We start from the raw sequence: 57671 nt of genomic DNA, 5'->3' as shown, positions 1-57671 counted from the left end.
ACGACATTGTCAGTGAGATGATCAAAGGATTCGGACTTGAATTGGCAGAAGTCTTAGAATTTGAAATGGATGCTGGTTTAGGGAATGGAGGTCTGGGTCGACTAGCTGCTTGTTTTTTGGATTCTATGGCAACCTTAAATGTACCCGGATTTGGCTATGGCATACGATATGATTATGGGATTTTTAACCAAATCATTGCAAATGGGCAACAGGTCGAGATGCCCGACCATTGGGATGCGGACGGAGTTCCTTATGAAGTGATCCGTGCAGACATTACATATTCGATTGGATTTTATGGTTATACTGAAACTAAAATCTCAGGCAGAGGACGTACTGAACACGATTGGATCCCAGCGGAGACGGTGCTCGCAGCGGCACATGACTGTCCCATCCCTGGCTTCAATACAAGCACTGTTAATTATTTACGGCTATGGACAGCAAAATCATCGGAAGAGTTTAATTTGGATTACTTCAACCACGGGGATTATATGCGGGCAGTCCAAGATAAGTCTATCTCTGAAAACATATCCAAAGTACTCTACCCCAATGATACCACCGAACAAGGAAAAGAACTCAGACTCAAACAACAGTACTTTATGGTCGCGGCCTCTCTCCAAGATATTTTGCTGAGACACAAACAAGCTGAGGGCACCTACAAAAATCTCGCAGAAAAAGTTGCCATCCAATTAAACGATACACATCCAAGCATAGGCATTGCAGAGCTCATGCGCGTTTTGGTAGACCAAGAAAACTGGTCTTGGGAAGACGCTTGGGATTTGACTACAAAGATATTTGCTTATACAAACCATACAGTTTTGCCTGAGGCTTTAGAGACATGGAAGGTGAGTTTATTCGAAAGGTTACTTCCTCGTCATTTAGAAATCATCTATGAGATCAACTTTAGATTTTTGGAATGGGCGAAGGCAAAGAATGTACTTTCACCTGATGAAATCAGTGAAGTCAGTGTAATCCAAGAAGGTGCAGAAAAAAGAATTCGCATGGCAAATCTTGCCGTTATAGGCTCACACCAGGTAAATGGTGTGGCGGCTCTCCATTCTGAATTAATCACCACTACAATCTTCAAATCTTTTTATAAACTCTTCCCAGAAAAGTTTAATAACAAAACCAATGGTATAACTCCTCGGAGATGGCTCATTCAGTCTAACCCTAGTTTGTCTTACCTAATCCAAAAAAAATTAGGGCCAAAGTTTGCGACAAACTTAAGTGAGTTAAAAAATTTAGAAGCATTTGTCAAAGACAAAGAATTCAAAGCTGATTGGATCAAAGTAAAGAAGACAAATAAAGATCGATTAGCAAAGTTGATTAAGAGTGAAACGGGAATCAGCATAGATCCAAATTCTCTGATTGATACACAAATCAAACGGTTTCATGAATACAAAAGACAATTGTTAAATGTTCTGCGAGTGATCGCAGTTTATCGAAGGATCAAAGAAAATCCAAACATAACTGTAACGCCGAGAACAGTCATATTTGGAGGCAAAGCTGCACCGGGATATTATATGGCAAAATTGATCATCAAATTGATCAACAATGTGGCACAAGTGGTGAACCATGACCCAGATGTCGCCGATCGATTGAAATTGGTCTTTTTGCCAAATTACCGAGTGTCTTTGGCTGAGAGTATCATTCCTGGAAGTAATCTTTCAGAGCAAATCTCAACTGCAGGAACAGAAGCCTCTGGTACGAGCAATATGAAATTCATGTTAAACGGTGCGCTGACAGTGGGAACCTTGGATGGTGCAAATGTTGAGATGTTAGAAGAAGTAGGAGAAGAGAATATTTATATTTTTGGCCTAAAAACTCCTGAAGTATTTGCTCTGAAAGAGAAGGGCTACCGACCTCAGGATTATTTAGAGGCAAATAGTGAGTTGAAACGGGTGCTTTTGATGATCCGAGAAAATTTCTTCTCACCTTCAGAGCATGGCATTTTTAACCCCATTTACGATAGTCTCGTCTACCAAGATAGTTATTTACTTCTTGCAGATTTTGCCGCTTACGATAGCATACAAGACCGAATTGCGAGTGATTTTTTAAACGAAGACTCCTGGACAGAAAAATCTATCCTAAACGTTGCACGGGTGGGGAAATTTTCCTCCGACAGGACCATTCGCGAGTATGCGGAACAAATTTGGAAGGTTCCTCTCTTAGAGGCTCCTTCCCCAAAGACAAAGTATGGTTTCCCTTTGGTTCAGTCGTAACGTCTACTAGGGAGAGATAGGAAAAGAGGAATAGAATGAGTAAAGGTTATATCATTTGTGTCGATGATGAAGTATCGGTGCTGGAAACACTGGCTGAGCAGCTCATGGCTCGCTTTGGGGATTCTCATTCGATTGAAACGGCGACAAGCGCTGAAGAGGCTCTTTCCCTCATCGATGAAATCCAATCTGGCAACGATATTGTAGAATTGATTGTTTCCGATCAGGTAATGCCTGGAATGAAAGGGGACAAATTCCTCGAACAGGTGCATAGAAAGCTTCCTGATGCGATCAAAATTCTACTGACGGGGCAGGCAGGCTTGGATTCGGCCATCTATGCCGTCAATCATGGAGGATTGAGTCGTTATGTGGAAAAACCCTGGAACATCGAAGAGCTCTCCCGAGACATTGGTGACCTCCTGGAAAAATTCCGTCAAAACTTGGAAAACCAACACCTCATCCAGGCTCTCAACCGTAGAATCGAGGAATTGGAAAGCCGCTCTTAAGCGCTGTACCGTAATCAGTTTATTGCTGTTTGGGAGTCTCCTTTCTTCGGAGGTCACCCAAACAAACGAAACCAATCCACAAAACCCTCCCACAAAAGTTGAAAAGAAAAAAGGACAATTGACCGAGGAACAAATCCTCAAAAAGAAAGAAGTCCTTTCTAAAGTATTACGTTATGGAACCTCTCAGGAAAGAAAACAGGCTCTGTTTGAGTTGTTGTCTTTCCCTAAAGAACAAGCCAATGAATTGTACCTGTATTTAGGAGAATTGTTAGAATCCGAAAAAGACATCGGAGTAAAAATTGTCGTATTACGAACCGTAGGTGAACTAAATTTACATCAATTTGGTGACCTTGTGATTCGTCTTTTTGAAGATCCAAATGAAGATGTCACGAAACAGGCTATCTCTACAGCCAAAAAGTTAAAACTGACTACCGCAGTGGGCCCTCTGATTGAGAAAGTAAGAAAAGAAGATTTCACTAAAAGCTCAAATCAGTTGACTTTAATGATTAATACACTCGCTGAATTACCCAATGGCATCGAAGCTTCCCCGTTTTTCCAAATAAAATTCAAAGAAAAGTTTAACAATAGCGATACAAGAGCACAGATTGCCTTATATTTTGGCTCAGTTAAAGACTCTTCCGCGGAGTCTATGTTATCTGACTTAGCTTTTGACGATGCTGCCCCGACAACTTTAAGATGTTATTCCATCAATGCATTAGGGAAAATAAAAGCTAACAATGCAAAATCTAAATTACTCGAATTATTGGATTCTTTAAAAAAGACTGCTGGCAAATTAGATGGCAAAAAAGCTCAATCTCTCAAAATTTATACCATCGGTGCGCTCGTACTTTTAGGTGATAAAGATGTCATCCAGGAGTTGAATGAATTCGCAAGAGACGATGATGCTATGGTCCGCCTGCGTGTGATAGAGCACATGGGAAATTTAAAAGATCCCTCTGCGCTTGACCTCTTGGAATATAAAAGAGATCGTGATCCAAGTCCCAAAGTGCAAAAAGCAGCCAAAAGAGCAATCGACCAAATCAAAGGGGTAGAAGTATCAAGCCCTGAGGAAGAAAGTGAAAAGGCAGAAAATGTTACAGAATGAACGATTGAAACTTAAATTTTGGATTTTGTGTTTCATCTTTACTCTTAGTACATCTGCAGAAGAAAACACAAAAGAACGTTATCTAAGTCCAATTCCGCTCTCAGAAAAAAGAATCATCGAAGGAAAACAAGAGTTCAAAACTGCCGGTAAATTTCCTGAAGAATGGAAATTATTTTTTAAAGCCAAAGAAGGTGATTTTGTTGTTTTTTACGATTGGAATGGACAAGAAATTCACTTTCGCTACCGAAGAAATAAATTTGATGAAGAGGGGGAGGAGTTTGTTCGCTCATTGTTCCCAGGGAATCCATATCTCATCAAAGGGCAATGGATAGGATATTATTTCTTTGAAAAGGACGCAAAAGGCAGATTATTGCTCAATCCCATCCGTAGGAAGTTGCCAGCCAATGCCGATGAATTTACGGATAAGAATAGCATTCCCATTTTTTTATTGAAAAAATATTCTGAAATCCAAAGTGATGAACTTTTATATTAGAGCTTAAAACAAAAATTGAAACTGAAAATTTGTATAATATATATAATTGGGATCTCCTTTTTTTTCGGAAATACTTACATTTAGAGACAAGTTTTGGCCTACAAACTTTAATTTCCATATTTGGGGACGGTCCACCAAATCCATATTGAAGTCAGTTGCAAAAGACCAATTTTCAAACCATGACCTCATCATGATATCTTTATCTCGAAGGAGTATACTTAGTTCAAATCTGTAATTTGGAAATACAGGATAGGCAATTTTTGCTTCATACTGAAGCTTATTGACTCTAGACTCGATCCCTAAGCTAAGTATCGAGTTGTTTTCACGGTACTCATAGAAGATACCTCTTCCAAATGAATGTTCATTGTAAAATCCTTTTTCCTCATAGTATCGGTAGCGAAAAGAAATGGCTCCATATGCACTAATCCAAACTGGATATAGTATTCCAAAGCCAGATTCATAGCGAAGCCCTTCTCTGGAAAACAGAGTTTCGCACTGGTAGTATTCTTTATATCGGATCCTTTGAAAACCTAAGTCTTGTTTGCTACCTTGTTTTTCGGAGAGTTCAGAGATAGGTATATTGATCCCTGGTTGGTTTCGGTAGCCAGTGATATCAAATTTTAAATTTAAGTTATTTATTTCTGATCGATGGAATACAAATCCTATCCAAGATTTTGCCGAGCCTATGCCCTCTCCTTGTATATGGTGCTTCACACCAGGAAACATTTCCCATACAAATCTCTTTTGCAGATAGAGACTGATTATCCCTGTCGTGAGGGAAGAGGTGAAGGCGAAAGATTTTTCTTGGTTAACAAAGTAAAATCCTGGATCAGGGGAAACAGTGTAGGATTTGTAAATCCCAAGGGAAAGTTTCTCTTGCTTAAATTTTGTATTGAAACCGAGAAAGTGAGAATCCAATAAAGGTTGTGGAAGATGGGATTGATTGCCATCAAATTGGGAAAAGAAATTTGGGTCTTTCGCAAAATAAAAATTAGGCATAGGCTTATAACGAGACCCTAAATAGGCATGGAATAGGTTTCCCTCAAAAGAAAAACCACCTAACACACGATTGTCTCTTTTTTCTAGGATCCATCTATATTGATACACTTTACCTCCCATTTGAAATGAGGAATGATTGCGTTCGTACAAAGGAAAGTATCTGCTATCTGTTACTTGGTAACTACCTGCAAGAAAGGATTGGATATTTAGCTCCTCAGTCTTTTTGGTCGGCTTCTCTTTTTTCGTTTCGGTATGTTTTGCTTTCGCTTTTGATTTCTCTCGGTAGATGAGGCTTAAGATTTTTTTTTCTTTTGGCTTTTTTTGTAACCAAAGAAAGAATTCTTTTTTTTCCTGTTTGCAGGCTTGGAAGATTTCCACAGACTCCTTCATGGTAAAGCCAGCATTCAGCCAGAAGGAAGGCGGAAAGGGGCAATAGGGCTCCGAATGCAGAGGGCCTATACTCCCAAGGATGGCGAATACAGCCAATGCAGCATACTCCCATTTCCTCCACATCCCAGGGAACAAGGTGGAAAAAGGGCGGATTGGCGTTTTTTACTTGCTTACCCGCAGCCAAAGAGTCATAATACGATTCCTTTTTTCAAAAAAAAATACGCGAATGCGCCCTTTTGTCCCAGGGCTTTTGTATTCTAGGAGGTAAGAAACCAATGAAACGCACAAAAAAACATTGACTTAGCCCATCATTTGTTAAGTAGTGTAAACAAGCGTTTAGTATATTATTGGTGCTATTTTTAATTTTTATGTCGTCTAATGAACGACGGGGAGGAAAAGTATATGATCGTTAGATCCATCCATCAACCCGCTTACAACCGCCACAAAGAGAGTGGATTGTCAGGGCAAGGTCCCAAAAGAGGTTTTGCTTCCTCACAGGAAGGCAAAACGTTTGAAGAGTATCTCATGGAGGCTTTCCAAGGTGAAGTGGTCCAAAAGGGAGACTGGGTTTCCCCCAAACTCTCAGATCTTGGCCAGAGAAACTTAAAGAGGATGTAATTCCTCAACACCTAGCTTTGCGGGTGCAAATCGCCCGCATTCAGTCTTTCTGGAATCCAGTCCAGAAGCGGGTTCTACCTTCCGAAAATGGAAGTATGACAACGTTTGGGATCATTTGGGCTCTCGTTCGCAGGGACTACGCTTTGCAGTACGCAGGCTCGTTTCTTGGTATATCTTGGATGCTATTGCAAAATCTGCTTCTGATTAGCATCTATGCAACGGTTTTCTTGGTCCTAGGCATCCGCCACCCAAACCAGACTTGGGACCAGAGTTCCTACCTCCTGACAGGCCTCGTGTTTTGGATCCCTTTGCAGGAGCTCCTCGTGCGAGGAACAAGCATCTTAACGGACAACAGATCCTTATTGAAGCGTTCTACTTTGGGTCTGGACCTTTTTCTCTCCATACCTCTCTTCCAATACCTCATCCATGCGACGATTACCTTGGTGCCAGTGTATGCTCTTTTGTATGTTTCTGGTCAATTAAACCCCTTTGGCGCTTTTCTCGGTTACCTTTGTATTTTACTAACTGGCTTTTATTTGCACTTGCTTTTGCATTACCTCTCTCGTTTGAATATACTCTTGAAAGATATTTCCCCTCTCGTTCGATTGATAAGCCAAATCATGTTTTGGGGCTTGCCCATACTTTACTTTCCGCAGGGCTTTCTAAAAGAAGTAAACCAAATGAATCCTTTGAACGTGCCTCTCGATATGTTTCGGGCCTGTGTGATTCCCAACTATGTTTCACAATTCCACTGGATTTCTTTTCTTCCCTTTTTGCTTACGTTTATCCTGATCTATCTATTATCAAAACGTAAATTCCAAGCTGTTGTTTTAGATCACCTCTGATTTTGGACCATATGGTATTAGAGTTAAACCAAGTCAGTAAATCATACCAAGGCTTTTCCAAAGCTTGGCATCGATTGCTCACTGGCCTTACATTTGGTTATTTTGGACTTGATACAAAATTGTATGCACTGCGAAAGATTTCCTTTTCTGTCCAAAAAGGTGAAGCTCTTGGGATCATAGGTCGAAATGGTGCTGGTAAGTCCACATTACTCAAGTTAATTGCTAAAGTGACCCGACCAGACCAAGGCAAAGTTTCCGTACTTGGGACTGTGAGAGCTCTATTGGAATTAGGCCTTGGATTCAATGCAGAGCTTTCCGGTGAAGAAAATGTTTATTATAATGGTTTAGTTTGGGGATATAGCCCCCAGCAGATCAAAGATCATATCGATGAGATCTTTTCATTTGCTGAACTTAGCGAGTATCGCAATGTCCCCGTCAAAAACTACAGCTCGGGAATGGCAATGCGCTTGGCCTTTAGTTTAGCAACAGCGATAAGGCCAGATATTTTAATTGTAGATGAGGCATTGGCAGTGGGAGATGCGAGCTTCCAACAAAAATGTCTTAAACGCTTTCGTGCTTTTTTACAAGAAGGATCAATCGTATTGTTTGTTAGTCATGACCTAGCATTGGTTAGTACATTTTGTTCTCGTGTATTGATTTTAGAAAAAGGAGAACTTGTCTTTGATGGCGCACCCAAAGTCGGAATGGATCGCTACATGCAATTAGTAGCCGGTGAGATTGAAACCTTAGAAGAAGCAAATTTTATCCGAGCATCAGAATTCATTCAGGAACTAGATTTTGGATTTTATAGAGATAACGGTCTTAAAAGCCAATTGCTCTACGTCGGGGAGACAGTTAGCCTAAAGATTCAGTTTTCAGCTCTGACAAAGATGCAAAATGTTACAGTTGGATTTCATATCGATGATGAAAGAGGAAATCGTATCTACGGTACCAATACCTTCCTTTTACAACTGGAACCAATTGCCTTGGATGCAAATGACAAGGCAGTCGTAAGGTTTCATTTCCCTATTTATTTCTCAGAAGGGAAGTATAGCCTAGGGTTTGCTATCCACCAAGGGGAAAGCCATCTGGAAGGGAGTTATCTATGGCGTGAGGTTGCTTGTGACTTTGCAGTGGAGCGGATCAATCTTCCCAAATCGGTAGGGATTTCCTATATTCCCACCAAAGCAGATGCAAAAATAATTCGTTAGAAAAACTGTTTCCCAATTTTAGAAATAAGAAAAATTGGCTGAAAGAATGAAGATTTGTGTAGTCGGAACTGGTTATGTTGGTTTGGTTGCAGGGACTTGTTTTGCTGAGTATGGCAATGAAGTGATTTGTATAGATAAAGATGAGAAAAAAATCAAAGATTTGCAAAATGGCGTAATTCCCATCTATGAGCCAGGCCTTACCGAATTAGTAAAAAGAAATTTCCAAGAGGGACGATTACAGTTCACAACTTCCCTGAAAGAGGGAGTGGAAAAGTCAGAGTTCGTTTTCATAGCAGTCGGGACTCCTACATCCGATGATGGTTCTGCTGATTTGAGATTTGTGTTCGGTGTGGCAGAAGAAGTAGGAAAGGCTATGAATGGCTATAAAATCATAGTCGATAAATCCACAGTTCCTGTGGGTACTGCCGACCAAGTGAAAGCTATTGTTTCTAAACATACTAGCCACCCATTCGATGTGGTCTCCAACCCAGAATTCTTAAAAGAGGGAGCCGCTATTGAAGACTTTATGAGGCCAGAGAGGGTCGTCATAGGAGCAGAAACGGAAAAGGCTGCCAAAAAAATGAGTGAGTTGTACTCCCCATTTGTATTGAACGGCAATCCTATCCTAACAATGAGTATACGAAGTGCAGAGCTTACCAAATATGCATGTAATGCTTTCCTCGCAACAAAAATCTCTTTCGTAAACGAGATTGCAAATCTCTGTGATGCAGTTGGTGCAAATTTTGAAGATGTCAGGAAAGGAATGGGCACTGACTCGCGCATTGGAAGGCAATTTCTCTATGCCGGAATTGGTTACGGTGGTTCCTGTTTTCCAAAAGATGTTCGTGCTTTGTTGCGGACTGCGGAACAATTTAATTCCAAGATGAGCATCATTCAATCGGTAGAAGATGTGAATGAAAAACAAAAAACTCGGCTAACAGATAAAATACTAGAGTATTATAAGAACGAGGACCTGAAAGGCAAAACATTTGGTGTATGGGGTCTTGCCTTCAAACCGGGTACCGATGATATGCGTGAAGCTCCTAGCATTCCCGTGATTTATGAACTTCACAAACGCGGAGCAAAGGTCCAGGCTTTTGACCCTGCTGCTATGGAAACATCTAAATATTATTTTGATGGGAAAGTAGAGTACAAAAAAGACCCATACTCCACGTTGGAGGGAGCAGACGCCTTATTGTTGTTAACCGAATGGCGCGAGTTCCGTGAGCCTGATTTTGATCGGATCAAAAAACTTTTAAAACGACCTTTGGTGTTTGATGGTAGAAACCAATACAAACCAAATTATATGAGAGAGATTGGGTTCGAATATTTTTCCATAGGAAATCGTTGAACTGATCATTGGATTTCTTTGAGAATCTGCTCGACGGTCTCTTTGTCTGTTGGGTCTTCAATGTCCGATTTGATTTGTTGGAGTAAATCTTTAGCCGCCTTTTTATCCCCTAGTTCGTTCAAGGTAAGGCCTAGGTAAATTTGAGCATCGAGGCGATTAGGGGACTTTGGGTATCTCTTAATAAAATCATACCAACAAGCCTTTGCTTCTTTCCAAGAGTTTGACTCAAAATGAATCAAAGCAATATTAAATTCGCTATCTTGCACGAGTACATCTTCTTTTGATTTGTTGAGATCGATTGCTGTCTGAAAGGATTTCAGTGCTTGTGAAAAGTTTTTCTTTTGGTATTGCACTGTACCTAAGCGAAAATAGAGATTTGCTTTTTCGGGATATTTTTTGATTTCTTTCTGCACTAAAGATTCTGCTGAGGGATCAAGTAAGACTTGTTTTGCGTATTTTAAAATCATCGATTTCGTTGCAAGACCAGTGATTTTCCCTAAAAGATTTGTATCCGAGTCAATGAATAGAATAGTCGGATACCCTTCTACTCGGTACCTTTTTTTAAGATTGGGAAAAGCTTCGCCATCGATCCGAACTGTGATGAAAGAGCGTAATGTTTCTGATACTTCCTTGTCTGGAAAAATCTCTTTTTCTAAAACCTTACAATAGGTACACCAATCTGCATATAAATCGATTAAAATTGGTTTCTCTTCTTGTTTTGATCTCTCCAGGGCCTTCGCTATTGAGCTTTCCCAGATCGTCTCCGAATGGATTGCAATGGTTGGCAGAAAAAACAAAAAGAATACCAAGTGAGGCAAGTGTCTCATAATTGCAATCTATCGCTCAGGGAAATCATCTCAATCTGGAATTTTCGCTTTTGGGAAAAAGAATTCTCTTCAGATTTGACCTAAGAGACCAAAAAAATGGAATTTTTACTAAAATTAGAAGAAGTATTGCGCAAACGAAAATCAGATCTCCCCGATCAATCCTACACAGCAGAACTTTTTAAGGATGGGATCGACCGCATTTTGAAAAAAGTGGGCGAAGAGGCAAGTGAAGTGATCATAGCCGCAAAGAATACAAACGAAAAAGAGTTCATTCATGAGGTCGCCGATTTAATCTTCCATTTGGAAGTCCTTCTCGTTGAAAAAGGAATGAGTCTAGAGACCATAGCCAAGGAACTAGAAAAAAGACATAGCTAATCCCCAATGCGAAAGATCGGAAGTTTCATCTGGGGCATGATTATTTTTCTTCTCAGTCCAATTTCCTTTCTTTACCAAATCATCTTCAAACTCAACCAATCAAGGAAAGATCCAAAACCATTACATAATTGTTTGGTGATTAGTGTTGGCAATCTCTCTGTTGGAGGAACTGGAAAGACTCCTTTCGTCCAATATCTAGTTCATCTTCTCAAAACACGTTATCCAAAATACCATATTTCTATTTTGAGTAGGGGGTATGGGGCAAAGGCCTCTTCAGAGGGTAAACTCGTTGCCGTGGATGATGACCCAATGGTTGTAGGGGATGAGCCATTACTCCATAAACAACGATTTCCTTGGGTTCAAGTATTAATAGGAAAACATAGATACCGAGTCTTCCAAAATCTCAACAAACATTTGGACCCTCACCATTTTGTATTGTTGGATGATGGATTCCAACACAAGGCTATTGTTCGTAACTTAGATATCGTACTCCTCGATTCCAATGCGCCACTTAGTAATGGTTATACAATCCCTCTAGGAAAATTAAGGGAACCAGTTTCATCATTACAGCGGGCAGATACTCTCGTATTTACTAAATTAAACTCTATTAACGAAAGATTGGTGAACTTACTCATTCCTAAGTTAAAGGCACAGTTCCCAAGTCTGCCGATTCTATATGCCTCTTCACTATACTCATACAAAAGAGTGCTCGGTGACCAAGATGAGTTTACCACAGGAGTTTTAATATGCGGAGTAGGCAACCCAGAATCTGTGTTTTATGGAGCTAAGAGTCTCTTCCCCACATCACATATCCAAACGATTTATTTCCCAGATCATGCACACTATGAATATGAGGACTTAAAAAAAATATCAGAGAATCATTCGAGTTACATCCCGTATCTTTGCACCACCAAAGATTGGGTGAAGTGGTCAAAGAAAAGTGCTTGGATGCAGCACCTAAAAGAGACAAATCGAACTGTCTTCGTTTTAGATTATAAAGTAGTACTTAGAGATGAGTCTACTTTGGTCATGCAAATAGACGACCTTGTTTCCAGGCACGAATCAAAAATCTCTCTGGAAGAAACTCCTTAAAAATACTCTCTTCTTCCGAACTCAATTCATTGTAAATTGATTTCACAATCCACTCTCCTGCAAGTAGAGCATGCGTTAGGCCTCTAGAACCTAAACTTCCCAAAAGAAAGGTATTTTGAAACCTCGGGATCTCAATGTTTTTTACTTGTTGTGGTTTTGGAAGTTCATTCTGTATCCTTTGGAGTAATTTCGCGTTAGGTAAAATTCCAAAACTGGGCCGTCTGTCTTGTGATTGTGATCGAAAGCTAACCCTTGGTAAAATGCTCTCCTTTGTCTTCAGTAACTCATCAATTGTCTCTTCTAAAAAAGGCAAATTTTTGCGAGCTGAGTGTAGAAATTCGATCGTCTCACTCTCCCTTGGCGACTCATCAAAATGATATTCATCAAAACTGGCACCCAGAACAGAACCATGCCCCAAATCGGGAGTGAGGTAGTCACCAAACAGATATGCACAGGATAAATGTGAGAGGGCTTTTCTTTTCGGAAGCAATACAATTTGTCCTCTCACTTTTCGGAATGGTAGCCAGTCCAAACACCCAAAAGATTTCATCTCATTTGCTTGAGCAAAGATAAGGTATTTAAAATTGATTTCAGTATCTTTCCATTTGATTGAACTAATATCAGGACTTACATACTTGTTGATCTCTGTATCATATTCGATGGATAAAAACTCCCCACATTGCATACGTAAAGCCTCTATCAATTGAGGTGGTGAAAGACAGATGGCTTTAGAAAAAAAGAATCCATCTCTTCCGCTATTCGGATCTTTTGCACTGACTAGGTCTTCTTCTTTTAAGTTGTATTGAATCTTTGCACCATGGTACCTTGACTCCTCTTCCGAAGTTCTGGGAAGAAGAAAGGCTCCGGTTTTCAAAGAGATTTTTTGTGAAAGTTTTGGAAGGATGGAATGTACATAGTCAAAGGCCTTGAGAGAAAAAATCGAATCTATGCTTTCCTTTTTGGTAAGAAAGGGATAGACCATTCCACTGGGATTGCCACTCGCTTCGCTCGCCAAATAGCTGTTTCGCTCTACCAATAAAACCTTTTGTTTTCTTTTTGCAAAGGCATAAGCAACCGCAATGCCCGCAATCCCTCCGCCTATCACTAAGGCTTCAAAATTTTTCTCATCCATGAAATGTCCCAACTAACATCTCTCTTTTTCGTCCAAAGCCTTTTTGTTTTCTCACAAAAAATCCTTCTTTTTCTAAACCTCTTTTGACAAATCCAGCCGCAGTGAAAGTGGAAAAAGTAGTTCCAGCCAAGGATAGCCTTTTCAATTCAGAAAATACAGACGGAGACCACATCTCGGGATTTTTGCTCGGCGCAAAGCCATCCAGATAAAAGGCATCAATTGGTCCTCCGACTTGTGCTAATGCCGAAATTACATCACCCAAATACAAACTCAAAGTGAATCTATGATGGGAACTAGGGTGATCGGTTTGGTAGCTTAAAAGTTGAATCTCTTTTTGGGATGGCTTTCCCAGATAGGGAAGGTAAACCTTAATCAATTCCTCCTCCCAAGTGGGTACAGATTGTATCTCCAATTGCATTCTGTTGACCATTCCGATAGGGATAGGGAATTTTTCTATACTAACATAATGGATATTAGGTGGATTTGGGATTTCTCTCCACAAGGCACGTGTAAGGAAGTAATTCAATCCTGTCCCAAAACCAAGTTCTGCTATTTGAAATGTTTCCTTCTCTGGCTGAATGAGTCGATGTGTTAACTGATTTCCTTCCCAAAAGACATACCTTGACTCTGCCTCTCCCTCTTTTGGCATGAAGTAGATATCGCCAAAGGCTTCCGATCGAAAGGCAGAGTCTTCCATGATTATGTCACATAAAAAAAGCTTTCCAAAATCAGGGCAAGGATCATTTTCTTTCTAGAGAAGAGGGCGAAGAAAATGGATTTTGTGAAGATCCGAGGCAAAGACCTACAGGATTGCATTATGCAGATGAAGATGAAATATGGGCCCCAAGCCTATATCTATGAGCACAGAGTGATCACGGAAGGGGGTCTCTTTGGGACAGGTCTGCTCGCAAGCCGTATGTATGAAATCGATGTGGGCATCCCTGAGACACAAAATTCCAAAGATCGGATCGAAAAGAAACTCAAAGACCTAAAGGAGTTGATCAAACAGAAACAAAAACCTGAACCCGAATTGGTCGGCCAATCAGACAGACGCTTTGGTAAACCTTTAGAGGCGGTTAGGCCCTACTCAGAAAGAAGGCGTCGTTACTCTTCTCCCAATCCGACCCAAGGCCAAGAGTCTTTTTACGAAGAGGATTTGCCTCAATTGGGCTTATCCCTTGCAGAGGCTCCCGAGAGTTCCGATCGATCGCCCATCTCTTTCCCAGAACGAGAAACGCAAACCAATAAACTTGCCTTAAATCTCGAAAAGTTGAATGAGCTACTAGAAAAACAAGGGATGAGCCGAGGCTATGCGGATGAGTTCATTCGCTCTTTAGAAGGCCACCTCTCTGCGATTGATCTCTCCAAATTTAGCACTGTTTGCGAGAAGGCAGTCGACCTCTTACAAGACCGCATCCAAACCGACTTTGATCTCTTTAGCGGCACACCAAGAGGCAAACGTAAGGTTGTTTTTTTTGTAGGACCAACAGGAGCGGGCAAAACCACATCGATTGCAAAACTTGCAGCCAAGTATTCTTTGCATATGGGGAAAAAAGTTTCTTTGTACACAACAGATAACTACCGTATTGCGGCGATTGACCAGTTGAAATTCTATGCCGATGCAATGGGACTCCCCTTTTATGCAGCCAAAGACATACGTAAGTTAAAAGAAACGGTAAACCGAGATGGTTCTGAATTGATCCTGGTTGATACCGCTGGATACTCTCATAAAAATCAGGAGAATATCCTAAAGCTTAAGGACTTCTACCAAGCTTTTGGTGAGAAGGACCATTTGGAATCCATTCTTGTCTTAAGTGCTACCGTTTCCGTATCCAATTTACAATCGGTAGCCTCTGCCTATGAACCTCTCTCTTATAAAAGAATTTTAGTAACCAAGCTAGATGAAGCAGATTTTTTAGGTTCTGTAGTTGAAATTGCCGATACTAGGCATAGGGAATTTGCATTCTTAAGCGTAGGACAGGATGTCCCATTTGATATCCTCAACGCATCTAAAAAAGTCCTTGCAGAATGTGTTATTTACCCAGAAAAATTAAGAGGGATTGCGGGCGAGGTCTTCGAAAAGGCTTTCTGATAGCTCTGCGGATCCCTCCTCGAGGCGAGTAGGGGAATTTCAGAGCAATGGACCAAGCGGCTAATTTACGAAAACTCACAGACCCAAATCCTGCCCTTAAGTTGGTGCAGGCACCCAGTGCGGCAAAGAAAACCAAAATCATTGCCATTGCGTCCGGTAAGGGGGGAGTCGGAAAGAGCACTGTCTCAGTCAACCTGGCGATTGCCATCGCAAAGACAGGCCTAAAGGTCCTCATCTTTGATGGAGACTTAGGTCTAGCCAATGTGAACGTGCTTTTGGGTATCATTCCCAAATACAACCTCTACCATGTGGTCAAAGGCCATAAATCATTAAAAGATATCATCATTTCCACTCCTGAAGGCGTGGATATCATTGCCGGTGCCTCTGGCTATTCCCAACTTGCCAACCTGAATGAAACCCAAAGAACAAACCTTATCAAAGGTTTTTCGGATTTGGATCGTTATGATGTGATGATCATTGATACGGGAGCCGGGATTTCATCCAATGTCATTGGTTTGGTGATGCCAGCTGATGAAGTGGTTGTAGTCACAACACCTGAGCCTACTTCCATAACAGATTCGTATGGACTCATTAAATCCATTGTCTCGCAATCCAAAGACAAAAATTTAAAGATCATTGTGAACCGAGTACGATCTGCGATTGAAGGTAAAAAAGTTGCAGACCGAGTCATCGACATCTCTGGTCAATTTTTGGAAGTACAGGTGGAGAATCTCGGATTTATCTTCCAAGACGAAGAAGTTGAAAAATCCATCAGAGAACAAAAGCCATTCTTTCTCAACTCACCAAGATCAAAGGCTGCCGCCTGCCTAACACGCATCACTCACAACTTACTGCAAACAGAAGGTAGTTTTGATGATGAAGAAGGTCTTACAGGATTCTTTAAGAAGTTCTTTAGCTTTGTGGACTTCAAAGAAAAGGAATTCGATAAACAAAATAGCGAAGAGGAATAAAGAGTGCAAATCGGTTTCGTACTATTCTTTGCGGTTTTGGGATGTCTCATCAGTTCCACCTGCGGGTTTTTAGTGGGCAATCGATTTACATACATTAGTTTCGTGACTCTTCTCTCCAGTATCGCTTTTGGTGGGCTCGGCTTTGGTATCTATTATGTTCTAGAATCACGAGTACCAGAATTTTTAGAATTTGTGAGTACCTTTTCGCTGGCGGGACTCGGCGGAGGCTCCGAAGAATCGGGCTTCGAAGAAGGGGAAACCAGTGGCTTTGCTTCCGAACCCTCGGGAATAGACGACTATGGAGTGGCCTCGGTCGCACCGCCAGAAATGGACCCGAGCCTTGCTAGAGCCAAATCTGGGAAGTTTGGAGACCACATCGTCATAGACAAAATTGCGATTAAAAACGAGCCAAAGTTGATGGCAGAGGCCATCCGCACGATGCTTGCTAAGGATGATCCACAGGAGTGATCAAATTTTATCGCTTTTAACGACATAAGGAAAAAAATGCTCTTGTAATTTTTATTTTATTACGATTTTTACTATAAAGTAAGAGATTCGGGGTGCCCGGTCAGCTATGTCAAGATTGCTAGATAAATACAATCAATTCGATGAGACCGATCTCTGGAAACAATACAGAGCCTCGAAGAATCCGGAAATCCGCAGTTACCTCGTTGAAAAATACTCTCCCCTGGTGAAACATGTCGCTGGTCGCATCGCGATTGGTATGCCCCAAAATGTGGAGTTCGAAGACCTCGTCAGTTATGGTGTCTTCGGTTTGTTAGATGCTATTGAAAAATTTGACCCTTCTCGAGAGATAAAATTCAAAACCTATGCCATGACTCGTATCCGAGGGTCTGTGTTTGATGAGTTGAGATCAGTGGATTGGATTCCAAGATCAATTCGACAAAAGGCAAAACAGTTGGAAGGCATCATTGCGATGTTGGAAAACAAAGAGGGAAAGAAGGTCGAGGACGAAGAGATAGCGAAAGAACTCGGTGTGAGTATGGAAGAATACAATTCCTTACTCTCAAAATTATCTGGTACTTCCCTAGTTTCTCTAAATGATATATGGTTCTTAGGCGATGAGAACGATGAAGTTTCTTTTATGGAAACTCTTGAGTCTCCGATGAATATGAATCCTGACAATATCATCGAGAAAGAAGAAATCAAAAACGTAATTGTGGATGCAATCAAATCCCTTCCTGAAAAAGAAAAGAAAGTCATTGTATTATACTATTATGAAGACCTCACACTCAAAGAGATTGGAGAAGTCTTAGAAGTGACCGAATCTCGGATCTCTCAACTTCATACAAAAGCAGTGGCTCGCCTAAGAAGCAAACTATCCAAGGTTAAGTCAGCCATCCAAAAAAGGTAAACCGCTATGTCTTTAACTGGCTTTCTTCGAGAGGAACTGAGTGAGTTCGAAAGAAAGGAAAACGAAGAAGTAGAAGTTATCGCAGATTCGATAGAGGAGTGTCTAAGCCTCGCTGCTGCCCATTTTGGCAAAAAAGTTCATGAAATAGACTACCGTGTCCTGAAACGAGGGAAGAAACGACTTTTTTTCTCTGAACCATTTCACATCCGCGCCTCCTTGGTCCCAGAGGATCTAATCCTAGAAGAACTGTCTGCACTAGACGAAAAGTTAACTGGTGGAAGTGGGAAATTAATTTCCAAAGAACTCAAAGAACTCGTTATACCAAAAAATAAGGACGGAAGAGTCACTGTCAAAATCTATCGTAGCGGCGTATTTTTAACAGTTCATCCTCCACAAGGTGAAGGTTTGCCTGTCTCTATGGCAGACATCACCAAACGCCTCGCCTTTCGGGGAGTAGGTGGTGTTGATCCTTCTTTATTATCCAAGGCTCTAAAAGAGCAGAAGGCTGAACCACTTCTTGTCTCGAACCAAAAGCCAAAACAAGGAAACGATTCCAGCTGCCACGTCGATATTGATTCCGATAAAATGAAGGCATTTGTAACCATATTCCCAGCAAGACCTGGTGGAAGAGATTTAGAAGTGAATGATGTCACCGTTGCTCTCAAGAATATGGGTGTTTCTTATGGACTCAAAGAAGAAGACATCAAAAAAGCCCTCGACGAAGAGAAATACAATTCACCATTCATTGGTGCTGAGGGTGATTATCCGCAAAACGGAAAGAATGCGGAGATTAAATACTTTGTTCGTACAGAAAAGAAGATTAACTTTAAAGAAGACCAATCAGGTAGAGTCGATTACAAAGACTTGGATATGATTGAAAACGTTGTCGTAGGACAGGTATTAGCTGAAAAAATCCCTGCGGAAAAAGCCAAACTAGGTAGAAACCTCTTTGGAATGGTCCTGCCTGCAAAAGATGGCAATGACGTAGAACTCAAACAAGGAAAGGGAACCATCCTTTCTGAAGACAAAATGAGGCTAACCGCTGAGGTCAACGGTCAAGTTCTCTATTTAAGTGGAAGGTTGTCGGTAGAGACAGTCTACCGAATCAATGGTGACGTTGGGGTCCGCACTGGAAATGTCACATTCCTTGGCTCTATCGTGATCACAGGAAATGTGGAAGATAACTACTCTGTCAAGGCAGCTGGAAACATTGAAATCTATGGCACCATCCAAAAGGCAATTGTCGAAGCCGATGGGGATATCATCGTGCGGCAGGGGATCACTGGGCGAGAAGAAGCACGAGTAGAGTCGACAGGTGGGAACATCGTTGCAAAGTTTATCCAAAACGCCACGGTGATCACAGAAAAGGATATCGTAGTCCAAGAAGGGATTCTGCATTCCCATTTAATGGCTGGTGGTAAGATCAGTTGCAAAGGCAAACGTGGCCAAATCGTAGGTGGAACCATACAGGCTGGCCAATTGATCTCGGCAAAGATCATAGGCTCTCAGGCCAACCCACAAACAGATTTGATCGTAGGCGTAAATCCAAAGATTCTAAAGCAAATTGGTGAATACGAAGCAAAAAAAGCAGAAAACCAAGGCAAGTTGGATACCCTGACCAAAACACTCCGTACACTGAAGGCTAGAAAAGAATCTGACCCAGCCACATTTTCGCAGGAAAACCAGGAATCCTTACAAAAGTACGAAGCTGCCACCAAAAAGCTGGAAAAGAGAATCGCAGAATACGACCGAGAGATCCAAACCCTCACTTCCTACATGGATGAACAGGCTGCCAATGGAAGAGTCTACGTGGAAAAGACCATCTTTCCTGGCGTCTCCGTTCGGATCCGAAATGCAGATTTCAAACTCCGTCATGAAACTAAGTCCAAAACTTTCTTTGAGGAAGAGGGTCAGGTCAGAAGCACAAATTATGAAGATCCAGATGAAGATAAAAATGACTGGAGAAAAAAACGAGGCCGTGCTAGACCTAAGAAAGAGTAGGATTTCCTATGATTTTGAACGAAACCTTTGTAGGCAACACACAGCACTATGACTTTGCAAGGCGGGCTCAAAGTGAGTCTCCTTTCACACACCAAAACCAGGTCGTAGAATTGCAGAAGGCTGCCATTGGTAGCCAACTTCGCTCACAAACTGTTCCGGAATCCAAGTCTAATATGGAGTCAGGTCCTCAGAAAAAAAAAGAAGAGAAGGAAGAGCTGATCTCGTATTCTAGGAGCGGCAAGGTTTACGCCAACACCGCGAAACGTTTAGGGAATTTTTTCGATTCAAGCGTTTGATATAATCACTTCTTCAGGGATGTTGTTGGAAATGTTCCTTTGGAGAAAAATCGATGGAGTTATTTTCTCTTGTTTTGATCAACTTACTTTGCTTAGGTGTTACCTATGTCTTCATCTCTGCCAAAGTGCAAAAAGCTGTATCCGAATACTATGACCAAAAGTTGAATCGAGCCATTGATTTGGCAACGTCGGAGACGATTCGCGAATTGGATCGCACGGTTGGCATCATTGAATCGCGTCTCGCTGCTCTCAGAGCTATGTTAGAGAAAGTAGAATCCATGGGCCAAAATCTACAAAATGGAATTAACAATCCACAAACATCATTCAGCAAACAGTCGATAGATGAAGTACCACCTTATTTAGAGATGGGATTATCTATGGACCAAGAGATGAAAGAAAGTAAAAAAGAAGAAGAACCAATCCCCGAGGTTTTGATCAAAGAGCAAAGAAATGGAATTGCCTCAGTATACCAATCCAACCAACAAATATTACAAGATTTGGAAAAACAAACAACAGATGGAGCAGTCACCCAAGCATTCTCTAAACTTGGGAAAGTTGTAAAAGGAATGATGGGAATGGAATCAGACCTTCAGCCATCTTTGGAAGCAGTACAAAACGTAAATGTTCCCCAATTTAGACCTAAGATGGATTTTACTGTTACTGGAGATCCATTTTCGGAAGAGAAGAGTAAGTCCATAATTATCAGAGATGAAACAACAGAAGGAAATATTCGAAGAGAATTTTTAACCTCCTTGTCCGCGGCGGCTGATCCAGCCTTTGCAATATATCAAAACCAAATGGAGGACAATATCCAATTGTCCCTGCAAGCGGTGTTGAAAGATTTGCCTGAGAGTGCCACAAAGATTGATAAAGTAATTTTTCTCATAAAGAAAGGATATTCTGATGAACAAATTTCAGAATTTATGAATATTGGAATACACGAAATCAAATTGATAAAAACGATTCGGTTAGATAGATCAAGGAGAGTATGACCAACAATGTCATCATTTCCTATCTTGAATGTTGGCTTTTCAAATGTAGTTTTCCAAGACAGGATATTGGTAATCTTGCAATCAGAGTCCGCAGGGGCAAAAAGGTTGAGATCGGAAGCAAAGGATAGCAATCGATTGATAGATGCTACACAAGGTAGAAAAACACGCTCCCTTCTCGTTTTGCATACTGGTCATGTAGTTCTTTCAGCGCTCCGGCCAGAAAGTTTAACTCGACGTATCGAAGGTTCTGATAATAGTATCGATGTAGAAGAAGAAGATTTCGATGACTAAGTCTCCGATTCCAAATTTGTACATCATTTCCTCTGTCGCAGGTGGCGGTAAATCTACCATCATTGACAGACTTCTAAAAAAATATCCGAGTTTCTTTTTTTCGATTTCCTGCACCACTCGCGACATTCGTCCAGGAGATGTGCCTGGAAAGTCCTATCACTTCCTTAGCCGAGAGGAGTTCCAAAAGCAGATTGATAGGGGAGAGTTTTATGAATGGGCTCTTGTCCATGGAAATTATTATGGAACTCCAAAGACTCCGATCTTAGACGCTCTGGAAAGACAACTCATCGTATTACTCGATTTAGATGTCCAAGGAGCAAAGTCAGTGAAGGAGTTGCGCCCTCAATCCGTCACAATTTTCATCCAACCCCCGAGCCAAGAGATATGGATTGAGCGACTCATCAAACGAGGAAGTGACCCCAAAAAGAGCATTGAGACTAGGATTGAAAATGGCCTCAAAGAATTGGAAGAGGCAAAGCATTTCGATTATATTGTAGTCAATGATGTTTTAGAGAAAGCTGTGGACCAGGTAGAACGAATCATTCATTCAGATTTGGGTTCATCCGCATCATCGTCTATCGATTTGCCATAACTAGGAACTTGCCTAGCACCAGCATCCAGCCACTTATTAGAAATGACAGAGCGACGTTCGGCGGGGAAGAGTGTTAACAAATAAGTTGTAATCGTAGGCCTTCCTTCTTCTTCCGCATCTCGGTCCATTTGTTCAAAGACATCTATGATATCATAATCTGGCCAATTGATTAACATATCTCGTGCCGATTCGGGTGGCATATTGGCTACCTTATTTGCGAGAACCTTTATCTTCTCTTGTCTCGCTGATTCTTTTTTGGCTCGGTCAGCCATCTCTTTCTCTTTTCTTTGTATGCCTTCTTTCAGTTCTTCCAATCGTTCCTTGTCCGTAGCCAACGAAGATTTTGCAGACTCCAACTCGGCTTTCATTCGATTTAATTCTTCCATGTCTTCAATCAAACGTTCTTTTGCCTTTTGGATTTCTAGTTTTTCCAATTCGGTGGGAGATAGAAGGTCTTGGTTCACTAAACTCGGTTGTCTTTTTAAAAACGGGAAATAATCTTCAGCATTGATCACTTGGAAGTAATCAAAAATAAAAAATCCGATCGCAACTAGGAAAAAGATCAGTAAGATTAAAAAGAATGATCGTGCGTTGTCTGATAGGCTAGTCATATTCTATCGTCCTTGTCCCATATAGTATTTCTCGTAAAAATCCCTTAAATTTTTGAAATCGCCCATCAATTCGTCTCCGCCATCCTCTCGATTTAGAATTTTGAATGTCTTTGGAATCTTTTTCGAGGATTCTTTTTTTCCTTCCGGCCTTGGATCAGCATGGATTTGATTCATTAATACCATCTCGTTGTACTCTTCCAGTTCACGTCGTTCTTGCCGGTTTCTTTTTTTCTTCCACTCTAGATACCGATTCTCTCTAAGGATTTCCAATACACGTTTATCTTTTCGTGCTTTTAGCACATCTACACGTACCAAATTGACTTCTTGGTTTTTCTTTTCAATCTTAGCTGAAAGCTCCTCATTAATTCTCATCAATCCTTGGATATAACGTTCTATGGAAAGGTATTCATCCAAACTAGTTCCGATCTGAGCACTTGATTCAATTTCACGATAAGATCTTTCTATTTCTTTTTCATTAAACTCACGTTCGGTGAAAATTTGATTCAATTCCGATACAACAATGGAAAGGCGTTTCAACTCCTCTTCCTCTTTTAAATGCCTGAGACGGAGAACTGTTTCAAGGCTAAATCGGAACCGTTTCACAACTGACAATTTCTGTTCATTTCATATTTTTTTGTACTCTTTTTTACTTGTTCTTTGAAAAAAATATGAAATCTAACAGAATAGATTGGCTCGTATCCTTCTCTCATTTCTACTCTTTAGCCTAAAAGCCAGTCTATGGGCATCGCCAGTCGATCTCTTCTTTCGGAGCCAAGGGAATCCTGTTTTTTTAGAAGGAGACTGGAGCTTCTACCCCCATCAGCTGCTCGAACCAGGACAAACATTAGGTCAAAAAAATATTGCAATGCCTGTCCCTGGCACCTGGAACCAACTGTATGAGACAGGAGAAGGTTTTGGAACCTATCGCCTCCTTTTGCCTTCACCAAATGGGGATCTCTATGGAAAAACTTTCGGACTGAAAGTCCCAGACCAAGCAACGTCTTACCGAGTCTATTGGAATGGTCAATTGCTCGCAGAGACAGGAAAGGTCAGCAAATTTATAGAACATGCAAGAGCCTCGTATCAATTTCAGCTTATCGCCTTGGATTGGAAGGATGGCGAGAATGAACTGCTCATCCAAGTATCAAATTTTCACCATGGAAAAGGAGGGATGTGGGAGCCCGTTCTTTTGGGAGAATGGCAGGCCTTGCAAAGAAGGCATTTAAGTGATATTGCTTCTTCTTTATTTTTAGCTGGTGCCGTTTTTATCATAGCTTTGTACCACTTCGGACTTTTTTACTGGCGTCCTGTAGATAAAGGAAATCTGCTTTTTGGCATTGCGGCATTTGTTTTAAGTATTCGGACGTTGTGTACAGGGGAACGTTTTCTATTTAACGCTTATGAAGCTATTCTAGGCTGGGATATATGCCTTCGAATTGAGTACTTAACATTTTATATCTCTCCTTATTTGTTTTATGCGTTTTTCAAAGAATTTTATCCAAAGTACTATCCATGGTGGACTGAATGGTCTTTAAAGCTCCCCACCGTTTTGTTTTCTGTTTTTTTGCTGTTCACAAGCCCCGTATTCTTTACTTCTTTGAACTCATACTTTAACATTATCTTGTTATATGCCGTGATTTTAATCCTCCAAGGTATCTTTCGTGCATCCTTTCATAAGGAGGAAGGGAGTACCTTTTTTGCGATGGGCATTTCAATCATGGCTCTTGCTACTTTGATAGATATTTTGAATGCTTATCAAATTCTCTTTTCTGTCGAAGCGATTCCGATAGGCATCTTTCTATTTATCCTTTTGCAATCCTTTACTCTTTCTCGAAAGTTCAGTCTTTCTTTTTCAAAAGTAGAAGACTTGTCAAAACGTCTTCTGGTGATGGACAAATTAAAAGATGAATTTTTGGCAAACACCTCCCATGAATTAAAAACACCATTGAATGGAATCATTGGAATCGCTGAGTCTATGTTCGATGGCATCGGTGGTAGACTCAACGTAGAACAAAAACAAAACCTAGGGATGATTGTTACTTCTGGAAAGAGACTTTCTGCCTTAGTAGACGATATCCTTGATTTTTCCAAAATGAGAAATCGTGATTTAAGTTTAGATATCAAACCACTGAGTATGCAAAGTCTCGTAGAACTTGTGTTAGTGATTTCTAGACCGTTGTTTACAGTAAAAAATCTCATCGTTAGGAATTTGATCCCTCCCGATTTTTCCCCTGTTTTGGGCGATGAAAGTAGAATCCAACAAATCCTTTTTAATATTATTGGAAACGCGATAAAGTTTACCGACAAAGGAAAAATTGAAATCAATGCCAGTATCGTGGATAAGATGGCGAAGTTTTCGATAGCTGATACAGGTATAGGTATTGCAAGCGAACACTTTGAATCCATTTTTCAATCCTTCGAGCAGGTGGACTCATCCAGTACTAGACAGTTTGGCGGAGCAGGTCTAGGATTAGCCATAACGAAACGACTTGTGGAATTGCATGGTGGCAGGATTTGGGTCGAGTCAAGCATAGGAACAGGTTCTGTTTTCCATTTTACTTTACCTCTCGCAAAAGAAGGCGAGTTACCAAAAGAATCCATCCCAAATATTACCATAGATCATTGGTCTCGACTTCCACTGGAAATGGAAACTTCTGAGATTACTCCAATTGAGGATGATGATCCCAATACTCTGAGAGAGGGGATGTTCAGGGTATTGGTGGTAGATGACGAACCAATCAATCGACAAGTCCTAAGAAATCACCTAACGTTGATTGGATGCGATATTGTGGAAGCAGCCAATGGAGGAGAGGCACTACGAGCAATTCAGGAAAGAGGTCCATTTGAATTGATGCTTTTGGATATCATGATGCCAGGTATGAGTGGCTATGATGTCTGTTCTGTGATCCGTGAATCCTTTTCTCTGTATGAATTGCCGATTCTCTTTTTAACTGCAAAAAATCAGATTACAGATATTGTTTCCGCTCTTGAGGCAGGAGGGAATGACTACCTATCCAAACCCTTTGACAAACGTGAGTTGATCTCTCGCGCAAAAAATCTGATCACATTGAAGAAGGCAGTTGCAGAGCAAAATCGATTTATGGCCTTCCAAAATGAGTTGAACGTTGCAAGAAAGCTGCAAGAATCCATTTTACCAGAAAGAGCTCCAGAAGTTTTAGGGATCCGAACCGAGTTTTATTACGAGCCTATGGAAAGTGTCGGTGGAGACTTTTTTGATTTCCATCAAATTTCACCAACTGAACTGGGTGTTATCGTTGCAGATGTCTCCGGCCATGGCATCCCAGCTGCACTTGTCTCTGCGATGTTGAAGATTGCATTTTCCACACAATTTCGGTATGCAAAAGAGCCAATGAAACTCTTAAACCAATTGAATCATACACTTATTGGAAAAACAAAGGGTGCTTTTCTCACTGCCAGCTACATCTATATAAATTTAGAAACAAAAGAGTTACTTCATTCTCGATGCGGGCATTTACCATTAATCATATTTGGTAAGTATGATACTGTTGCCAGAACATCGACACCACCAGGAAAGATTATAGGATGGATACCGGAGCTTGACTTAGAGTTTGATCGCATACCTTTACAATCTGGGGATAGGATTTTTTTATACACTGATGGCTTTACCGAAGCAATTAGCCCCACAAAACAGATGTTGGATGATGAACGTTGGATGCAAATTGTTAAAAACTCAATGAGATTCGATCTGCCAGGAGCAAAGAAACAGATCCTAGAAGAATTAAAGAGTTTTACGGGAGGTCTACCGCCAGAAGACGATATGACTTTAGTTATGCTAGAGATAGATTAATAGTCATCATCAGATTTACTTTGCGATCGTAAGATTTCTGCTAAACGAGAAGTGGTTTCGCGAAAGGTTGCTTTTTGCTCGATCCTCTGGATCAAAAACTCATCTATCATTTCCTTTTTGTCGATTGCCATATCTATTTTTGGATCAGCTCCTCGGGCATAGGCATTCAATAAAATAATGTCTTCAGAACTTTTATATTTTGAAATGAGTTCCCTAACCAAAGAGGAATGCATATAATGGTCTTCATTGACTATCTTCTGCATCAATCTAGATAAGGAAGCGGGTACATCAATTGCAGGGTAGTGGCTTTTTTCAGCAAGTTTTCTAGAAAGTACAATATGTCCGTCGATAAACCCCCTGACCTTATCGGCTACGATATCATCCATATCATCTTCTGCATCTGTTAAAACGGTATAAAATCCAGTGATGGAACCTCCATTGTAGGCAGTTCCTGCCCTTTCCACGAGTCGAGCCATCTTTGTAAAAACACTAGATGCATAACCTTTGGTAACGACGGGTTCACCAATAGATAACTCTCTAAGTGCCTCAGCATAACGAGTTAGTGAATCCATGTATAAATTGACACTCTTTCCTAAATCTCTGAAATATTCAGCCGCCGAACAAGCCAAATGTGCACAGCTCACTTGTTCCATTTTAGATGAATCTGAGGTGGAAACAAAAATCACAGATTTTTGTAATGCTTCCTTCCCGAGCTCTACATTTAGAAACTCATTTACCTCACGCCCTCGTTCCCCAATGAGAGCTACTACGTTTACGTCTGCATTGGTATACCTGGCAATCATTCCCAGTAAGCTGGATTTTCCAACACCAGAGCCTGAAAAAATTCCTACCCTTTGGCCACGACCTACAGTCAGCATGCCATCGATTGCCCGAACTCCTGTCTCTAAAATCTGAGTAATGGGCGGTCTATCAAGGGGATTCAGCGATTTTGGTTCCGAACTTCTCTCTTCTTTGGTAATCAACAATCCTTTGCCATCAATCGGTTTCCCAAGTCCATTCAGGACTCTACCCATGAGCTCCTCACCAGCATTGAGTGTTATCTTTCTACCAGATGAGAAAACGAAAGCTTTCGGAAAAATCTCCTGCGTATCACCTAATGGCATTAAGGTGTAGAGCTGGTCTTTGAAGCCGACAAGGACACAGGGCAAATAGCCTTTGTCGTTGCCCCTTTCCACCTCCAAAATCTCTCCGACTTTTGAGTCGGGTGGGCCTTGGCTATAGATTACATTTCCTACAACGGAGACAACGACCCCACTTTTGCGGATCGGCTCGATCTTCTCGACTACATTGAGGTACTTCGAGATAGGATCGATATGCTCTGTAAACTTTTTCTCTATCATAGGGCCCTGAAACTATAAATGTCCTGATGTGACATAATAAAATCAAGTCATTTGGGGGATTTCGTGAGAAAAGCCCTGGTTCTTAAGAAGCAGGGCAGAAGGTCTGGGAATCAATCGCAGACGCGGATCGCATCGAGGGATTGGACTATTTTTGCCTCAGGTTTTCGCTCTCCTAACTTTACCTTCCAAGGATTTTGTGATTCGATGAAGCTGTCACGGTATGCTAGGCTTCCAAAATTGGTAGAAGGAGAAAAGCAGTCTGGATATGCTCTGGCTTCTGCTAAATTTCCCTTTCCCTCCCAAAGGAGAACGCGGTCTGGCGTACGGATGTAGAGACGTTTGCTATCATTTGACCACCGGATTCCATACAAGGGTAAGGCGGTCCAAAAACTGAGCGGATGGACTTCGACGGATTGGCTTTTAGGGTCAAGGATCCTCAATTCAAATTCAGAAAACTCCCAGTTCTCATTGCTCACTGCTGTTACTAGAGCCAATCGGTCACCAGAGGGGGAAGGGCTAATCTGAAAGATGACTAAGTCATCGGGCGTAGCTGGATAGGAGAAGGAGGTTTGGTCAGGTAAAAAGATGCTAAGCCGTCGCTTTAAGGTGCCATATTCGTCGTCTTTGCCGTGCAAGACATAGAGAATGGATTTGCCAGAATGGTAATAAACGGAATCGGTGAGTGTCCAGGAGGGAATTTCCCAGCGCGAAGCCAAACGAAGCTCGTTTGTTTCTTTCTTCAAAACCTGGATCTCGGAATGGTATCTACGTTTGTCGGTAGTCCCGTTGAGAGGGTTCCAGGAGTCCTTCTCCTCATACTTTACTTCAACTATGACTGCTGTTTGGCGGTCATCTGTTGGCACAACTTGCGGGGAGAGGCTAGCTTCTTTCCAAATCATTTGCGAGCACTGGAGTAAGAAGGGTAGGACAAACAATGGTCGTAGAGTCTTCATGCCCTACAGAGAACCTGCTCCAAAAGCCTTGTAAAGAAAAACTTATCAGCCCAAATAAAAAAGGGGACTCATACCTGGCGTCCCCGCACCAAAAGTATCTAAGCTTATTTGCCTTTGCGGGCTTTCGCTTTTTCTTTGTTCTTTTGGTCAATTTGAGCACGGTGCTCATCGCATAGACGATAGAGTTTTCCCGTGAGTGGGTTTTTACGAGTTACTTTTGTTCCACAAACGATGCAGAGACCTTGTGCTCTCCTGCGTTTGTAAAGCTGTTGTACTCTTTCAGCACCGGACGCTTTGTATTTTGAAATCTGGATTCGGAATCCTTTGAACAGATAGTTTCCGATAGACTTCTCTGGATCTTTTTTAAGATCATCCGCGATTTTGTCGATTTGTCCTGGGCCTACTTTTAGTGGTTCCATAGCTTTCTTTTCCTTTCATCAACTGTGTAGTTTTTTATCTTTCGAGACAAGTAAACTTGCATCTCTACATAGTATAACGGTTAGCAATGTAATATTTCAACATTTTTTTTTCTGTGTAGTTTATTTTTTGACGCTAGGCGTTAGAAGGGAGCAGTTATTCGATGTTCAACTGTGCTTACTACGTAATTATCCATAAGATATTGAACGATCGTGTCACAAAACAAACATTAGAAATCATTAATATTGTTTTTTTGTTTTGATTTGGATCGCTTTAGGGAAACTAGGACAAGCTTCAACACACAAACCACATCCTGTGCAAGTGGCTTTTGAAAAACTAGGCAAAAACCCTTTAAAAACGACTGTTTTTTCAATTGGACAAACTGATTCACATACGTCACACGTTTTTTCATTTGTCTTATGATTAATGCAATGTTCTGATAAAGGCTTTGCAATTCCAAACTTTGGATTCTCTTTTTGAACATTTTCTATTAATAGTGCACCTTCATTGCAAGCTTGGATACATGGCCAGTCGCTACAAAGATGGCAAGCCTTCGCATTTGGATCAAAAAAGGGAAACCTTTGTCCTGTTTTTTCTGAGTTAACAGGGAATAAGACGGTATAAGGGCACGAAAAAATACAATCATTGCATCCGGTGCAGCGAGAAAAAAAATCTTCCGCCTTACCGGGAGGTAGAGATAGGCCAGAGAATAACTGGGATTTGACGGTGGCTTTTTTTTTGGGTTCGGAAATTTTCTTAACCTCTGTTAGATTTTTTTCCGAAGGTGGTTTTTTCTCATCTTGCCACACTTTTTCGATCGCTTGCCCTATTTCGTCCGATTTCTCGAACGCAAATTGAAAGACAGATTGAAATCCAGTTTTGAATAGGTCCTTACGTTTCATTTTCCCTCTAATCGCATCTTGCAAAGCGGCTAAGTTAGGTAAAGAACCTTAAATTTTGGGGCGGGGGAGAGTACATTTCCTGTTTGGTGGCAAAAACTATGTTTGGAAAAAAAACTAACTTTTGTTACATTTTTTTCCGAAGGTGGTTTTTGAAGGCAAAAAAAAAGGCCTCCTAAGCGGAGACCCTTTCAATCCGTGCTCCTAAAGACCGTAGCCTCGTGTCTATGGACTCAAAACCTCGGTCAATTTGGATGATGTTGTGGATCTCGCTCGTCCCCTCTGCACAAAGGGCGGCAATGATCATCGCCATACCAGCGCGGATGTCGGGGCTGGCCACTCTTTGCCCATACAGCCGAGAGGCACCAATCACCAGTGCTCTGTGTGGGTCGCAGAGGACGATTTGGGCGCCCATCGCGATGATGTTGTCCACGAAAAAGAGGCGAGATTCAAAGAGTTTTTCGTGGATGAGGACTGTTCCCTTGCATTGGGTCGCTGTCACGAGGGCCACGGAGGTCATATCTGCGGGAAATCCTGGCCAAGGGGCATCATCAATTTTAGGAGTGGCTCCATGGTAGTCTGGAATGATCTCCATTTTTTGGTCTGGAGGGATGAGGATTCCGCCTTCTACAGCCCGAACTTCGATTCCTAGGCGTGAATACACCATTCGGATCATCCGCAGGTCCTCCAAATTCACATCCCGCACAAGGATCTCACCACCTGTAACGGCCGCAAGGCTGATGAAGGAACCGATTTCTAGGTAATCTGAGCCTATCCTGTGCTTGAGGAGGCCATTGGGAGAGTGGAGCTTTGTGACTCCTTCGATTTCTAGGACATTGGTACCGATCCCCTTGATCTTTGCGCCGGCCGCATTCAAGAAGCGACACAAACCCTGGACATGCGGTTCGCTTGCCGCATGGCGGATGATGCTCGTCCCTTCCGCAAATACGGCGGCCATCACGGCATTTTCAGTAGCGGTTACAGAAGCCTCATCGAGCAAGATGTCCTTACCGATTAGCCGGTCTGCTTGGATTTCGTAGCCATCTGGAAAGACTTCTATCCTTGCCCCCAAAGCTTCAAGGGCGAGTAAATGGGTGTCCATCCTACGGCGGCCAATCTTATCCCCTCCTGGTTTGGGTAAAAAAACGCGGCCTGTGCGGGCCAAAATCGGGCCAGCCAAAGTGACGGCTCCGCGTAACTGGGAGCAGAGTTCATAAGGCAAATCGGATTTGACGACGGATTTTTTTTGGAAGAGATACGTACCAGGGTCGTTTTGGGGGCTGATTTCCACTCCTATGTGTCGTAGAACCTCCATCAATTTGAGAACGTCTGCAATGGCAGGCACGTTTTCCAAGAGGACATCTCCTTCCCAGAGTAATAGAGCTCCGAGAAGTGGGAGGGCTTCATTTTTGTTTCCTTGGGGAATCACTGTCCCGTGGAGAGGGTTTTTGCCGATAATTTTAAAATAGGATGAACTCACAAGTACCTCCAACCTGGTATGAGCGAATCTAAGGAAAAGTAAATTATGTTTTTAAGCTCTGATGTCGTTTGGATTTTCCCTACCTTCCACGGGATATACATCTTTTATCTTTTTTTGTTACTACTGGCAGCCTTCGTTTACGTAAAGGTAATGAACTACCTGAACCACAAACAGGAGAAAACTTCTACTGGTTGGAATGACTTTTTGAAGTATGCAATTGCAAGAAAATGTAACCAAGCAGAGATCAATATCCTTCATGCCTTTTATGATTCGCTAGAACCAGAAACCGCAGAATATCTGTTACACCCAGAAAACCGTGGGAAGTTAAAAAATGCTCTATATAAGTTTTTCCTGAGTGCTCCAGAAAATCCTTCAGAGAAAGAAGTAGAATTATTTGATAAACTATTTCGTTCCTCAGCTGAATACAGAAAGGAAATCCAGAGTTTAGAAGATGTTACAGTAGGGGAGGTCTGTGCACTTGAAGCAGATGGTCGCGAAGAATTAACCTATGTCATGCAAAAAACAGATTCCGATGTCCTTCTTTCTGCGAAAGCTCTATCCAAAGACTTCTTGGAACCTGGAAAAAAAGCAAAGTTATATGTTTTTAGACCAAATAGCGGTGGTTATCTGTTCCCAGGAGAAGTAACTAGGTCTACCGAAAAAGGATTGATCTTTCATCTAACTGCTCCCGTTGAGAAAAAAGGCGAAGCACATTTAATGTTACCTGCTAAGTACACATTGATCATTTCACCTTGGCCTCACGAAGAAAATGAAAAAGAAAATCTCCTCCTCGATAAAAATAAACTTTTGCTTTCAGAGGAAAACATTGACCGTCAAATTGAGCTCTTAAAAAGAATTGCCAAAGAACAAAAACAAGGAAAAGAAGAGCGATTTAAGATGAAAGAAACTCCTAGATCCTTTACTGCCATTTCGGAAAGGATCACGGATCGTGGACTTACTTTTGAATTTCCACCGACAGTCTCGCATGATGTTTGGAAGCACCAAGACCTCTGGGAAGTTCATTTTACTTTCCCAGATGGACCCACAGTGGATGTAAGAGGCAAGATGTTTCCTGTAAAACAGAAGTCCGATCTCTACCTCTTACGGTTTGTCGACGCAGACGAATCCTTGCGTAAACTCATGTACGAAGAGATCAAGAAGCGTGGAGGCTCAAGGGAATTACTTCACTAAATTCCACCTGGAAAGGCACCAAGTGTAGGTGTTTTTCCATCCTTGGGTAGTAAAATGAGCTCAGCAGCTTTGATGGATTTGCCATCTTTGTACACTTCACCCATCGACTTCCAGGATTCTTGCGTCAATGAAAAGGACAAAACGTAATTTAGATTTGGTAGTTGTGGTAATTTCACAAAGGGTGTGCCACCATGGAAAACCACAAAAGACTTGTTAGGATATTTTTTGGCAAGTTTTGCAATTGATTCAATTTCTTTTTCGGAAGAGGAATCAAATAAAAAATAGGTAAAATCTTTTGATTTTGCCAATTGTCCTATCGATTTTATATCCCCAGATTTTACTTCCTCCAAGGATTTTTGAAGGAATGGGTTTTTTACAAATCGGATGGATTTACTTAAAAAATCTTTTCGTTCGGGTATTCCTTGAGGGTAGGCTCGGATGGAACCTCTGGTAATTTCTTTCAAGTAAAAATCTGATTTTTGCAATTCTAAAAAGAGATCTCGTCTTTCTCTTTCTTTAGCCTCTAAAAAGGATTTTAAGTTTTGATTTTCGTTTACAAGTTCTGGTTGGATAGAGTTGGCATCGTATAGTCCCATCTCAATTTTTTTACGGATTTGTTTAAATACCGCCTCTTTGAGAACATTTCGTTCTATGCCATCTGGACCTTTTGTTATAAACTCACCTGCTCGATAAGCAGTCAAGATTTGGTCTTTGAATTTGCGCGCAGTTTCTCCCCAACTTGTTAGAAGCACAATGTTTGCACCTGCTTGTAAAGTTAGGACGCCAGGCCTTTCTTTTTCGAAATTTTTTGAAATGGCATGCATTTCCATAGCGTCGGTGATGATGATACCTTCAAATTTGAGTTTTTCTCGTAGAATGCCTGTTAGTATTTTTTTGGATAAGGTTGCGGGGTATTTTTCGTCTATCAAGGGATACACGATATGTGCCGACATAACTGCCTCTGCGCCTGAATCGATAGCTTTTTTGAAGGGGACCAACTCCAAAGTTTCCAATTCGGAGAGGGTTTTTTTGATGATGGGTAAACCCAAATGGCTATCCACGTTTGTATCGCCGTGTCCTGGAAAGTGTTTGATGACAGGCAAGGCACCTCCCTTTCTAGCGCCAGCCTCATAGGCAACAGCGACATTACTCACTCGTTCAGGGTCGGAACCAAACGAACGTGTGTTGATAACTGGATTGAAAGGATTGTTGTTGATATCTAAGACGGGAGCAAAGAGAAAATTGATACCCAACTCTTTGAGTTCATAAGATGTAACAAAGCCAACCGTATTGCCCCATACTTCGTTTCCAGTTTGACCGACTGCCATGGCACCAGGGTAGGCTGTGACTCCATCTTGTACTCGGAAGACACGTCCTCCTTCTTGGTCCGTCGAGATTAGAAATGGATGAAGTGATTCTTCTTTGGCCACCTTTTGTAGGTTAGCCGTAAGATCTTTGATTTCCTCACGTTTTCCTAAATTTTTTCCAAATAATATGATTCCGCCAGGGCGTGTTTTTTGTATTTCAGTGAGAGCCACTGCATCGACAGTTTTGGCAGGGATGGCAATGTGGATGGTTTGGCCCACGAGATCTTCGTCTGACAAACTATTTGTGAAGTCCCAAGCTTTTTTCGTGAGAAATCCTTCGCGATCATTTGCTTCCAATTCTGACAAATAAAAGCTAAAGAAGTAAGAGGAACCGACAAACCCAAACATTAAAAAAAGAGAGAAGGCAATTCTAAGTAAAATTGAGTTCATATATATGGTATCAATCTGCACCAGGCAAGGCTCTTGACAAGAAAGAAATCCTTGATTCTGTTTTCCAATCCGTCTAATGAATACTGTGGATTCATTTTACCAAGCCCTTCCTCCCAATCCCAATTTCAAATCTAGTTTTGAAAAGGTTTCCTTTGTTCCAGTACCAGATGACTGGTTTATTCTCATCACAGATATCGCAGGATCGACAAAGGCGATCGAAGAAGGTCGTTATAAAGATGTGAATACGGCCGGTGGTCTCACCGCAATTGCAGTCGCAAATGTATATGGGCATATGGACTTCCCCTTCGTGTTTGGAGGTGATGGTGTAACCTTTTTGTTACCCGTTCACTTTCTATTTCCGATTCGATCGGCCATCGCGGATACCATAGGCAAGGTAAGACAAACATTCGGATTGGAACTTCGAGCAGGGATTGTCCCCGTACAGGCCTTATACGAAAAAGGGGCCCAACTCTTTGTGAGCAAGTTCAATGCATCTCCACACTACAATCAATGTTCTATTTTTGGGGACGGTTTGGTCTTAGCAGAGGCTTGGGTCAAACAAGGGGAGGATGAGTCTTACCTGGTGCGAGAAACGGAAAAGATTACCTCGGCAGATTTTACTGGTTTTACATGTCGTTGGGAAGATATCCCAAGTAGGAAAGGAGAGGTCATAAGTTTAATCTTAAAGCCACTTGACAAAGATTATACGAAAGCATCTCGCTTAGTGACTCGCGTCCTAAATTTCATTCGAACAGAGTTTGGAGAAGAAGAGGATTATCATCCGATTGCAGTGGAGACCTTGGAAACAGCAACAGGTGAATATTTGGAAAAAGAGGCACTTGCGCACTCAGGTGGCAAACGAAACCTTTTCTTTTTTCTAAGATGGTTGAAGGTAAAATTCGAAACATGGGTCGTGCGGTTTGCCATGCACTTTCATGTTCCTCTTCGATCGGCCCATTACCGATTGGACCAGCTGAAAGTTTACCAGGTCATGTCGGCAGATTTTCGTAAATTTGATGGAACATTAAAGATGGTTATGAATGGAAGCAAAAAGAACCGTGAAGCGCTTACTTTGTTTTTGGATGAGCTCACCCTACAGAAACAAATCCAATATGGCATCCACGTTTCGGACCGTTCTCTCATGACCTGCATTCTAAAAGCTGGTGAGTCCCAAGAAGTTCATTTTGTAGATGGAGCCGATGGCGGCTTTGCTCTTGCCGCCAAAATGCTAAAAGAGAAATTAAACGAACGTTAGTCTGTGGCTACTGTTGGACACAAATCAATCGGTAGGAGCCTGTGCAGACCCGATCGGTTGTGGTAACTGAACCAGCTGCATTGCGGATCCAGGTTGTGCCATATAGGTCTTGGAAGGGGCTCGCATCACAGTTTTGGTAGGTGAAGCCGTGGCAGTTATGTTTGTAATTCAAGGTCACGCAGCCTGCTGGTGTGGCCGCTTGGGTTGCTGGTGCCATGCCTGTTGTCAAACCCGTCCAAAACTCATGCGCACCATTGGATGAGAAGTCAGTGGACATGGTCGTTGGGTTAAAGGAGCCAGATCCGTCTGCAATGAAGAGGCGGTTCCCTTCATCTCGGCAATTGTTTGCCCCGGATTCACAACGGTAGTAGTAGAGCCCAGGGCTAATCACCCAATTGGTGCCCACCTTTCGATCATTGACCGGATTGTTTGCTCCCCCACCGCTATCACTCACTAGTAATGCCTTGTAGGTCCCGGAAGGAGCATAGCCTGGTTTGTTGGTATTACAATTGTTGTCTGCACCAACCACTCCTTGCGCTGTCATCTCACCATTGTAAGTTGAGGTAGTCACAAAGATAGCTTTGCCTGCTGGTTCATTGTCTTCATTGTTGACGGAAGGGCTCGTTGGGTTCGGAGCGGAAGAGTAATTGCCATCTGCGTTTGCGGCTTTGGTGAGAGAGACAGTAAAGCTTTGTGTACCGTCCGCAAAGGTATCATCAAATCCCTGAACGGTGAACGTTTGTTTGTTAGCGTCATTGGGGCAACCGGAATTACTCGCATTGGCATCTGCGACTCGGCTGTTGATTGGAAAGGTGATAGAGGATGCGGACAAAGTGCCACATTCATCGCTGGCTACCGTACATGCGATGTTCAAAGTAACTGTAGTATCTGCATTGTTGGCACCTAAACAAACACTGATGGTTGCCGCATTCGTTGTCCCTTCCCTTGTTGTGCCCGAAACATTTACATAAAAATAAGCTTCGTTGTCTGTGGTGCTCGCTTCGATATCCAACGGATTATAGGACAGACCACCAGTGGAGGTAGCCGTGGTAACCGTCCAATTTTGGCTCCCATCCACAAGGGTATCATCTACATGCGTGAGAGTGATTTGGTTGGTGCCCCCAGTCATCATACGGTTGTAGTTGGAGGATGTGACGCTCACAGATACAGGTACAGTTCCTTCTGTCGTATCGGTGGATGTTGTCCCAACCGTGATATCGGAGCTTGGTGAGGCCTTCGCGATGAGCCAAATGCGTGTGGTAGCTGAAGGCTCGGCACCACTCAAACGGGAGCCAGAGGTTCCAAAGGGTGAGCCCGAAAAGTTGCAGGGTTGGATCAGTCGGGTATTGTCATTGTCGCAGGAACGTATGACGATACTCGGTTCTGTCACTGTCGTATTGTATGTCGTGTCTGTCGAGCTTGCCGTGAGTGTGACATTGTAGTCTTGGTTACCCCCATCGGCTCCATCTGCAGCACCTTGCACTTGTAAGGTTTGGTAATCGTTCCAATTGGAGGTAGTAAAAGTCATATTGGGAGAGACTATCGAACACTTTGTACCGCAATTTGTGGAAAAAGAAAGAGTGACATTTGCAGTTGGTTTTGTGCGTAATTTGATTTTGATGGTACTGTAGGTGGTGCCCATTTGGTTTGCCTCATCTGTCGCATAACCAGTCGAGCTACCACCAGTAGAAGTGAAGGTCTGGGTTGTCGCATCCCATTTTTCAAAGGCGTAACCTGGTACACTCTTATCCTTGTTGTAGATCACAACATCGCGTGGGTCAATGCCATTGTATTCACTATCCGAACTGGATGTACTTTGTGTCCGAACGATATAGGTTTTGAGTCCGTCTATTTCTTGGTCGTCCACAGAGGTCACTGTGACAACTTGTTCAATATTCCAATTCCCAGTCGTGAAGGTAAGGCTTGTGGGTGCCATTGTGCCCTCTCTGTTGCCACTGTTCACCGAATCAGCGGTTTCACTCATGGGTATGGTAACATTGGCAGTGGGCGCAGTTCGGAGCACCACTCGGAATGTCCCTCGGTTTTCCGCCTGCACAGAAGAGCCTGGCTCCTCCATGACTTGTGAGATATTGGAAACACGAATGCCTGGACCTTCGTCATCGTCTTGGATGACAGATATATCGCAAGGGTCTTTGTCTGTATAGAAACCACTCACAACCGAGCCACCAGCATTTTTTTGCACGACCTTGCCAAGGCTAATGACAAGCGGGTTTTCTTTGGTGTTGCGAACTGCATCGTTGGCGCGAGTAAAGAGAAAACATTTTCGATTGGCAACTCCCTCTGCAGAAAAAGTTAAGGTTTGGGGTAAAGGCTGACCCACGTTAGGTGCAGTATTTTGAGTGCTCGTGATTCTACCTGTATATGTACCATTGGAGGAGATCGGAATCTCTATGCTACCGGTAAATGCTGTGTTTGGATAGATGCATGTTTCGAAGGAACGGTACCCCCAGGAGGTGCCTCCATCAGTATCTGTCTCCGTCAAATTGTTGTCAGTTGATGTACTATAGACGGCCGTGACATCTCCGTCCTCTGCAAGAAAGATTTCTTTCGTAGTAACTGTGATATCTGTTGAGCAAGCTGGAGCACTAGTGCTACTAGAAGAGGTTGAACTCGTGCCCGTTACGGAATTGAGGAGACGCTCATACTGCTCACTGATACCAAAAAGAACATTATCTGCTGTGTTTTTTTGCCCATTACAAGATGTACTAAAGGAAAGTATCCATCCTAGGAGTAAAACTATATAGAATTTTGAATCATTGCGCATCTTCATCAACCTTTCCTAGGGAATGCATCTATACTGCATGCTCTCCCATTCTATCAATTATTTTCTAAAGAAAAGGCAATTTTTTCCCATGATTCGTACAAATCGAATTCTGTAAGACTCGTATAAGTTCTAGGATTTTATGGAAAGAACATGGCAATGAGCAAAGCAAAGAAGAAAAACCTTGACCTTGCGTTCCTACTATCCCAATTTAATGTATCTCTAGCGAAACGTTTTTGGGAGTATTGAAGCGAAAGTGTACCATTTGTTTTCTTCTCGAGTTTACCTTATTCTAATATTTTTATCATTAATTATTGTTAGTTGCAAGTCCTTTGGGGAGTCGAGTTTGGCAAAATCCAAAACATTCCAAAGATTTTGTGGTTGCATTGAAATCAAAGAGGAGCCCAAACAAGTCGCGAAGGTGGACGATCCTCTAGGTAGCCTTCCAGTAGGTGCTCTAGAAGATATTGGCACTCCCTCCTATCTTGAAAAGTTGTACCAAGGCATCCGCAATGATTTTGAACACAGTGGCTCAAAATTTGAAGAAACTTCAGAGGGCTTGCATACAAAGGGCGTAGACCTGAAGCGGATAGAGGATGAGAAAAAACGATTGCGAGAGTTATTGATCATCATCGATGGGGACGTCGCTTTTCCTACAGGTAAATCAACCTTGACTCCAAAAGCAAAAGAATTGATTGCAAAGATAGCCGATGCTCTTGTCGCTTACCCAGAAACCAATTGCAGAATTGGTGGCCATACAGATAGTGTTGGTTCTTTCCAAAGCAATCTAAAGTTGAGTAAAGACCGTTCGTTTGCTGTTAAGGCAGAATTAAAAAATAGCCATAGCATCGCGGAAGAAAGATTTGTGGAAGTGGATGGTTACGCAGATTTGCGAAAGGTCGTTGATACAATGTTAGCCGAAAAGAAAAATAGAAGGACAGAGATATATGTCGGAACTGTTCGGATCGTATACTGAGGTCTGAACATGAAAATCACACACCGAATCTCATTTTCTTTCTTTTTCCTTTTTCTTTGTGTATTGAATCCTGTTTGGTCAGAAGTTGGGACAAATCCAAACACAGACCCAAAGGTGCCTCATGCCCAAGACCATAGTAATCACAAAACAAAAGACCCAAAGACAAATGTAGCACAGGCACCAGATCCCAACAGTCCTGCGGAAGAACCTCGGACGAATGTTATATTAGAAGAGCATCCAAAGAATCTCGAACCCATGCAAAAGTTCAATCAGGTCTACGAACATAGGCTGATGGTGCGCGGTGGTTGGGGGATTGGCAAACTATCTCCCGGGATCCTAAATGAAACAGGCCAAGCATGGCTCATCAATTCATTTTTCCGCCAAACCTCCGAACCTGGGGCACCCCTTGTCTTACCTTATAAGAGCCCGAAAGACCTTAATGTAGATTCACAATTTTGGGACATTCGGTACGGTTACAAAAACAAATTCGAAATCCAGATGGCAGAGGATACGACATTGGGTGTCTACAGCCGAGACCTACCCGCTTCCAATGAATTTTTTTCTCCCAGGTCTGGGAATTATTGGGCGAGCGCATTTGAAGGGAATCGTCTTTTAAGGTTTGAAGGTGTGAGCTCTCACTTGAGATTTTCCTATACACACCCACTTTCTAAGATTTTTATGATTGGGCCTTCACTCAACTTCCACCGCTATACCGAACGCAATAACATTACATATGGTTCCTACTCCTCCAGCCGCCAAGAAGCTCCTGTTCCTGGAAAGACAACTTGGTCGATTGGTGGCGATGCAAATGCTGAGTATTCGATGAAGGGAATTCTCCCTGGAATTTATACAAAAATTAAACTGAGGGATTGGTGGGAGTTGCGAGGGCGTGTTGAATTGATGGACCGTAAGGGCGATTTTACCGTACTCGGTTCTCAGATCATCCAAGAGTCCTTCATTGATGGTAGTAGTAATTTTGCTGTCGTATTACCAGCGTATGGTGGAACGGTCCGAGACAAAGGCTATGTTTTTAACATAGAAAGTTCCTTCCGGTATTGTCGTTTCACCTTGGATATAGGGATCATTCGCCAAGATTTGAAAAGAACCTATCCTCTTTATCTCGGGGATACTGTTGGGTCCGTACCGAGAACAGATTATTCTGCACGTAGCATTGGGCTTGGTGTTTCTGAAATGTCAAACTCGATCAAACACCAAGTCACGGAGTTTTACATCATGCCTGGTGTTTCCTTCTTTTACGATGCGGATGGGGTGTATTAGTTTTTTTAAGAGACAGGCAATCTGTGTGCGTCTAAATTAAGATGAAGTTTCAGGTTTTGTGTTTTCTTATGGTTTTCACTCTCTTTTGCCAAAAAGAAAGCGACCCGAAAGTCCTTAAGGGTGAAGAGAACACAAAGGACACAAGGCCACGCATTCTATTTTTTGGTGACTCACTCACAGCAGGTTATGGCTTAGATGATGTCGATTTAGCTTGGCCTCGTTTGGTAACAGACGCACTTAAAAAAGAAGGCTATGATTACCAAATGACCAATGCAGGAGTTTCAGGAGATACGAGCTCTGGTGGCTTGGGGCGTATAGAGTGGGTCTTGGAAGAAAGAGCCGATATCTTTGTTTTAGAATTGGGCGCCAATGATATGTTACGTGGGATCTCCCCTGAAGTTACAAAAAAAAATCTAAAGTCCATCATCCACGAAGTGAAGGCAAGGTATCCAAATTGTTCCTTACTTTTAGTAGGAATGAAAGCCACTCCGAATTTAGGAAAGGCATACCAAAAATCCTTTGATTCTTTATACCTTGAGCTAGCAAAGGAAGAGGGGATAGAACTCATGCCATTTTTACTGGAGTCTGTTGCAGGTATACGAAAATGGAACCAAAAAGATGGGATCCACCCAACAGAAGAAGGGCATAAGTTAGTTGCCCAAACGGCCTTACCTTTTTTCAGACGGATAGCAAAACAAAGACAAGCCTTGTCTAGATGAGAATTGTTTCCATATGGGATACAAGCAGGCTATGTTCCCAAGGTTTCGGGAACTGTTGGTAACTGAGTAGTGTATCTCTCCAATGGTTTGGAATCTTGGGAAGTGCGGTGCCTGTGACAAAAACCAAATGAAAGGGATGTTGTTTTTGTAGAAATTGTTCTATCAGATGGATGCCAGTAGTTCCTGGTATTAAGAGATCGGATATGACGATTAGGTTTTCAAATCTTTCTTCTATACAAAAATCAAAGATACGGTTTGCCTCTTCTCCATCCAGTGCCGTGTAGATAGCAAGCCGGTTAGCAAAGTGATGGCGTAACTCAGTCTTTAAGGAAAGTAAAACCAAAGCTTCATCGTCAATGCAGAGCAATGCATTTCTGAATTCCAAAGCACCATCCATACGCCGAAATTCGGATTCCCATACCATTTGTAAACTCTCTTCTCACGAGAGTCATTGCAGCGCTTTCTTTTGCAACCGGAACGCCTTCGGGAGGCTCGAAGCAGTCTACCTTAGAAAAAAAGTGTAATCATTGTTAGATGTTCAGGCTCTCGAAAACTGTTCCGAGCTAGGTCTAGGTTCTGTCAAAAATCAGATTGCTAAATCCAAAAAACTAAGGGAGAATCGCTCAGATTTTTCCTTGCCTCCCTCCTGTTTCCAAAAACTATGGATTTACTCAAAGTTCTTGCGGGAATAGCTCAGCGGTAGAGCATCTCCTTGCCAAGGAGAGGGTCGCGGGTTCAAGTCCCGTTTCCCGCTAAGCAGAGTTTTGGGCACAATTCGACCTGTCCTGCCTCCCCCAAGATGAACAAAATTAAGATTGGACCCTTCTATGGAATTTACTGCAAAAAAAAACAACAACGCTTCTTGTGATCTAACCATTACCTTCAGTGCTGAGGAAGTCAATTCGGCTTACAAAAAAGCATACCAATCGGCCAGTGCCAAAGTAAAGATCCCTGGCTTTCGGCCTGGCAAGGCACCACTTGATATGGTGGAAAAAGTACTTGGGGAGTCCGTGATGGACGATGCCGCCAATATTATGCTCAATCATGCGATGGCGGAGCTATTTGATAAACTGGAACACAAACCAATTCGTATTCCGCAATTCCAAGTGGAGACCTTTGATCGAAAAACGGGTGCAAAGGCAAAGGCAACTTATGATACAAAGCCAGAGGTGACTCTGCCAAAATTGAAAAAGATCAAAATCCAACCCGTAGAGATTAAGATCTCGGAAGAAGACCTTACGAAAGAATTGGAAGCCATGCAAAAGAGTTTGGCTCGCAATGCATTGAAAGAAGAGTCTGAACCTGTAGAAGCAAATGATCTCTTAGAAATCCAATATAAGTTCAAAGAAGAAGGCAAAGAATACCCTGAAAATCTGCAGACTGGTAAATACCAGATGGGGCATACAAACAACCCTCCTGGTTTTGATGCTGAACTTTTGGGTTTAAAATTGAATGATGAAAAAGAGTTTTCTTTCCAATACCCGGATGTATACCCAGCCTCACCTGAGTCAGCTGGAAAAGTATACCAGTACCAAGTAAAAATAACAGCCGTTTATCGAGTAACGTATCCAGAAATCAACGATGACTTTGCTACCGAAGTTGATGGTTCTGCCAACTTGCAAGAGTTAAAAGACAAAACCAAAAAACAGCTAGCAGAAATGTTCCAAGCAGCTCTAAAGAGAAAAAACTTGGAAGAGGCATACGTTGAAATTCTCAAAGAAAGCAAGTTTATCATTCCAGAAAGTCTTATTGCCGAAGAAACCCAATCCGTTTTCCAGAACTTTATGAACGAGTTTCATATGCCACAGATGAGCCTTGCAGATTATGCAAAACGGCTTGGAAAGGAAGAATCGGAGGTGAAGGCTTCGTTTGCCACAGCGGCTGAAAAGCGAATCCAAACCTATTTAGTGCGCCATAAAATCGGAGAAGAGCAAAAAATCAGCCTGAGCGACGAGGAAATGGAAAAAGGATACGAAAAAGAGGCACAATCGCAAGGAATTCCTGTCGATGCCTTGAAAAAAGAAGTCCAAAAACAAAAGGCGGAAACTTACTACCGTGACAAATTCCTGTTTGATAAAATAGATGAGTTTGTTTATGCTGAGGTTGATAAAAAATCAGCAAAGTCCGTTTCCACTGAAGAAGCAGAAACCTTACTGAGCAGGAAAGAGTAAATATGTCCACATTAATGCCATACGTAATTGAACAAACGAGCCGAGGAGAGCGTCAGTACGACATTTTCTCCCGATTGTTAAAAGACCGGATCATTTTTCTAGGTTCAGGGATCGATGAGGCCTATGCCAATGTCATTTCTGCACAGCTCCTCTTCCTAGAAGCAGAAAACCCAGAGAGAGATATCTATCTATACATCAATAGCCCTGGCGGTTACGTAAGTTCAGGTATGGCGATTTACGACACAATGCAGCTCATCAAACCAGAGGTGCGCACACTCTGCATCGGACAGGCCTCCTCAATGGCGGCTCTTCTCCTTGCAGGAGGCGCCAAAGGCAAACGATCGGCACTGCCCAATTCTCGGATTATGTTGCACCAACCCTATGGTGGCGCAGGCGGCCAGGCTTCCGACATCGAGATTTCTGCCCGTGAAATAGTAAAGATCAAGGACAAATTGATCGACCTTTATGGTAAGCACACAGGCAAGCCCGTCGACCAAATCCAAAGAGATACAGAGCGCAATTTTTATATGAGTGCAGAAGAAGCTAAGGAATACGGAATCATCGACAACGTCATCCAAGAACGTAAACAAATCCAGGCCTAAGGAGCTTATCCATGAGCAAACGACCGACTACGAGCACTGGCAATTCTCGCGAAAAATTACATTGTTCTTTCTGCGGGAAGGCACAAGACGAAGTCCGTCGTTTGGTGGCGGGCCCAGGGGTATATATCTGTGATGAGTGCATTTCTCTTTGCAATGAGATCATCGCCGAGGAACCCCAAACAGGTGAAAAGACTGCCATTTTAGGTGAGATCCCAAAACCTCTAGAAATCAAAAAAATCTTAGACCAATATGTGATTGGCCAAGAGACCGCAAAAAAGGCTCTCTCTGTAGCAGTATACAACCACTATAAGCGGATTTTCCATAACGATCGTAAGGCGGGAGATGTCGAACTAGAAAAGTCAAATATCATGCTCATTGGCCCCACAGGTTCAGGGAAAACTCTCCTTGCGCAGACTTTGGCAAGGATCTTAAAGGTTCCCTTTGCCATCGTGGATGCAACTGCACTTACCGAAGCAGGATATGTCGGCGAAGATGTGGAAAACATCATCTTGAAGCTCATCCAGAATTCTGATAACGATGTCAAAAGAGCCGAGATGGGCATCATTTACATTGATGAGATCGACAAAATTTCTAGAAAGTCAGACTCAGCTTCAATCACAAGAGACGTATCTGGCGAAGGTGTTCAACAAGCACTTTTAAAGATCATTGAAGGCACTGTAGCAAATGTTCCACCGCAAGGCGGGCGTAAACACCCTCACCAAGAATATATCCCAGTAGAAACCAAAAACATTTTGTTTATTTGTGGTGGAGCCTTTGTTGGTTTGGATCAGATCATCAAACAAAGAGTAGGCGTAAAATCGATAGGATTCCATTCATCTGATTCTCTCGCAGCAACTCATAAACAGGGAGAGGAAGATTTCATACATGGTGTGATCCCAGACGATCTGATGAAATTCGGACTCATACCAGAGTTTATCGGACGTTTGCCGATTGTAGCCACTTTGGACGAGCTGACAGTTGATTCCTTGAAGTCTATCTTTACCGAACCGAAGAATTCCTTACTCAAACAATACCAAAAGATGTTTGATTTGGAAAGTGTGAAACTCAAGTTTACAGAGGATGCGATCACAGCTATTGCCGAGACTGCGATCAAACGAGAAAGCGGGGCCAGGGGCCTTCGTGCCATCATAGAGGATATCATGATGGATTTAATGTTTCAGATCCCTTCCCGAAAAGATGTTCTGGAAGTTGTTGTTACACAAGATACAGTTCTTAAAAAAGAACCTCCCATCACTATCCTACGTGGTGATATTGAAAAGATAGCCTAGTCTATTTTTTCTCTTTTTTGAACAGGTTGCGAAAGCTATCGGTGACACTATCGAGGGCTTGTTTCCAACTTTCAGGTGTCGCTTGGATTTCACCAATGCCCGATTTGATCCCCGTTGAAAATTGGTTGTATCGCTCTTCCAATTGGATGATGTTCTTTTCTAAATCGTCCAAAATCTTCTTACTAACTTTTTTATCGTCTTTTCCAAAATTACCAAATTCATACTCTATGATGTCTTCCTTGACAGAACCTTTCGTGAGTAGATGCATTTCCACATGAAAATATTTTTCTAAAAGTGCAAAACGACCTTCTTTTTCCAACCTTCGTATACTCACCGTTAAATGGACATTGTTTAAAAAACGCAAAGGTCTAAACTTTGAGGCTCGGTCTACGAGGTCGTGGTCTTCGGCGATGACAACAGATTCATCAAATCCTTTGACTCGGCGGAACAATCTTCTTGTGATAAAAATGCAAAAGCCTGCTGCTCTTGGATTGAAAGATTGGTTTAACTTTACCGTTAGGTTAGCGAGTTTAAACATTACCTTATCCAACTGTAAGTCGGATTGGGGTTTGAACTCACATGTAGCAAGGTCCAGGAAACGATCTTGCATTTCTTGGTAAGCCTTTTCTAGAAAGTCAGGAGGTAAGTAAACATCAGAATCAAAGAAAAATAAAAAATCACCGGAAGCAACTTCAGCCCCTCGATTGCGTCCAGGCCCAGGCATCCCGCCTGCCACTACCTTGGCACCGTATTCTTTAGCTATGTCGACTGTTTTGTCCTTGGAGCCAGCATCCGCTACAATCACCTCAAAGTCGCGGAAGGTTTGTTTTTTTAGAGATTCTAGGAGGATGGGTAAATATTCTTCTTCGTTGAGAGATGGGATAACAACACTGATTTCTGGCATGGCAAAGACTATAGCCTGATTTCAAAAAAAAGCAAGTGCTTCAAAATTGAAAACCATTGTCTTTGCACACTTTTGCATACCAACGGGCACTTTCCTTGGGTGTGCGCTGTAGATTTGGATCCTTTCGGTCTACATACACAATACCAAACTTTTTTGCGTAGCCTTCTTGCCATTCAAAATTGTCGAGAAAAGACCAGACAAAGTAACCTTTTACATTGGCACCACCTTCTATGGCCCTTAGAACCGAGAGAAGATAATCCTTCATATAACGGATACGAGTCGGATCCATTACCTTTCCATTGGCCAACTGGTCGTCTAAACTGATTCCGTTTTCAGTGATGTATACATTGGGGTTCTTGTATTCTTTCTGAATCCAAGCCAAAAGATCATAAAAACCTTCAGGGTATATCTCCCAGCCCATGGTCGTAAATTCTGCTTTTGGTGATTTAGGCAAAATAGGTAAAAATCGGAATAGTGGAATGGGGAATGGTTTTACTATCATCCTCGAGTAATGGTTCACGCCCAAAAAATCGCTTGGCTTTGATATAAGTTCCATATCGCCATCTTTCAGATTACCTTTGTTATGTGACTCCACTTCTGAACGTAGAATTTCCGGATATACTCCCTTATAAATGGGATCCAACCATAACTGATTCATGAGAGCATTTGCTCGTTTAACTGCCTTTGTCTCTTTGTCCAAACGATAACTATAGACAGGTGAGAGAGCATTTGTAAGCCCAACTTTTGATTTTGGTGATAGATTGCGAATTCGCGAAAGCGAAAGGCCATGGGCAAGGAGTAGATTGTGTGCTACCTTAAATGCTGAAAATGGCTTTCGTTTCCCAGGTGCATGTGCGCCGTAGATATAACCGGCAAACATGACTATCCAAGGCTCATTCAATGTGATCCAATGTTTGACTCGATCTCCTAGTCGTTTCACTATAACTTCCGTATAGTCAGCAAAATGATAGGCCGTCTCACGGTTTAACCAACCTCCCTTTTCTTCTAAGCTTTGAGGTAGGTCCCAGTGGTAAAGGGTAACAAAAGGCTGTATGTTTTGTTTTAAAAGTTCATCAACAAGTCTCTCGTAGAAATCCAAACCTTTTTCGTTTACATAACCGACTCCACTAGGCATCACCCGTGGCCATGAAATGGAAAAACGATAGGAAGCAATGTTTAGTCGCCTCATTAAGGTTATATCTTCTTTGTATTTATGATAGTGATCGCAGGCGATATCGCCATGCTCTCCATTTTTGATTTTTCCTTTTTTTTTGGTAAATACATCCCAGTTAGAAAGGCCTTTGCCGTCTTCGTTGAAGGCACCTTCTATTTGGTAGGAAGATGTTGCAGTACCCCAAACAAAACCTTTGGGAAATGTTAATTGAATCATTACCGTGTCCGCCTAACTACTATTATGCTTAAATTATCTAAAGGGTGTATTAAATTTTTTTGTTTCCCAAGCTCGGAAAGTTTTTTTGCGATCGCCAGTAACATTTTTCGGCTTGATTCAGGTTGGAGATCTAAAAGGTAGTCTACAAATTCTTCCATCAATTCAAAGGAAGTCATGGAGAATTCTTTTAGGGCTCTATCTGTTCCCCAAACAAGGTAGTCTCCGATTTCTATGCCATCCGCAATGGACAAATGGTGTGGGTGCAGAGCATGCCAGGAATCATCTCCGGAACCTTCTATGACTTGGATGCCTTGTTTAGAAAATTGGAAAATCGGCATATCCATAAAATGATAAAAATGAAGTTTGTCCCTCTCCTCGCCCATGCCAAATAGGCTGAGTTTTAATTGATTCAAACTTAGTAGATGCAAACTATCCTCTAGTTTCTCAAGCAAACTAACCGTTGATAAATGAGAATGATTGTGTGCACTCAAAAGTCCATGGATGAATAATTTCTGAGAGGATTCTAGAATAGTCGTTTCAACAAAACCTGCGAGTATTCCAACAAAGCCATCGGTAGTTTTGATGATATGAATGTAATCATTATGGATCGTCTGGATGAGACTGGGGAATATAGAAATGTCCCAACCAGAAATTTTTTCCAAATTCCGATCAGGTAAAAGGCGATGGATGAACATAGATTTCTGCTCTTCCCACTGTTGTTTGGTCGACTCAACATGAAATTCAGCGGTACTTTGCGCTTGGAAGAGAGATCGTTTCAAGGTTCGCAAAAATTCCACTTCTTCAGTATTTTCTTCTGGGAGATGGTCAAGATCTGTCTCTTGGATCTCAGCGGCGGCTTTTTTGAAACTGCGGTATACAAAACCAAGTAGGAAATATAAAAGACCTGCCATCACTCCAGAGTAGACTAAGGAGAGATAAACACCTAATAATCGTACGGAGAGTTGTTCTTTACCTGCGGGATTTTGGAAATTTCGAAGAATGAATTCTCCAATCAAGAATTGACTGATGAATAGGAAAAAAGCAAAAATGAATAAAACAAAAGGGATTTTAATTCGCAAATGTATTTTGTTTAAATACATATCTTAATCTGCTTTTTCCATTACCAGCATGATACATGCAGAAAGAAAAAAAAGAAAGGTGAGAGGTAGAAGTAACATCATCATCGAAAAAACATCAGGTCCTGGTGAAAGCACCGCAGAGACAAGGGCAATAATCAGAACACTTTCTCGCCAGCGTCTAAGCAAAAAACTAGATGAGAGAATCCTAAGTCGGCCAAGAAGGATCAATACTATCGGCAATTCAAAGGAAGCTCCAAATACCAGATGTAAATTAAAGAATATGTCATAGTATTCATCAATGGGTAGAAAGGGTTGAATACCTTCAGGCCTCAATACGACCAAAAATACACGTAAGAAATTTTCAAATACGGTAAACCAACAAAGAGCGAGTCCCGCCCAAAACAAAACCGTGGAAAAGAGAATGATAAACTTTCCCCACTTTTCTGTCCTAACATCCACTGCTGGTGCAATGAAGCCCCAAAGGATATAGAGTAGGATAGGAAGAGAAACTAGAACAGAAAGCATAAATGAGGTCTTTAAATAGATCACAAAAGGAGCCATCAATTGGATCTGAAAGAATTGAGCATCTTCACCTAATACATGTTTGTAGGGAGATATCAGTAGGCTGTGGATTTCACTTCCAAAGTATAAGGTGATCACCATAAAGGTGAAGATGACGAGAATCGAATAGATCAACCTTTGGCGGAGCTCTTCTAAATGCTCGCCAAGGGTCATAAATTTTTCCCGAGTCTCGGATTCCTCTGGAGGTAACTGGGGAGGAGGCAAGCTCTGTTTTTTGGCAGCCAAAGCGTATCCCTATGCTTTTTTCTTTTTTGTTTTTGGGATTTCTTTTTCTGTCACTTCTTCATTTCGAGGGAGCGAACGGTTGTCCGATTCAGGCTCTCCCATAAGTGATTTTCGAAACTCTTTGATGCCGGAGCCAAGGTCTTTGGCTAAGCTAGGTAGGCGTTTGCCCCCAAAGAAAAGGAGTGCCAAAAAAACAATAAGTGCAATTTCCCATGGTCCCAAATTGAAAAATGCAAGCGGTGGAATGAATGAAATTGGAATCTGGATCATAATTTCCTCTCAGATACATAAAATCGGAAAAAGGCAATGGAAGCAAGCGGAATGATGGATTTCTTTACTCTCTTACCCGAAGTTTGGGACGGGGGCATTTTTTTAGCAGAGATCGAATCTTTACGAATCCTCTATGCAAATCCCTCTTTCCAGAAGACATTTCTGGCCAAGCAAAAAGAGTCCCCATCTTCACTCTCTTCCTTGAACGGGGTAGTACATCCTGAAGATGCCCATCTTTGGAAGACCGAACTTTTGCAACTACCAGTCGGATTTATGGAACCGAAGACTGTGCAGATTCGATTTGAATTTCCGAGCTCTAGCCATTTGCAATGGTTTCATTTTCTCATTAAACCTGTGCGTCTCAGTCAGATTTCAGAAAGACCTTTGATCATAGGCTTTGTCCATGAAACAACCATCGAAAAAGTGACAGAGGAAAACGTCCAGGAGCAGATGAGACTCTTTTTGGGATTGTTTGAAAATTCCTCAATTGGAATGGCACTGCAAGACTGGGAAGGTGGGTATTTTAGGATCAACAAAAAGTTCGCTGAGATTACAGGCTACTCCATACTAGATTTAACCGAATTGAATTTAAAACGAGTTAAAGGAGAAGTTTTAAAAGAAGAAGAATTAGAATATTTTAATGTTCACCAGAACGAGTTAGAAATAGGTGAAGCAACCTTAACAAGAAAAGATGGAAGAAAGATCAACATCTATCGAAGGATTAATACGTTCCGAAACGTCCAAGGAAAACCTGATTTTTACTATGTGATTTTGGATGACCTCACCGAAAAAAAACAAATGGAATCCTACCAATTGCACTCACAGAAAATGGAAACCATTGGAAATTTAGCTGCAAACTTAGCACATGATTTAAACAACTACCTACAACCAATCCATGTTTTTTCACAATTAGGTAAAGAGACACTTCTCATCAAAGAAGAAATTGCAGAAGAAGAATCGAGACTACTTTCCTACTTAAATAAAATCCATTTAGCTGCATCAAGTGCAAGGTCGATGATCCATAAAATCATTCGCTTTTCAAAGATCAATGAATCTGAGGTCATTACCATTGTTGATCTTTCCGCCATCATTCAGTCAAGCATTCCTATCCTCGTTGCTGATGCTCCCAAGAATGTAGACCTCCAATTCCAACTGGCAGAAGAAAATGTTCTCTGGGTAAAAGTGGATCCTGTACGGATTACAAAGATTTTAGGAGAGATTGTATCCGGCTCACTCTGTGTTTGGAAAAAAGATGGAGAAGGGGTTGCACAAATCAAAACTTCCTTACGCGGCTTAGAAGCGGAGGAGTTGCAACCAAATGTTGTCCTCATCCAAATCTCTCTTTTTGGAGTGGATGCAAATACAATAGGAACAGATATTGATTTTTCAAAATCATTTTTTGAAGAAGATGAAACGCAATGGTCAGGACTATCATTGATCAATCGTTATGTGAGAAATTGGTTTGGAGAACTCCACTTCAAGAAAAAGAGTAACGAGGAATTAGAAATTGAAATCCTTCTCCCTCTTGTGGCTTCCATCCATCCCGAACATCTAGGCACTTCCAATGGAAACATTTCAAAATCGGAGGACAATTGGGAGTTTTTATCCAAAAAAGAATTCTGGATTGTTGAAGATGATGAACCTTCTTTAGATTCGCTGGCGATGGTGTTTTCGTTAAAAAATATAAAACCAAAACTATTTACTTCAGCCTTTGCTGCCTTGCAAGCAAGCCGTGAAAGTTTACCTGATTTTGTACTTTCTGACTACAGAATGAAGGAAATGAACGGATTGGTCCTATTGCGTAAGTTAAAGCAGATCAATCCCAATCTCGTTGCCGTATTGTATACTGGCAATGCGGAGGGTCTTGCAGATGAGAGTTTAGAAGAGGAAAGGATATTGGTGCGGACAAAACCAATATCCATTGAAGAACTCTATGAATCGATCTTACTTTCTTTTGACCTTCTTTAGATCTACAGGTTCTGCGCCCGTTGCTTTTGAAATAAAACTCACTAGCTCACTTAAAATTTCAGACTGTTCCACTTTAACATGTTTAGAGAAAAGAATGTGATCACCTTTCACCACCTGAAAAGCATGGCTGACTTCCGATGCTTTCTCATTTTTTTTGATCGTTTCAAAAGCACTTAACATTGCTTTTACAGAAGCAGATCTATCTTGGATTGCCTCATTTTCATAAAAATAAAAAAGTAAAGTGGGGTCTTGGATTTTGGAGAGTGAATCTTCCTTTTCTACAAATCGTTTTAGGTTCATCAAATGTTTCACGGAAGCATAGTATTGGTCTCTGTACCAGTAGAGGTAAGACTCATTGTTAGGATCCTGCTCTGCTGACTTTCGGATCTCTCCCATCAAAGTATGGATCAGAGGCACCCCCCAAGAAAAACGAAGTACATTTGAATCGGCAGTTGTAAAATCATAAAAAGGGGATGCAAGGACAAGTGCGTCCACTTTGTCCGGGTGTTTGCCCGCCAGGTAAGTAGCAATGAGTCCACCCATACTTGTTCCCACAAGTACTAGTTTTTCTCCAAGTTCTGAGGACTGAAGAAGTGCCGTTTCGGCATCTTGAAGGTAACGTGTGAATTCCGTGTTTTTGTGGTCTTCTACATTTGTTCCATGGCCTGGAAGCCTCACATAATATAGGTTTGCTTGGAATCGTTCCGCTACTTGGTTGATAACCTCTTCGCCTTCCATGCGACTTGCCCCAAAACCATGGATGTAAAGGATTGCTATGGGAGTTTTTTCTGGGGAGTAACGGATGAGGCGTTCTTCGTTGTCTTTACGCGTCCCTTCCTTGGCACTAATTTCTAACTCTTTTTGGTAATACTCGTCAAAATTGGCGAAGGATTGAGATTGGTCATAGACGTATTCTGGAATCCTCCATTCATAAGTGGAAAGTAGGAAGGAAGTTAAGATGATGAGCAAGGCGGCTAGCCATTTCCCCAATAGTTTCATGAATCCTCTTCGTTTCAAAACGTTAATCTCTAAAAGAATGGCAATTTTTTTGCTTTTTCAAGTCATTTTGTCTTTTTCCTGCACAAAGATACAGCTGAACCCTGAAAACCAGACCAATGCATTCCAAGTTCGGTCTGTCCCAGAGGGTGTGACCCTCTCTGTCGCCTATGGGACTTGGGCACCCAAAGTGAAAGCGGAAGCCAAATTGGTTGGGATCCATATCCAGGATTTCCAATTGGTAGAGTGGCATGAGAGTCAGATCGATGAGAGGGCGGTGATGCGGATGAAAAAGGTGAATCTTCCCCTCTCGATTCCACCAGGCAGTGTGTTCACATTTTCACCTTCCGGAACCCACTTGATGCTTTTGGGTAGGAAGCGGAACATACAGAAAGGAGATAGACTCCCACTCTCATTCGTTTTTGAAACGGGTGAATCAGAATCCTATGAGGCGATCGTTGAATGAAATCTTTTCGACAATACATTAACTTAATCTTCTTTCTATTGTTCTTTACCTGCAAGCCTAACATCAATTTGGCACCATTGCCAATTGGAGGCGATTTTTCGTATGCGGATAAATCGGGTAAGGTGATCAGTTTGAAAAATTACTCTGAGCCCGTACTACTTGTATTTTTTGGTTATACACAATGTCCTGATTTTTGTCCCAATCTTTTGACAAAAATAAAATCAGTACGCAATCAATTACCTGATACCATCAAATTCAGAGTGGTATTTATCTCGATTGATCCTAAACGAGATGATTCGAATGTCACACAAAAGTATATCGAATTTTATTTTAAAGATGCTACGGGACTTTCTTTCAATGAAAGCACTACCAATCTTTTGGTAAAAAAATATGCCGCCTATGTAGAAGCAAACCCTGATGGGCAAACCATAGACCACTCTACCTATGTTTATGTTTTGGATAAAGATAGGAAAACAAGAGCTCTCCTTAAATCAAATGATAGTTTGGAGAGCTATAAAGATGTGATCCTTTCTTTAAGCAGCGATTCCATTTAAGCGAAGTAAGGCTTCGATATCCGGATCCTTCCCATAAAAATCTCTGAATAGTTTCATGGCCGATTCAGAACCACCTTTTTCCAAGATGCATTTTCTGAATTTTTCAGCTAGGGATTCCGAAAAGATTCCCTCATCTACGAATTTATAAAATGCATTCGCAGAGAGCAATTCAGCCCATTTGTAGGAATAGTAACCGGCAGCATATCCACCTGCGAAAATATGCGAAAATGAATTTTGGAATTTGTTATAGGAAGGAGTTGTAAAGACGGCAGTTTCCTTTCGGACTTCATCTAACACTTTTTGTACGCCTTCTTCGTCCGGAGCATCCAGATGAATTCTCATGTCAAAGATTGCAAATTCCAATTGACGGACAACTGCCATGGCAGATTGGAAATTTTTTGCTTCTACCATTGTCTCTATAAACTCTCTTGGGATTTTTTCTCCCGTTTGGTAATGTTTGGCGAACAAATCTAATACCTTAGGTTCATAGGCAAAATTTTCCAAAAATTGACTGGGAAATTCAACCGCATCCCATTCCACACCATTCACACCACTTACAAATGCCTCACCGACTTGTGAAAGTAGGTGGTGTAAGGCGTGTCCCAATTCATGAAATAAAGTGACCACATCGGAAGGTTTTAGTAGGGAAGGGACATCTTCTCGGGCAACGGGGAAATTACCTACCACAAAGGCAATAGGTAAAATTTTTTCATTGTTTTCTGTGATGAAATGGGGTTTCCAATTGTGCATCCATGCCCCCCCTTTTTTTTCCTTTCTGGCTTCTAGGTCTAAATATAGCCTAGCGCGAGTTTGTTTATCTATGATGATATCATAACAAAGGACAGAAGGGTGCCAAACCCTTGTATCTGCCTGTTTAAATTGTATCCCAAGAAGAGAGGATAAGAATTGAAATGTACCTTGGACTACACTTTCTTTTTCTAAATAAGGTCTGTATTTGTCTTCTTCATAGTGGTAGAGTTTTTTCTTCAACATCTCAGAGAAGTAGGTAAGGTCATAGGCTTGAAGCTCGGAGACTCCCTGTTCGGAAGCGAAGTCTTTTAATCTTTGGTATTCTTTCAAGGCAACGGGTTTTGCTTTAACATTTAACTTTGTCAAAAATTCCAGAACCTGGTCTGGGCTTTCCGCAACTTTACTTGCTAGGCTAAGCTGTGCAAATGAGGCAAAGCCCAAGAGTTCTGCTTCCTCCTTTCGTAGTTTGAGAATTTCTTCCAAGATCTTGCCATTTTCTGGAGCTTTTGTCACGGAAGCCTTATATAACTCAGCTCTTCTTTCACGACTCGGTCCATAGGTCATGTAAGAGATATAACTTGGGTAATGGAGAGTGAATTTATACCGACCATCTTCGGTACGAGCGGATCGTTTTTCGGATTCTGGCATACCGTCTACTTCAGTTTCATCCAAAATCATTTCAAAAGCATTTGTCGCATTTAGGACATTTTGGGAAAACTGATTGGAAAGGTCCGACAAGCGGATGTTAATTTCTTTTAAGCGGGATTTTTTCGTTGCTTCTAAGCCGACCCCAGCTAATCGGAAATCACGAATTTCATTTTTTAATACTTTGCTTTGCTCTAGATTGAGAGTGGTATCCTCTGATTCAATTTTTAAAAGTGCTTGGAAGATATCTTCATTTTGTGCAAGGTCGGTATAATACTCTGTTAATTTCGGAAGGATGTTTGCGTAAATCGTTTGCGATTCTTCACTGTTCTTCACTGAGTTGACATGTGAAATTTCTGTACTAAGGTCAGACAGTTCGGTCTGAATCGTTTGGTAAGGGCCAAGAAAAGAGGCAAAGGTATAGATTTTGTTGTCTAGAAGCTCTTGGATACGTTTTTTATTGCTTTTGATTTTTTCGTAGATTGCAATTTCCTTTTCTTTCAGGTCATCTTCTTTGAACTCTGGAAACATAGATACTCCTAATGCTTAGACACTTTAAGCAGTCTCAATGTCACTCTGCTGACAGAAATCATATCGGCAATAGGAAAAGCTTTTCAATCTTTCCCTTAGTCTATCTGTATGAGCAAAAGTTGGATAGTTTTGTTTCGGTCATAAGCCCAAACTGATTTTGCCTCTGACAATACTTTATATCCTTTCCCCCATTGCGAAAGGAGCATATAATTGTCCAAGTCAATGAGAACGATAGATCCTTTGGGAAGAGATTGAAATTCCAAAAAGTCTGCTACCACTTGAATTTGTGTATCCAAATAGAAAGCAAGGCTAGGCAGAGCATAGTTCTTAAATGAATAGATAGCCTCTGTCTTTGTTAAACTTTGCTTCCAAGATTTTGCCAAAACTTGCGTGTCTTTGCGTTTCTCATTTAAGATAGGAGCTACGAGAAGGTGCAGCAATAGAGTTTGTGCCAAGGCAAAATAGAAAACGCGCTGAATCCAAACATTTGGGACTGATTCATGTAAGAATTTGGCAAGTAAAATGGCAAGAATGGGATATGCTGCCAAGGGATAAGAGGGGAGTTTACTTTGCATCCATTCATACAAAAACCAACCAAAGAAGAGTGCAGAAAATAAAAGAAAACTTTCCTTGGACAAGAAGATTGCCTTAAACTCGGAGCGTTTTCTATAAAGCTGTTTCAACCATAGTGGGAAAAAGACCGACCACGGGAAAAGTGTGATCCAAAATAAAAGAAAGTAAGTTCCCGGCGGACCACTTTGTCCGAAAACGGGATCAGTCGCTCTTCTCCGTACATACCACTCAAACATCCATTGGATCATCTCGCCATTTGTTTCTTGCCAAACAAAATAAACCCAAATCGAAAAAGGTAAGAGTGCCAAAGGAAGTCCAAACCAAGGTTGTAGAGACCATACTAAACTTCTCGTTTCCTTTTGCCAAAGAAAGAAAAAACAAATACCACCTAAATAGAGTAAGATGGGCGGACCTTTGGTCAATACGCCCATGAGTATGGATACCCAGAATAGAAATGTATACAGAAGTTTATTTTTTGATTTATCCTTTACTAGTACTAGTAGACAATAAAATCCCAAAGTCTCACAGAAAACAAGAAGTGGATCAACCAGAGCAATCTTTCCATTGATGGGAAAATAGAGGGAGGTAAATAAGATCAGCCAACTAAGTTGTGCTATTTTTTCGGTGAAGAGTTGTTTTGCGGATAAGTAGGTTAAGAGAAGACAGAGGCTAATCCACAAAGCAGGAAATATCCTTAAGCTTAACTCAGACACTCCAAAAGTTTGGAAGCTAAGGGATGTGATCCATAGATGCAGAGGAGGTTTTCTGTGTGGTAAGGAAAACGGAAACTCTTGAAGGATATAATTCCCTGATCCCAACATAGTTTTCGAAAAACCTGCATAAGCAGCCTCATCTTGGTCATACAGAGGGCCATTTGAAAAACAGAGAAATAATAGAAATGATAGGACTGTGGCTTTCCAAGCGAAGGTGATTCGGCTCATGAATCACTAGATATGAATGTAAGCAGTCTTTTGCCTAGAATGAATTTGCATCCTATGGTTTCAATATTGTAACGATCCTGCAATCAAATTGTAACACAATTTTTAGATACTAAATCTATGTTTCTGCAAGAGGCAAAGATTCAAAAGGAAAAAGTGTTCCAAAGCATTTATAAAAAACGCCGTTGGGTACTTTTATCTTTTGTTGTGCCGATGTTTGCGATGCAGGTGGCTATATTCCAAGGCTTCGCGATTGCCTTTTTACGGGAGCCATTGCCCGCTCTAAAGCCATTTTCGGGAGCTCACTTACATAACCCTTATGGACAGGATGATTGGTCTTTGGGCCAAGAGAAAGTTGCATTGCATTTGCACTCTTCTGAGGTATGGTACACGCCAGAACGTCACAGTCGCCAAGACATAGAATTCGCTTATTCGAGCCAAGGGTATACAGCATTAGGTT

At 41.7% G+C, this 57671-nt stretch carries 54 protein-coding genes and 1 tRNA gene (2 of these 55 cut by a window edge); 33 read left to right on the top strand and 22 right to left on the bottom strand.

The genetic code is table 11. The features are described 5' to 3' along the window. The 4 genes from DI060_RS10425 to DI060_RS10410 form a co-directional block, all read left to right on the top strand. Positions 1-2219, top strand: partial view of a glycogen/starch/alpha-glucan phosphorylase gene (locus DI060_RS10425; RefSeq protein ID WP_108976448.1) — the 3' portion only. 301 nt of this gene lie to the left of the window's left edge; 2219 of the gene's 2520 nt are visible here — the last part of the coding sequence; its start codon lies beyond the left edge, outside the window; its stop codon occupies positions 2217-2219. 35 nt (positions 2220-2254) lie between these two features. Continuing rightward, positions 2255-2722 carry a response regulator gene (locus DI060_RS10420; RefSeq protein ID WP_108976447.1) on the top strand — a complete coding sequence of 156 codons (468 nt, stop codon included), beginning with the start codon at positions 2255-2257 and terminating at the stop codon, positions 2720-2722. A 118-nt stretch (positions 2723-2840) separates the two neighbouring features. Next, the gene (locus tag DI060_RS10415; RefSeq protein WP_244594355.1) at positions 2841-3827 is read left to right on the top strand and encodes a HEAT repeat domain-containing protein; all 987 of its coding nucleotides are present in this window, start codon (positions 2841-2843) and stop codon (positions 3825-3827) included. Next, positions 3814-4320 carry an LIC_11959 family protein gene (locus DI060_RS10410; protein ID WP_108976446.1) on the top strand — a complete coding sequence of 169 codons (507 nt, stop codon included), beginning with the start codon at positions 3814-3816 and terminating at the stop codon, positions 4318-4320. The genes DI060_RS10415 and DI060_RS10410 overlap by 14 nt, the downstream gene beginning before the upstream one ends. A 3-nt stretch (positions 4321-4323) precedes the next feature. Here the strand turns inward: DI060_RS10410 and DI060_RS10405 are convergent, their stop codons facing one another. After that, the gene (locus DI060_RS10405; RefSeq protein WP_135355038.1) at positions 4324-5805 is read right to left on the bottom strand and encodes a hypothetical protein; all 1482 of its coding nucleotides are present in this window, start codon (positions 5803-5805) and stop codon (positions 4324-4326) included. Between the two features lie 306 nt (positions 5806-6111). Here DI060_RS10405 and DI060_RS10400 point away from each other — a divergent pair, with 306 nt between their 5' ends. The 4 genes from DI060_RS10400 (at position 6112) to DI060_RS10385 (ending at position 9734) form a co-directional block, all read left to right on the top strand. After that, positions 6112-6327 carry an LIC12298 family protein gene (locus DI060_RS10400; protein WP_108976444.1) on the top strand — a complete coding sequence of 72 codons (216 nt, stop codon included), beginning with the start codon at positions 6112-6114 and terminating at the stop codon, positions 6325-6327. A 95-nt stretch (positions 6328-6422) separates the two neighbouring features. Beyond that, entirely contained in the window at positions 6423-7172 is a 750-nt protein-coding gene (locus DI060_RS10395; protein WP_108976443.1) for an ABC transporter permease, read from the top strand. An 11-nt stretch (positions 7173-7183) separates the two neighbouring features. Beyond that, complete coding sequence (locus DI060_RS10390) at positions 7184-8383, top strand: ABC transporter ATP-binding protein (RefSeq protein WP_108976561.1); 1200 nt, start codon at positions 7184-7186, stop codon at positions 8381-8383. A gap of 46 nt (positions 8384-8429) precedes the next feature. After that, on the top strand, positions 8430-9734 hold the full coding sequence (locus DI060_RS10385; protein WP_108976442.1) for a UDP-glucose dehydrogenase family protein: 1305 nt from the start codon (positions 8430-8432) through the stop codon (positions 9732-9734). A 5-nt stretch (positions 9735-9739) separates the two neighbouring features. On the opposite strand, the gene DI060_RS10380 is transcribed toward DI060_RS10385, so the two are convergent. Next, a complete protein-coding gene (locus DI060_RS10380) occupies positions 9740-10561 on the bottom strand; it encodes a thioredoxin family protein (protein WP_108976441.1) in 822 nt (273 codons plus the stop codon). Positions 10562-10657: 96 nt separating this feature from the next. On the opposite strand from DI060_RS10380, the gene hisE reads away from it, so the two are divergent. Continuing rightward, positions 10658-10936 (top strand): phosphoribosyl-ATP diphosphatase, encoded by a 279-nt coding sequence (hisE, locus tag DI060_RS10375; RefSeq protein ID WP_108976440.1) that lies wholly within the window; start codon positions 10658-10660, stop codon positions 10934-10936. Positions 10937-10972: 36 nt separating this feature from the next. Beyond that, positions 10973-12028, top strand: coding sequence for a tetraacyldisaccharide 4'-kinase (lpxK, locus tag DI060_RS10370; RefSeq protein WP_167836981.1), 1056 nt, complete (start codon positions 10973-10975; stop codon positions 12026-12028). On the opposite strand, the gene mnmC1 is transcribed toward lpxK, so the two are convergent. After that, entirely contained in the window at positions 11964-13160 is a 1197-nt protein-coding gene (gene mnmC1 / locus DI060_RS10365; protein ID WP_108976438.1) for an FAD-dependent 5-carboxymethylaminomethyl-2-thiouridine(34) oxidoreductase MnmC1, read from the bottom strand. The two genes, lpxK and mnmC1, sit on opposite strands and share 65 nt — an antisense overlap. Beyond that, complete coding sequence (gene mnmC2, locus DI060_RS10360; RefSeq protein WP_108976437.1) at positions 13153-13857, bottom strand: tRNA (5-methylaminomethyl-2-thiouridine)(34)-methyltransferase MnmC2; 705 nt, start codon at positions 13855-13857, stop codon at positions 13153-13155. The genes mnmC1 and mnmC2 overlap by 8 nt, the downstream gene beginning before the upstream one ends. Positions 13858-13932: 75 nt before the next feature. On the opposite strand from mnmC2, the gene flhF reads away from it, so the two are divergent. The 9 genes from flhF to gmk all read left to right on the top strand — a co-directional run bounded on the left by flhF (position 13933) and on the right by gmk (position 21770). Then, positions 13933-15252: a flagellar biosynthesis GTPase FlhF gene (flhF, locus tag DI060_RS10355; RefSeq protein WP_108976436.1), complete on the top strand. Its 1320-nt coding sequence runs from the start codon at positions 13933-13935 to the stop codon at positions 15250-15252. A gap of 47 nt (positions 15253-15299) precedes the next feature. Next, positions 15300-16223, top strand: a complete 924-nt coding sequence (locus DI060_RS10350) for a MinD/ParA family protein (RefSeq protein ID WP_108976435.1) — start codon at positions 15300-15302, stop codon at positions 16221-16223. 3 nt (positions 16224-16226) lie between these two features. After that, the gene (locus DI060_RS10345) at positions 16227-16691 is read left to right on the top strand and encodes a hypothetical protein (RefSeq protein ID WP_108976434.1); all 465 of its coding nucleotides are present in this window, start codon (positions 16227-16229) and stop codon (positions 16689-16691) included. A gap of 106 nt (positions 16692-16797) precedes the next feature. After that, positions 16798-17598 (top strand): RNA polymerase sigma factor WhiG, encoded by an 801-nt coding sequence (gene whiG / locus DI060_RS10340; protein ID WP_108976433.1) that lies wholly within the window; start codon positions 16798-16800, stop codon positions 17596-17598. Positions 17599-17604: 6 nt separating this feature from the next. Next, on the top strand, positions 17605-19599 hold the full coding sequence (locus DI060_RS10335) for a FapA family protein (RefSeq protein ID WP_108976432.1): 1995 nt from the start codon (positions 17605-17607) through the stop codon (positions 19597-19599). A gap of 8 nt (positions 19600-19607) precedes the next feature. Then, positions 19608-19895, top strand: coding sequence for a hypothetical protein (locus DI060_RS10330; protein WP_108976431.1), 288 nt, complete (start codon positions 19608-19610; stop codon positions 19893-19895). 53 nt (positions 19896-19948) lie between these two features. Then, a complete protein-coding gene (locus DI060_RS10325) occupies positions 19949-20887 on the top strand; it encodes a hypothetical protein (protein ID WP_108976430.1) in 939 nt (312 codons plus the stop codon). Between the two features lie 6 nt (positions 20888-20893). Further along, positions 20894-21178: an extracellular matrix/biofilm biosynthesis regulator RemA family protein gene (locus DI060_RS10320; protein ID WP_108976429.1), complete on the top strand. Its 285-nt coding sequence runs from the start codon at positions 20894-20896 to the stop codon at positions 21176-21178. Next, entirely contained in the window at positions 21171-21770 is a 600-nt protein-coding gene (gene gmk, locus DI060_RS10315; protein WP_108976428.1) for a guanylate kinase, read from the top strand. Before DI060_RS10320 ends, gmk begins: the two co-directional genes overlap by 8 nt. Here the strand turns inward: gmk and DI060_RS10310 are convergent. Together DI060_RS10310 and fliJ are read right to left on the bottom strand one after the other, a co-directional pair. After that, positions 21722-22381: a periplasmic-type flagellar collar protein FlbB gene (locus tag DI060_RS10310; protein WP_108976427.1), complete on the bottom strand. Its 660-nt coding sequence runs from the start codon at positions 22379-22381 to the stop codon at positions 21722-21724. The genes gmk and DI060_RS10310 overlap by 49 nt on opposite strands. A gap of 3 nt (positions 22382-22384) precedes the next feature. Further along, positions 22385-22984 (bottom strand): flagellar export protein FliJ, encoded by a 600-nt coding sequence (gene fliJ, locus DI060_RS10305; RefSeq protein WP_108976560.1) that lies wholly within the window; start codon positions 22982-22984, stop codon positions 22385-22387. Between the two features lie 85 nt (positions 22985-23069). On the opposite strand from fliJ, the gene DI060_RS10300 reads away from it, so the two are divergent. After that, positions 23070-26210 carry a SpoIIE family protein phosphatase gene (locus DI060_RS10300; protein ID WP_108976426.1) on the top strand — a complete coding sequence of 1047 codons (3141 nt, stop codon included), beginning with the start codon at positions 23070-23072 and terminating at the stop codon, positions 26208-26210. Here the strand turns inward: DI060_RS10300 and DI060_RS10295 are convergent. The 5 genes from DI060_RS10295 to murA all read right to left on the bottom strand — a co-directional run bounded on the left by DI060_RS10295 (position 26207) and on the right by murA (position 31320). Beyond that, on the bottom strand, positions 26207-27571 hold the full coding sequence (locus DI060_RS10295) for a FliI/YscN family ATPase (protein ID WP_108976425.1): 1365 nt from the start codon (positions 27569-27571) through the stop codon (positions 26207-26209). The genes DI060_RS10300 and DI060_RS10295 overlap by 4 nt on opposite strands. A gap of 110 nt (positions 27572-27681) precedes the next feature. Continuing rightward, positions 27682-28524, bottom strand: a complete 843-nt coding sequence (locus tag DI060_RS10290; protein ID WP_108976424.1) for a hypothetical protein — start codon at positions 28522-28524, stop codon at positions 27682-27684. 104 nt (positions 28525-28628) lie between these two features. Next, the gene (locus DI060_RS10285; RefSeq protein WP_108976423.1) at positions 28629-28943 is read right to left on the bottom strand and encodes an LIC10235 family protein; all 315 of its coding nucleotides are present in this window, start codon (positions 28941-28943) and stop codon (positions 28629-28631) included. Positions 28944-29180: 237 nt separating this feature from the next. Next, positions 29181-29843 carry a 4Fe-4S binding protein gene (locus tag DI060_RS10280; RefSeq protein WP_108976422.1) on the bottom strand — a complete coding sequence of 221 codons (663 nt, stop codon included), beginning with the start codon at positions 29841-29843 and terminating at the stop codon, positions 29181-29183. A 172-nt stretch (positions 29844-30015) separates the two neighbouring features. Further along, complete coding sequence (gene murA, locus DI060_RS10275) at positions 30016-31320, bottom strand: UDP-N-acetylglucosamine 1-carboxyvinyltransferase (protein ID WP_108976421.1); 1305 nt, start codon at positions 31318-31320, stop codon at positions 30016-30018. Between the two features lie 45 nt (positions 31321-31365). On the opposite strand from murA, the gene DI060_RS10270 reads away from it, so the two are divergent. After that, positions 31366-32511: a hypothetical protein gene (locus DI060_RS10270; protein ID WP_108976420.1), complete on the top strand. Its 1146-nt coding sequence runs from the start codon at positions 31366-31368 to the stop codon at positions 32509-32511. Here DI060_RS10270 and DI060_RS10265 read toward each other — a convergent pair. Continuing rightward, a complete protein-coding gene (locus DI060_RS10265; protein ID WP_108976419.1) occupies positions 32508-34268 on the bottom strand; it encodes a glycoside hydrolase family 3 protein in 1761 nt (586 codons plus the stop codon). The two genes, DI060_RS10270 and DI060_RS10265, sit on opposite strands and share 4 nt — an antisense overlap. 85 nt (positions 34269-34353) lie before the next feature. On the opposite strand from DI060_RS10265, the gene DI060_RS10260 reads away from it, so the two are divergent. After that, positions 34354-35523, top strand: coding sequence for a DUF3095 domain-containing protein (locus tag DI060_RS10260; protein ID WP_108976559.1), 1170 nt, complete (start codon positions 34354-34356; stop codon positions 35521-35523). A gap of 7 nt (positions 35524-35530) precedes the next feature. Here the strand turns inward: DI060_RS10260 and DI060_RS10255 are convergent, their stop codons facing one another. Beyond that, a complete protein-coding gene (locus DI060_RS10255) occupies positions 35531-38314 on the bottom strand; it encodes a hypothetical protein (protein ID WP_108976418.1) in 2784 nt (927 codons plus the stop codon). Between the two features lie 337 nt (positions 38315-38651). Between DI060_RS10255 and DI060_RS10250 the strand changes: the two genes are divergently transcribed. The 3 genes from DI060_RS10250 to DI060_RS10240 all read left to right on the top strand — a co-directional run bounded on the left by DI060_RS10250 (position 38652) and on the right by DI060_RS10240 (position 41278). Next, positions 38652-39281 carry an OmpA family protein gene (locus tag DI060_RS10250; RefSeq protein WP_244594353.1) on the top strand — a complete coding sequence of 210 codons (630 nt, stop codon included), beginning with the start codon at positions 38652-38654 and terminating at the stop codon, positions 39279-39281. Between the two features lie 9 nt (positions 39282-39290). Further along, positions 39291-40559: a hypothetical protein gene (locus DI060_RS10245; protein ID WP_244594352.1), complete on the top strand. Its 1269-nt coding sequence runs from the start codon at positions 39291-39293 to the stop codon at positions 40557-40559. Positions 40560-40627: 68 nt separating this feature from the next. Beyond that, on the top strand, positions 40628-41278 hold the full coding sequence (locus tag DI060_RS10240) for an arylesterase (protein ID WP_244594351.1): 651 nt from the start codon (positions 40628-40630) through the stop codon (positions 41276-41278). Here DI060_RS10240 and DI060_RS10235 read toward each other — a convergent pair. Then, positions 41271-41702: a response regulator transcription factor gene (locus tag DI060_RS10235; RefSeq protein ID WP_108976416.1), complete on the bottom strand. Its 432-nt coding sequence runs from the start codon at positions 41700-41702 to the stop codon at positions 41271-41273. The two genes, DI060_RS10240 and DI060_RS10235, sit on opposite strands and share 8 nt — an antisense overlap. 258 nt (positions 41703-41960) lie before the next feature. Here DI060_RS10235 and DI060_RS10230 point away from each other — a divergent pair. The 4 genes from DI060_RS10230 (at position 41961) to clpX (ending at position 45340) form a co-directional block, all read left to right on the top strand. Further along, positions 41961-42032, top strand: a tRNA-Gly gene (locus DI060_RS10230). Positions 42033-42105: 73 nt separating this feature from the next. Beyond that, positions 42106-43449: a trigger factor gene (gene tig / locus DI060_RS10225; RefSeq protein WP_108976415.1), complete on the top strand. Its 1344-nt coding sequence runs from the start codon at positions 42106-42108 to the stop codon at positions 43447-43449. A gap of 2 nt (positions 43450-43451) precedes the next feature. After that, positions 43452-44051 (top strand): ATP-dependent Clp endopeptidase proteolytic subunit ClpP, encoded by a 600-nt coding sequence (clpP, locus tag DI060_RS10220; protein ID WP_108976414.1) that lies wholly within the window; start codon positions 43452-43454, stop codon positions 44049-44051. A gap of 11 nt (positions 44052-44062) precedes the next feature. Next, positions 44063-45340: an ATP-dependent Clp protease ATP-binding subunit ClpX gene (gene clpX / locus DI060_RS10215; protein ID WP_108976413.1), complete on the top strand. Its 1278-nt coding sequence runs from the start codon at positions 44063-44065 to the stop codon at positions 45338-45340. Between the two features lies 1 nt (position 45341). Here the strand turns inward: clpX and DI060_RS10210 are convergent, their stop codons facing one another. The 5 genes from DI060_RS10210 to DI060_RS10190 are packed head-to-tail and all read right to left on the bottom strand — an operon-like array spanning position 45342 to position 49790. Further along, on the bottom strand, positions 45342-46244 hold the full coding sequence (locus tag DI060_RS10210) for a glycosyltransferase (RefSeq protein ID WP_108976412.1): 903 nt from the start codon (positions 46242-46244) through the stop codon (positions 45342-45344). Positions 46245-46284: 40 nt separating this feature from the next. Further along, positions 46285-47634, bottom strand: a complete 1350-nt coding sequence (locus DI060_RS10205) for a GH1 family beta-glucosidase (protein ID WP_108976411.1) — start codon at positions 47632-47634, stop codon at positions 46285-46287. Then, positions 47634-48734: an Arg-Lys translocation region protein phosphatase RktP gene (rktP, locus tag DI060_RS10200; RefSeq protein WP_108976410.1), complete on the bottom strand. Its 1101-nt coding sequence runs from the start codon at positions 48732-48734 to the stop codon at positions 47634-47636. Before rktP ends, DI060_RS10205 begins: the two co-directional genes overlap by 1 nt. 3 nt (positions 48735-48737) lie before the next feature. Continuing rightward, on the bottom strand, positions 48738-49520 hold the full coding sequence (gene tatC, locus DI060_RS10195; protein WP_209452028.1) for a twin-arginine translocase subunit TatC: 783 nt from the start codon (positions 49518-49520) through the stop codon (positions 48738-48740). A 9-nt stretch (positions 49521-49529) separates the two neighbouring features. After that, positions 49530-49790, bottom strand: coding sequence for a Sec-independent protein translocase subunit TatA/TatB (locus tag DI060_RS10190; RefSeq protein WP_108976409.1), 261 nt, complete (start codon positions 49788-49790; stop codon positions 49530-49532). A gap of 36 nt (positions 49791-49826) precedes the next feature. Between DI060_RS10190 and DI060_RS10185 the strand changes: the two genes are divergently transcribed. Beyond that, entirely contained in the window at positions 49827-51758 is a 1932-nt protein-coding gene (locus tag DI060_RS10185; RefSeq protein ID WP_108976408.1) for a PAS domain S-box protein, read from the top strand. On the opposite strand, the gene DI060_RS10180 is transcribed toward DI060_RS10185, so the two are convergent. Continuing rightward, positions 51735-52757, bottom strand: a complete 1023-nt coding sequence (locus DI060_RS10180; RefSeq protein WP_108976407.1) for an alpha/beta hydrolase — start codon at positions 52755-52757, stop codon at positions 51735-51737. The two genes, DI060_RS10185 and DI060_RS10180, sit on opposite strands and share 24 nt — an antisense overlap. A gap of 37 nt (positions 52758-52794) precedes the next feature. Here DI060_RS10180 and DI060_RS10175 point away from each other — a divergent pair, with 37 nt between their 5' ends. Together DI060_RS10175 and DI060_RS10170 are read left to right on the top strand one after the other, a co-directional pair. After that, positions 52795-53220: a copper chaperone PCu(A)C gene (locus tag DI060_RS10175; protein WP_167836980.1), complete on the top strand. Its 426-nt coding sequence runs from the start codon at positions 52795-52797 to the stop codon at positions 53218-53220. Next, positions 53217-53774 carry an SCO family protein gene (locus DI060_RS10170; RefSeq protein ID WP_108976405.1) on the top strand — a complete coding sequence of 186 codons (558 nt, stop codon included), beginning with the start codon at positions 53217-53219 and terminating at the stop codon, positions 53772-53774. Before DI060_RS10175 ends, DI060_RS10170 begins: the two co-directional genes overlap by 4 nt. Here the strand turns inward: DI060_RS10170 and DI060_RS10165 are convergent. After that, positions 53754-55700: a M3 family metallopeptidase gene (locus DI060_RS10165; RefSeq protein WP_108976404.1), complete on the bottom strand. Its 1947-nt coding sequence runs from the start codon at positions 55698-55700 to the stop codon at positions 53754-53756. The two genes, DI060_RS10170 and DI060_RS10165, sit on opposite strands and share 21 nt — an antisense overlap. A 95-nt stretch (positions 55701-55795) precedes the next feature. Beyond that, the gene (locus tag DI060_RS10160) at positions 55796-57214 is read right to left on the bottom strand and encodes an ArnT family glycosyltransferase (RefSeq protein WP_108976403.1); all 1419 of its coding nucleotides are present in this window, start codon (positions 57212-57214) and stop codon (positions 55796-55798) included. Positions 57215-57331: 117 nt separating this feature from the next. Between DI060_RS10160 and DI060_RS10155 the strand changes: the two genes are divergently transcribed. Then, positions 57332-57671: the start of a phosphoesterase gene (locus DI060_RS10155; protein ID WP_108976402.1), read on the top strand. It continues 812 nt past the right edge of the window; 340 of the gene's 1152 nt are visible here — the first part of the coding sequence; the start codon lies at positions 57332-57334; its stop codon lies beyond the right edge, outside the window.

It is taken from the genome of Leptospira ryugenii, from assembly GCF_003114855.1.
GTDB lineage: Bacteria > Spirochaetota > Leptospiria > Leptospirales > Leptospiraceae > Leptospira_A > Leptospira_A ryugenii.
The sequence above is the reverse complement of the archived record's forward strand: the minus strand, read 5'-3'. Positions and strand labels throughout refer to the sequence as shown.

Excerpts from the sequence above, each read along its gene's own strand:
- DI060_RS10400 (WP_108976444.1), top strand. The coding sequence starts at position 6,112 with ATGATCGTTAGATCCATCCATCAACCCGCTTACAACCGCCACAAAGAG.
- DI060_RS10380 (WP_108976441.1), bottom strand. The coding sequence starts at position 10,561 with ATGAGACACTTGCCTCACTTGGTATTCTTTTTGTTTTTTCTGCCAACC.
- DI060_RS10245 (WP_244594352.1), top strand. The coding sequence starts at position 39,291 with ATGAAAATCACACACCGAATCTCATTTTCTTTCTTTTTCCTTTTTCTT.
- lpxK (WP_167836981.1), top strand. The coding sequence starts at position 10,973 with ATGATTATTTTTCTTCTCAGTCCAATTTCCTTTCTTTACCAAATCATC.
- DI060_RS10180 (WP_108976407.1), bottom strand. The coding sequence starts at position 52,757 with ATGAAACTATTGGGGAAATGGCTAGCCGCCTTGCTCATCATCTTAACT.
- rktP (WP_108976410.1), bottom strand. The coding sequence starts at position 48,734 with ATGTATTTAAACAAAATACATTTGCGAATTAAAATCCCTTTTGTTTTA.
- DI060_RS10175 (WP_167836980.1), top strand. The coding sequence starts at position 52,795 with ATGGCAATTTTTTTGCTTTTTCAAGTCATTTTGTCTTTTTCCTGCACA.
- DI060_RS10290 (WP_108976424.1), bottom strand. The coding sequence starts at position 28,524 with ATGAAGACTCTACGACCATTGTTTGTCCTACCCTTCTTACTCCAGTGC.
- DI060_RS10285 (WP_108976423.1), bottom strand. The coding sequence starts at position 28,943 with ATGGAACCACTAAAAGTAGGCCCAGGACAAATCGACAAAATCGCGGAT.
- DI060_RS10385 (WP_108976442.1), top strand. The coding sequence starts at position 8,430 with ATGAAGATTTGTGTAGTCGGAACTGGTTATGTTGGTTTGGTTGCAGGG.
- DI060_RS10190 (WP_108976409.1), bottom strand. The coding sequence starts at position 49,790 with ATGATCCAGATTCCAATTTCATTCATTCCACCGCTTGCATTTTTCAAT.
- DI060_RS10170 (WP_108976405.1), top strand. The coding sequence starts at position 53,217 with ATGAAATCTTTTCGACAATACATTAACTTAATCTTCTTTCTATTGTTC.
- DI060_RS10205 (WP_108976411.1), bottom strand. The coding sequence starts at position 47,634 with ATGATTCAATTAACATTTCCCAAAGGTTTTGTTTGGGGTACTGCAACA.
- DI060_RS10240 (WP_244594351.1), top strand. The coding sequence starts at position 40,628 with ATGGTTTTCACTCTCTTTTGCCAAAAAGAAAGCGACCCGAAAGTCCTT.
- DI060_RS10265 (WP_108976419.1), bottom strand. The coding sequence starts at position 34,268 with ATGAACTCAATTTTACTTAGAATTGCCTTCTCTCTTTTTTTAATGTTT.
- whiG (WP_108976433.1), top strand. The coding sequence starts at position 16,798 with ATGTCAAGATTGCTAGATAAATACAATCAATTCGATGAGACCGATCTC.
- mnmC1 (WP_108976438.1), bottom strand. The coding sequence starts at position 13,160 with ATGGATGAGAAAAATTTTGAAGCCTTAGTGATAGGCGGAGGGATTGCG.
- DI060_RS10330 (WP_108976431.1), top strand. The coding sequence starts at position 19,608 with ATGATTTTGAACGAAACCTTTGTAGGCAACACACAGCACTATGACTTT.
- DI060_RS10185 (WP_108976408.1), top strand. The coding sequence starts at position 49,827 with ATGGAAGCAAGCGGAATGATGGATTTCTTTACTCTCTTACCCGAAGTT.
- tig (WP_108976415.1), top strand. The coding sequence starts at position 42,106 with ATGGAATTTACTGCAAAAAAAAACAACAACGCTTCTTGTGATCTAACC.
- mnmC2 (WP_108976437.1), bottom strand. The coding sequence starts at position 13,857 with ATGGAAGACTCTGCCTTTCGATCGGAAGCCTTTGGCGATATCTACTTC.
- DI060_RS10270 (WP_108976420.1), top strand. The coding sequence starts at position 31,366 with ATGTTTTTAAGCTCTGATGTCGTTTGGATTTTCCCTACCTTCCACGGG.
- clpX (WP_108976413.1), top strand. The coding sequence starts at position 44,063 with ATGAGCAAACGACCGACTACGAGCACTGGCAATTCTCGCGAAAAATTA.
- DI060_RS10335 (WP_108976432.1), top strand. The coding sequence starts at position 17,605 with ATGTCTTTAACTGGCTTTCTTCGAGAGGAACTGAGTGAGTTCGAAAGA.
- DI060_RS10235 (WP_108976416.1), bottom strand. The coding sequence starts at position 41,702 with ATGGTATGGGAATCCGAATTTCGGCGTATGGATGGTGCTTTGGAATTC.
- DI060_RS10320 (WP_108976429.1), top strand. The coding sequence starts at position 20,894 with ATGTCATCATTTCCTATCTTGAATGTTGGCTTTTCAAATGTAGTTTTC.
- DI060_RS10395 (WP_108976443.1), top strand. The coding sequence starts at position 6,423 with ATGACAACGTTTGGGATCATTTGGGCTCTCGTTCGCAGGGACTACGCT.
- DI060_RS10165 (WP_108976404.1), bottom strand. The coding sequence starts at position 55,700 with ATGTTTCCAGAGTTCAAAGAAGATGACCTGAAAGAAAAGGAAATTGCA.
- DI060_RS10295 (WP_108976425.1), bottom strand. The coding sequence starts at position 27,571 with ATGATAGAGAAAAAGTTTACAGAGCATATCGATCCTATCTCGAAGTAC.
- clpP (WP_108976414.1), top strand. The coding sequence starts at position 43,452 with ATGTCCACATTAATGCCATACGTAATTGAACAAACGAGCCGAGGAGAG.
- DI060_RS10160 (WP_108976403.1), bottom strand. The coding sequence starts at position 57,214 with ATGAGCCGAATCACCTTCGCTTGGAAAGCCACAGTCCTATCATTTCTA.
- DI060_RS10255 (WP_108976418.1), bottom strand. The coding sequence starts at position 38,314 with ATGAAGATGCGCAATGATTCAAAATTCTATATAGTTTTACTCCTAGGA.
- DI060_RS10350 (WP_108976435.1), top strand. The coding sequence starts at position 15,300 with ATGGACCAAGCGGCTAATTTACGAAAACTCACAGACCCAAATCCTGCC.
- DI060_RS10310 (WP_108976427.1), bottom strand. The coding sequence starts at position 22,381 with ATGACTAGCCTATCAGACAACGCACGATCATTCTTTTTAATCTTACTG.
- DI060_RS10420 (WP_108976447.1), top strand. The coding sequence starts at position 2,255 with ATGAGTAAAGGTTATATCATTTGTGTCGATGATGAAGTATCGGTGCTG.
- gmk (WP_108976428.1), top strand. The coding sequence starts at position 21,171 with ATGACTAAGTCTCCGATTCCAAATTTGTACATCATTTCCTCTGTCGCA.
- DI060_RS10210 (WP_108976412.1), bottom strand. The coding sequence starts at position 46,244 with ATGCCAGAAATCAGTGTTGTTATCCCATCTCTCAACGAAGAAGAATAT.
- DI060_RS10410 (WP_108976446.1), top strand. The coding sequence starts at position 3,814 with ATGTTACAGAATGAACGATTGAAACTTAAATTTTGGATTTTGTGTTTC.
- flhF (WP_108976436.1), top strand. The coding sequence starts at position 13,933 with ATGGATTTTGTGAAGATCCGAGGCAAAGACCTACAGGATTGCATTATG.
- DI060_RS10325 (WP_108976430.1), top strand. The coding sequence starts at position 19,949 with ATGGAGTTATTTTCTCTTGTTTTGATCAACTTACTTTGCTTAGGTGTT.
- hisE (WP_108976440.1), top strand. The coding sequence starts at position 10,658 with ATGGAATTTTTACTAAAATTAGAAGAAGTATTGCGCAAACGAAAATCA.
- DI060_RS10390 (WP_108976561.1), top strand. The coding sequence starts at position 7,184 with ATGGTATTAGAGTTAAACCAAGTCAGTAAATCATACCAAGGCTTTTCC.
- DI060_RS10280 (WP_108976422.1), bottom strand. The coding sequence starts at position 29,843 with ATGAAACGTAAGGACCTATTCAAAACTGGATTTCAATCTGTCTTTCAA.